Raw genomic sequence first — 57,671 nt, 5'->3', positions numbered from 1 at the left:
ACCTTCATTTGTTCGAAGCATCGGAAGCATCACTTCACATTGACGTGAGGTTAATTCCGTTATTTGTCTATCGAGGTACTTAATGAGTAAGTCAAAGTATTCGGTGAGTTCGGTACGGTCAGCATTAAAAAATAACCGACTGCCTTTCATGGTTTTTAACCCTCGCCCAGAAAGTACAAAGGCTTCACCCATTGATTCAGCGACCAATTCACGCAGTTCAGTATTAGAAGCTATCGCAAAGCTAATGCGGCTATCAAACTCTTTTCCAAGTGCTTTAATGCCAATCCGATAAATGAGGGTGTATCTCAGAGCACATTCAATATCATGCACCACGGTCTGAAACTCATCACCACGTTCAATACTATGCGCATTTAATGGATTGCTGTTAGTGATCCACTTTTGAATATCTTTAATTCGTTGAAGTAGTTGTTCAAATTGTTCAGAAGTTAGTTTTGTCGAGTTGACAATATCGCCGCTGATCACTGCGATGGGTTTATAGTTAGGCTCCATATCAAAGCTCCTTTTCGAACGCAGGCTTTAATTTAGCCAATTGTGGCTAATAATGCAAATTTAGCTAATTATGGCTAATAAATCAAAACTAGCCGTTTAGAGCTAAACGATATAACGAGCTTGTCGTGACCTTAGTTTGCTGCGACTAAATTCTACCTAGCCATAACATCCATTTGACTTCACTTCTAACAAACCTATTGACCAAATTATGTTAATTGATAATATGGACGTCTAGACTTCCGATTGTCTTTTGTTATTTAAATGGAGTTATTATGAAAAGCTATAAACAATTCACAACGTCACTTGTGGCATTAGCACTCGTATTCGGCATAACAGGATGTGGAAAAAAAGACGAATCGGTGATTAAAATTGGCGCTACGGTTGGTCCACACGCACAAGTTGTAGAGGCAGTTGCCAAAGAAGCGGCAAAGCAAGGAATCAACATTCAAGTGGTTGAGTTCTCAGACTATATCACCCCTAACGCCGCGCTAAGCGATGGAAGCATCGACCTGAATAGCTACCAGCACCAGCCATTTCTCGACAATTTTAACGACAATCACAACAGTGAGTTAGTCTCTATTGGTCGTTCGATTTTGATGCGCATGGGTGTTTACTCGAACAAGTACACGACGCTTGATGCTCTCCCTGAGCATGCTCGAATTGCGATTCCAAACGATCCAACCAATGGTGGTCGTGGGCTATTACTGCTAGAAGACGCCGGATTGATTTCGTTGAAAGAAAACGTTGGCTTTAGTGCTTCTTTGAAAGATATTGTCACCAACCCAAAGAATATTCAATTTGTCGAAGTCGATGCAGCTCAACTGCCACGCACACTTGATGATGTAGATGCTGCGGCAATTACTATGAACTACGTCATGTCTTCTGGGCTAGATCCTAAGAAACAAGGTATTTACTTGGAGCCAAAAGACGCGCCTTTAGCCGTAATGGTTGTTGCCTCACGAGCTGAAGAGAAAAACAAAGAAGTATTTGAAAAAATTGTCTCGATTTATCACTCTCAAGAGATTAACGACTTCTTAAACACCACCTTCAAAGGCACCATAGAAGCGGCAAATTAAGCACACAATTTACCTTCAATTTGGTATTGCTAGTAAGTTCATTAATCATTGTGAACATTGGTTTTTCTTTACGCTGTTCACAGTAGTAAAAGACCAAATCTCTTTTTTCGCTTAAGTCAGCGCGAGAGATATAAGCTTCAAATGCTAGGATATCGAGAGTTCTAGACAGTTACCCAGAGTTAGGTCTCAAGTAGAATACGGATCTTACTCTGAGTAACTGTGCATCATCTAGGCAATGTCACTCTACTAACAACCGCGCTTTGTGTTAATCACAACACGAGCTAGATGATGCTGAGCAACCATTAGTTTTACACTCCGAGTCATCACCGTTCATTAAACTTGCGAGGTATGTGTTTTTTAAGTAAAAGCCGCTGAAAGTAGATACAAAATCTTGTGGTACCGTTTTGTCGGCAAGACCTGACTTTATAAGAGCAGCTTGCCACCTTTGAACTTTTGGAAACTGATTCAACATATCAAACCCAGATTGATCTTTAATTACTGCAGCACGGTGTAGCAATGGAAGCCATGCAATATCAACATTAGATATATAATCTCCTTTGAAAAATAGTGATTCACCGAGCTTACTTTCTGCTTTTTCGAATGCCTTGGAGAGGTTTGCTAAACGCGTTTCAAATGTCTCTTTATCTTTACTTCCCATGGTCCCACATTGTGGCATGTAGTGTTTACTAGCTTGATATGACCATGCACGGTCTAAGGCTTTTTGTTCAGGTGAAACCTCTTCAATCGGCGCATATTTGTCATCCAAATATTCCACAATTGCATCTGATTCAAACAATACTGTGTCATTTTCAGTAACCAACACGGGTACTTGACCGTTCGGAGATATATCTAGAAACCATTGTGGTTTGTTACTTAACTCTATGTATTCGATTTCAAATGGTACATTCTTCGTTACAAGCGCACCCATTACACGTTGCACAAATGGGCAATTTTTAAAGCTAATCAGTTTAATCATTGTCTTTTTCCAAATTGGTTTATCGTTCCTACTTACACCTAATAAGACGAATCACATTTAAAAAAGACGAAAAATATTATTTTTTGTAGAAACTCTATTTCACGCTAAGCAGCAATATAGAGAATCCGCTTTGGAACCATTGAAAGTGCCTCGGGTGATTAGAAGGAATTTGCGTCAGGGGAAATGCATGCCGTTTAACTAGCAATAACAGTTGGTACCATGAATACCAGAAGAACCAATTATCTTGCTGCCACCCCAATATTAAAGCGTTTATACAGAATATTGGACTCTATTTAAAAACGGTGCAGAGCAGGCTCCGCACCTAAATTTATTCTTCAGCACCAAATACGATATCGCCTTGTAATACCGTCATTAAGATTTCAGTGTTTGCTATATCGTTGGGTGACAAGCGGGTAATATCTTGCTCTAAGATAGCAAAATCTGCGGATTTCCCCACATCGATAGAACCTGTAATATCTTCTATCCCAAGGCTTATCGCAGCGTTAATAGTGTATGCATCTATCGCGGCTTTTACATTCGGCAGCCCCGTGTTCCCCATTCTTACACTGTTCGCGATGCCAACAAGCGGATTTAACTCATGGACATTCCAGTCGCTACTTAATGTTAGATTTGCCCCCGTATCAAAGATAGCTTTAAGGTTCATCAATGCCTGAGCTCTCTTTACTCCTAGAAAAAGCTTAGCCCATGAATGATCATGCTCAACAACATACTCAGAACCCACTTGAAAATCCGCTGTAACATTCAACTTAGCAAAGCGATTCACATCTTCTGGATCTACAAGCTCAACATGGGTCAGCGTGTACGGCTTAATCGAACCATTTCTACGAGCATGTTCAACCGCGTTGAGCGATTCACGAACAGCACCGTCTCCAATAGCATGAATATGTGCGCCATAACCGACTCTATCCAATGCTTTCAACCAAGTTTTCATTTGGCTAGGTGGAATATAATTAATGCCGTAAGGCTCGTCTGGTAGGTAAGTTTCTAAATACGGTGCTAGCGTTTTCGCTGTGCCATTGATCGTAATACCATCGCTGTACATTTTTACCTGATCGACCAGTAGCAGGCTTGATGTATCACTTGACTGAATTTTCTTTAAGAAGGCCAACTGTGGCTCTAAGGAGTCGGCAGGATAAATCCATGGGCGCAGTGAAACTCGGGCGGTTAAGTTGCCTTCTTTTTCCACTTGCTTCCACACCTCATACCAACCACGCTTCCAATAGAGGCGACCGTCACCAATGGTTGTAACGCCATATGCTGCTGATTCTTCAAGGCCGGCTATTAAGCCGTCATAGCTTTGGTCAAATTGATCTTCTAGACTGTTCCACGCTATTTCCATCAATATATCGCCCGCATTATCCAATAAGATGCCGTTAAGCGTACCGCTGTCTGGGTCTTTAAGAATCTTTCCGCCTTGAGGATCAGGTGTATCCTTGGTAATACCCGAAAGTTCAAGCGCTGCAGAGTTGACCCACATCGAATGCGAAGTGTGCTCCATGATCACAACTGGACGAACAGGGAAAATACGGTCAATCACTTCTAGAGGTGTTTGGCGATTATCTTCATTGAGAATAGCTTCTAATGAAAAACCATAACCCATCAGCCAGCCTTTGGACTGACTATTTCTACTGCAAGTATTTAAGTACGGGATTTGATCTTCAAGCGAGGCGTCCATACTAAGCTCACAGTTACCACCGGCTTCAGAAGCAGCTTCAAATACATGATTATGGTTATCAATAAAACCCGGCATAACATAAGCTTGTTCAAGATCGATAACTTCAGTGTTTTTATTACGATATGTTTTTGCTTGTGCAGTTTTACCAATAAACAGGATATTTCCATTACGAATTGCAATTGCATCGGCATTTTCATGACCATAAACGTTAGCGTTTGTTAAGATCATATCTGCATTTTCAACAGCCAATGCATTCGAACTCACGATTAAACTCGCTATCAGTGCCAAAGGGGAAATTCGGTTCATCATATACTCCTTCCATACCCCACAATAATTATGAATATTGGGCGAGATCTGTTTTCCGTTAGACAAAGACCACGGCAATACAGAAATAAAAGAAAAATAGTGGGTATAAAAATACTGGGATAGCCTCTGTAGTGGTCAAGTAATATTGACCACTACATTCTTCGATTAGATTAAACGCCAAGTGCTGGCATCAATTGTTGCAATTGCGCTAAGCATTCCTTATCTAACACTGGATGAGGCTCAATGCTGGTAATCAAGACTATATCTACCGCAGGTAATGGAGGCATATCATCAAGGATCTTAAGATCGCTAGTCACACTGATTCCTCCCATTGCACCAATTGCCAAACCTGAACGAACAATGGCGCGTTGTGCTGAAGCGGAATTACAACAAGCCAGCAATTGATAAGGAGTGCCTCGTTTGGTTAAGCAATCAATAGCGGCTGCGTGGTATTTACAGTCGGCTTGAAACAAAGCGAGAGGCAAAGGTTGGGACTCACCTATTTTAAAATCTGGATGGCTGATCCACACGCCTTTGTCGCTGGTAAGCCAGTAACCCTCTTCACTGCCCGGAGCACGAGTAACGATGGCAGCGTCCAGCTTTCCTTCATCAAGCTTTTCTCTCAGGTTGATGCTGGGTTCACTAAATACGTGGATGGAACAGGTAGGCTCGGCTTGCTGTAATACACGAATAACATTCGGTAAGATGTTGTCGTTGTAATCTTCTGGACACCCCAAGCGCAAAGGGCGTTTATTCTCATATCGTTTGACTTGTTTGAGTGCTTGATTATGTAAGCTGACTAACTGCTCGGCATGGGAACGCAATGCCAATCCTGCCTCACTCAATACGAGGTTGCGACCGTCTTTTTCAAACAAACTAATGCTAAGTTCATCTTCCAACTTACGCATTTGAGCACTAAACGCGGATTGGGTGCGGTTGATTTGCTTGGCGGCACGAGTAAAGCTGCCAGTTTCCACAAAAGCAAGAAAGCTGCGTAGCGCATCGATATCCATATCAAAAAATCCATCTATCGTTTTTGTTGAAGTATTCCATCAAAACTATCCGTTAGTCCAACAGAAAACAATCAGATATTGTGATTTCAAACCTTATACCCAATTAACTTGAAGATGCAGGTAGGCGGCAAGTAAGAAAGTCACCTGAGCATAGGTGAACTATGTGATTAGGGCGCACGAACACAGCCAGCAACGCTGCAACTTTAAGTATGACGAGTATAGTTAATCACAACACAAACAGCATGGAGGCTTCAATGCAACTCTTTATTGGCAACCAAAACTACTCAAGCTGGTCACTTCGCGCGTGGCTAATCTTCTCTCAATATAATTTGGACGTGGAAGTCACCAAGCTAAAGCTATTTACTGAAGATTTCTATAAAACTTTAAAGAGCATCACACCAACAGCCAAAGTGCCAACCTTGGTGCATCACGGCATAACAGTATGGGACTCGCTCGCGATTTTGGAGTACGTAAATGAACAACATCTACAAGGAAAAGCATGGCCTAGTGATGCGGCTGAGAGAGCTAAAGCTCGTGCGATTTCAGCTGAAATGCACTCCGGTTTTTTCGATTTAAGAAATGAACTGCCAATGAATATTCGCGCTCGCAGAAAGGTTGATTTAAGTGATGGTGCACTGAAGGATATCGCGCGTATCGACGCTATTTGGTCGGAGCAAGAAGAGCAGTACCCAGATGGTTGGCTGTTTGGTGAATGGTCAATTGCCGATGCCATGTACGCACCTGTCGCGCTGCGTTTCCTAACCTACGGGATTGAGCTGTCTGAGGGTGCGACAGCGTATCAACAAAAGGTATTAGCAAGTGCTTCATTGCAACAATGGTTGGAGGAAGCGAGCTTAGATAAGGACATTGTTGAAGAGGATGAGGCTGGCGAAGTGGTTTAATACCTCATAACGGAACTCAACATTACATCATTCTATACAGGAAGGAACGAGCGTGTAGTGAACCACTCTACACGCTCTAGTTGCTGCATGCTCAATACTAGATAGCAAGCAAAGCGACACTTCCATATTAATTTAATTTATTAATTGCTAATTTAGCAAAATCCGTCCGTAACCAGAGCAAATTAGCCAATGCAATATCATAAGAACCGCTATCTTGGATATTAACTGTAAAATGCGCCTTTAATCGCTGCCCTATAGATTTTTCTAAATTACAAAACAAATTTCGATAACAATGCCTTCTTAGTACAGTGAAATTATTGTTATCGCTGACAATTAATGACCTATTGATACAATTAGTTTTTTAATCTGGGTTATAGTATTTGCTGAAAATACACACCGGTTTAGGGTAAAAAATGAAATATCGTATAGGTTTGTTGTTTTTTGTAAGTGCATTATCGACAGCCGGAGAGTTTTCTCCGGTAGACTCACCTGTAGAGGGGTGTCCGGGCAATATCTTTACTCAGAAAGCACAAGTTTTTGATATCGTGACGATTTGCGCGACTTCATCGGTACCCACAGATAAACTCAAGCATGCAGCTAATGTGGCGGCGCAATGGTTGGACAATGATCAAAATGGACAGATTGACGAACCCAGTATTATCGAACCGTTACGAAGCAATCATGCCACTTTGTTAATGAGTAAATCAGGGTTTGACGATGAAGCATTTGAGAGCTTTGAACCTTACCTTGACCAAATGGTTGGACAAGATTTATCAGCTGACGAAACAGCACCCGTTTTGGGGCGGGACGCGTCACAAGAGGAAATTCATCATCTGATAGTAAATGCGGGGTGGCAGCCTTACTTACCTTCTGTTTTTAGTGATAAAAAAGCCAAACAAAGCGAGCTATATAGACAGTGGCTAATTGCAGAAAAACAGGGGCTGTACAGCTATGATGATCCGACCTGTGATGATGCCTGTAAAACAATAGAGTTCTTTTACTTAGCGACGGCGGCTTATCTAGGTTCAGACGCAGATTTGGAAAGTGATGAAATGCGAGTAAAAAATCGCGAAGAGCTAAAATACTCATTACCTGATTTGGTCTCAATAATAGAATCTAGTCGCTATCATTATCCAACACATATATGGCCGGATGGTAATTATCGTTACTCAGGGAATATTACGCTGACGTCGGTTATAGATTAAACATGAATGAAACGGCAGCTAATATCGGTGGACAATAGAGTTTACTACTTGGTGTAATGGGGCAGTTAAAACACTTCTGCCCCATTACTGGCTAGACTTTTTACTCATTTACATCCTGTTCATGGGCTTTTGCAATACTAAAAGTTATCCATTCTTCTCATGTTGTTAACCCCCATGATGTATCACGGGGGTTAATTCTACCTTTCTTTCAGCGTTAGCTAGTCTCAAGTTCTTTTTCGATCTGTTTGTAGATGTTTGAGGTAATCTTTAATTTCATCAAGATCGGCTACGACTTCATCGATCGTTGGACAAGGACGCATACCGGCGGCTGTGTCGTGACCAACAAAGTCGATACAGCATTTATCATACGCAAGGTGAATACGCTCTAAATCAACATTAGTAATATCATCTACTCGATTTAATCTTTGCAGATGCACACCTCTTTCGAACCTATTAACGACTTTATTCAATAGTTTCTCTTCAACTAATCGCTCCCATGCTTCACGCAGAAAACTATAGAAAACCGCAGCAGCTTCTCTAAATTCAGTCTCTGTTCCTGCCTCATCAATCTTTCGGAGCTTTTGGAGCTTAGTCGTTAAAAATCCAATTCGCTTCGATGTAGGAAGCGCGTCCCATGGAGGATTGGTTCTTACAAGGCCTGAGTTACTTCTAGATCTTTCGAGGCAGATGCTATTGACCTTATCTTGCTTTAGGCTATCCGCAGCTTCAAGTAGTAGCTTGTAGAATACTATGTCGTGAGTAAACACAATGACTTGGCGTTCTAGTGATTCCTCTATTAGCCTTTTGGCGACTTTTGCACTCCATTGATGGCTAAGCGAGTTCACTGGATCATCAAATAGAACAGCAGATCTTCTAGAATCAGCTTTCATTTCTGATAAAAAGCTCGCTATTGCGATACACCTTTGCTCACCTTCACTAGCAACTTTACCAACAACAGATTCGTTTGAGTTTGCTAGCTCTAATTTAAATTGCTGTTGTCCGGCTTTATTTCTTGTTTTAACGTTGATGTCAAATCTATTAAAACCAAAGGATTTAAGCTCTTTCACAAAAGACTCTTTTAGTGGCTCTATAACACCTTGTGAATAAATCCTAGCTGACAACGTTGATATACTTCTCGTAGAGCACTGACCTGAGATCTCATTTAACTTAGCTACTCTTTTTGACCGTCTTACATTAGTTATGATGTTTGCTTTGTGTTTGGCAATGTAGGCTCTATCTGTTAATTCGGTCAGTCTTGCTTGTTTCTTAGCCACAAATTCGTTGTTACTGCTTTGCTGTTCAAGTTCTCCGATTTGGGTGAACAGATCTTTATCTATTTCCCGCAATGCTTGGAAATAAGACAAGCTAATTTCGTCTAACGACTCGGGTAGCGCGGAACCTGATAAAGCAGTCTGTCTGTTTGTTAAACTCTGGTTTAATTCCTCAAGCCCAACTTTTAACCCAGGTTTTATTACTTCAAGGTCGTTCAATACACCTTCAAATTGGGCAATGTTCAAACTCAAAGACTTAACGGCAACCTTAGCCAGAGTTAGAACTTTCAGTGCTTCAGCTGTATTTTTTGCAGCCCTGTCATTAAGAAAAGCTTCGAGATCTTGTAATTTGTCGGCCGACGTCTCTTGGATATCTTGTAAGCATAACGGACAGGAGTCACCTTTTGTTGGAGGGAATTGTGGACCTTTATTTTCTTTTGCCAAGAAGTCTTTTGCTGCTCTCCAAAGGACAGTCCATTGTGTATCACCAATATTATCAAACGGTAGATCACTTAGTGTCTTTTGTCTCAACGCGTCAGATACTTGTTTCTTTTCTTGATAGTCGAGTTCTAAACCTTTTAACACATCGAAATTACTAGGTCCGAGTACTTCGATAGGTTTTTTGTATGACTCAAGTAAAGGGGCAATATAACTACGCTGCTTAATTAAACTGTTTCTGATTTGTTCTGGCGATTTGGCCATGTCGTTAACCAGCTCGTCCTGCAATGGTTTTATAGATTCAATTTCTTCCTTAGTTGCGCAGTGCAATTCAATATCAGCTTCATTTGTTAACTGTGAAATTTGATTAAGGAATAATGCAGCTTTACTTTGTGAATTTAACGATGGAATAGCAACAAAACCGTTCCCACCCATTACATCTTCACTTATTCTATTTTTTATGCTTTCCACAACCTTTGTAAGCTCTGTGATTAAGTTCAAACCTACGGGTTTATAACCTAAAGCATCTTCATTGGATAAATAGTGGTGTGCTGAAGATGTATCGAATACACGAATAGACTTGGCAGCATTATTATTTGATGCCCCGTTACTCCAAGTTAATTCTGTCGGTGTTTTATCAATTTCGAGTGTGAGTAAAGCTTGAGGAGGTTTAGGTGAAGAAGTGAAAACATTACCTGCAATAGGTTTCAATGCTCCCCGAGTCAAACACGCGTTTTTCAAAATGGACGTATAGCTAGACTTACCGGCCCCGTTGTCACCATATACGATAGTTAGTCCATCTTTTCTAAATTCTAATGTTTGACCTTCAGCTAACGCAGCAACACCTTCAACTCGAGACAAGCTGATCAGTCGCACCGAGTTTTCTTCCGTCATGTAGCCCGATATATCAATCGGTAACAATAACTGTTCATGGTTTGGATGTTTCGGTTCTAAGCCCTCAACACTCTTCGCAAAATTAAAAATAAAATCGATATGGTGTTGGTTTAGCTCTCCTTCTTCAAGAGCAATCTTTAGTGCTAGATTCCACCATACGGGCTTATCCTTGGACCACTCTACTATTGATTCTACAGCATTCATCTTCGTTTACCTTAACATGCCAAATAAGAGCCTAGTATGATAGAGCCCAGTTGCATTTGAGGATATAAAGAATTGGTTTATCGTCTAACAACATGCGTAAAATCAACAAGCAATTGAATTATTATTAACACTTATTATCTTCACGAATAGTTCCTTTGATAACCTACAGAGCTCAGACGTAAAAAGCCGAACCATCTTGATAAAGGTTCGGCTTCTTTCTCCTTGGTATGACCATATAAAGGAGGACTGGCTAATTGCAGTGGCTAAGTAAATTTGACCACTTGATTGGAGGTTTGCAATACCTGTAGTTATCCGTTAGACGCTAATTTAGGAAAGCAACTGGCATGGAAATGTCCAAAAGTGAGTCACACTCTCCTGCGTTACCTACTTCCACTCTTGCCAACGGTTGCGCATCCTATCTATAACGCTTTGCTCAACGCCGTGAATATTGCCAAACTCCCCTTTGCACTCCACGATTTCAAACTGGGCTCCTAGCCTCTTCGCCAGTTCAAAATACGGCTTAATTTCCCAACGGCGTACAAAGGTATTCGACACAACGACATCTTCGCCTTTACGCAGCGCGGTTTCCGTTTGTTTTTGGCACCAACGATGCGCACTCTCCAATTGGTTAGCGTCAAAGCAGTATTCGCCCGCCGAATTAACGAAATACATATCGGCTTCAAAATGATGCGCAGAATAGCGCCTTGCTAACGTGCTTTTCCCCGAGCCGGGTAAGCCTCTAATCAGTGTCAGTTTTGCCATGGAAAGGATGATTAACAATCAGTCTAAATGGATGATTAAAGATTATACTTAAAATTGCTGTCGACATCTCAAATTGATTGATGTAAGTTTGGATGTATAGACGTCCAAATAATACGCTTTAGGGAGAAAGCCGTGCCGATTAAGATACCCGATCAACTACCCGCTTCTGATGTGTTGCGCGAAGAGAATATCTTCGTCATGCCAGAAACGCGTGCTGCGACTCAAAATATTCGCCCGCTGAAAGTGTTGATCCTCAATCTTATGCCGATGAAAATTGAAACGGAAACTCAGTTTTTACGTCTGCTATCTAACAGCCCGCTTCAGGTTGATATTGAGCTGTTACGCATAGACAATCGACCAAGCAAGAACACGCCCACTCAGCACCTAGATACCTTTTATCGCCAATTTGAAATGGTAAAAGAACGTAACTTTGATGGCATGATCATCACTGGCGCACCGCTAGGCTTAGTACAATTTGAAGATGTGATTTACTGGGAGCATCTACAAAGCATTATGAACTGGGCAAAAGAGCATGTTACATCAACGCTCTACGTGTGTTGGGCTGCGCAAGCGGGTCTCAAACTGTTATATGATTTGCCAAAGCGCACTCGAAAAGAAAAGCTTTCTGGTGTGTATAAACATCAAACACAGAATAATTACCATCCTATTTTACGCGGGTTCGATGATGAGTTTTTAGCACCACACTCCCGCTACGCTGACTTTTCATCTGATTATCTAGAGCAACATACTGATTTGGATATTTTGGCGACTTCTGATATCGCCGGTGTTTACTTGGCATCAACCAAAGACAAACGTAACGTGTTCGTCACCGGACACCCTGAATATGATGCCAATACATTGCACACTGAGTACGTTCGTGACTTAGGTGAAGGAATGGAACCGGTTATCCCAGTCAATTATTACCCAGACAACAACCCAGAGAACCCGCCACGGGCAAGTTGGCGTAGTCACGGGCACCTACTCTTCTCCAATTGGCTCAACTATTGTGTTTACCAACAAACGCCGTTCGATTTAGAACACTTTAGTGAAGCCAATTTCACTAAAGATGATTAAACTCTCAAGGTCATGTTAAGTGACCTTTTTTTTCATCTATTGCTGCCAGCTTCCTCGCATTCGTTCCAAGCCACATTCTATGTCGCTCGTGAGAAACATATACTCTCTAGCGAGAATAAAAGGAAGGTGTGATGAAAACACGGATACTAGCCATTTATCTGACTCTTTTTCTACCTGCTTGTGTAACCGTGGATGTCGGTAACAAACCGGTAATTGAAAGCCATTCCGAACAGAAAGCCGAGTCACGAATTGCCTTAGGTGTTGGGTATTTACAGCAAGGGAACATGATTAAAGCGCAAGAAAACCTGCAAAAAGCTTATCAATACGCACCTAACTTCTATCGTTCACAAATCGCCTTGGCACATTACTACGAACAAGTAGACGAAAACAGTAAAGCTGAAAACTTGTACCGAACCGCGTTAGCTCAGCACCCTAACAATGGCAATGTCCTCAATAATTACGGTACTTTCTTGTGTAAGCAGAAGCAGTACCAAAAAGCAGATAAACTCTTCAATCAAGCCATCGAAAAACCCGATTACTACTTAATCTCTGACAGCTACGAAAACGCAGCTTTTTGCGCGTTAAAATCGAAGAATAAAGCAAAAGCGATCGGCTACTTTGAACGGGCGCTAGACTATGACCCAACTCGATATCGTTCATCGCTCAATTTAGCCAAGCTACAAATAGAGCAGAACAAATTGGCGGATGCACGAATCCGCTTAGTACGATTGACCAAACATCATGGCGCTCGCAAAGAAGCGATCAAGCTGATGATTGAACTGGAAGAAAAAGCGGGAAATCAGCTTCTCGTTGAACAATATCAACGTCAATTAAACACACTGATTTAATCAAGGTTAGAATCAAAATAGCCCGCGATGGCAGGCTATTTTGTTATTTAGATTTTAGGCTTAACCATTTTGCACGCTGCGCTTTGTCTTTAAAGCTCCACGCCACAAATCGGCTTATCTTTTGTCCTTGGCTCATCTCAACCACGACAGCCTGTTTTGCCCCAGCTTTTTCTAGGTTCTTACACAGCCAGCGTACATTGTCTTTTTTAGACAGCAGTGTGGTAAACCAAAGCACTTGTTCCGCAAACTCTCGGCTCTCTAACGCCATATTCTTAACAAAGGTTGCTTCACCACCCGGACACCAAAGCTCCGCTTTTTGCCCGCCAAAATTTAAGGTTGTCGAGGTTGTTTTTGCTGGTGCTGTTCTATCAACACCAAGCTGACCACGCTTTGCTTTATGAGCATTGAGGTTACTCAACTTACGCTCGGTACCCTGCTGCGCTTCTTGTAAAGAGGCATGAAATGGTGGGTTACACGTGGTTACGTCATAAAACTCACCCGGTTTGATTATACCCTTAAAGAAATGCTGACTGTTGTCTTGCAAACGGCACTCTACCTGGCCATTAAGCACTGAATTAGCCTGAGCAATATGGTTCGCGTTATTGACTGAATCCGCATCAACATCGCTACCTATATAGCTCCAGCCGTATTGCGTTGCACCCACAATTGGGTAAATACAATTGGCACCAACACCAATATCTAACGCCCGCACCAACTTATGGTTGAGCCTCGGCGCTTCATTGGTGAGCAGTTCCGCAACTCGGTGGATGTAGTCAGCACGTCCTGGGATCGGCGGACACAAATATCCTTCCGGAATATCCCACTGAGTGACACTGTAATGCTCAGCGAGCAATGCCTTATTTAAAAGCTTCACCGCGACAGGATCATCAAAACGTATGGTTGCTTCACCATTCGGGTTCTTAGTCACGTACTTGGCTAATTCAGGCAATGCCTTCACTAGGCGAAAAAAATCATAACGCCCTTGATGTACGTTGCGTTTATGCAAGCCTGCATTACCCGAGATTTTTATCACTGGCATTGAGCTTGGCGATGGGTTCTTTGCCGCCTTCGCTTTATTCGGTTTTGCTCTAGGCTTACGCTTGGCTTGCGCCTTTTCTTTATCACTCATACTTAATTCGTTATTTCAATTCTTGGTAAATCATAAACAAGCGTGCATCCAACTCGAGTTGGTGATACTCCGGCTCCATATGGCAGCACAGCTGGTAAAATGCTTTGTTATGATCTTTTTCTTTTAGATGAGCCAACTCATGAACCACCAACATACGCAATAATGGCTCTGGCGCGTTTTTGAATACACTGGCAATTCGGATTTCGTTTTTCGATTTGATCTTACCGCCATGCACTTTCGCTGTATAAGTGTGAAGACCAAGCGCATTATTGATTAAATGAATCTTACTGTCATAAATCACTTTGCTCAGTGGCGACGTTTTCTTCATGTACTGGTTTTTTAAAGCCATAGTATATTCATACAGGGCTTTCTCACTTTGAATAGAATGACGCTGCGGATAACGCTTTTCAAACCACGCACAGAAACCACCAGACTCAAGCAATTGCGAAACTGGTGTTAAGATATGTTGAGGGTAACCTTTGATAAAACGAAGAACGGGATTCATAGCGAGTCGATAATCAATCAAATTGGCGCTAAGTTTACCCTAATCGCAGTGAGGCTTCACGGGATTCGTTGGACAATTCGTCCTATTCGCCTATACTCCAGCCACTTTAATACTCCACCAGAGCGCAGACCTAGAATGAAAAGAGTTGTTTTATACGTCGCTGATAAGTGTCCACATTGTAAAGACGCTCAACGTTACCTTGATTCTAAAAAAATCATGTACAGGCTTACGAACGCAAAAATGGAAAGAGGTCGTAAGGAACTGCAAGCAATGGGCGCGCGCTCCATCCCTGTATTAAAGATTGGCGATCAAGTGATGGTCGGTTGGAATCAGAAGAATTTCGATAAGATGTACAATAGTAAGAACTAAACTATACCCTAGAAACTTGAAGATGCAGGTAGGCGGCAAGTAAGCAAGTCCCCTGAGCATAGGTGAACTATGTGATTGGGGCGCACGAACACAGCCAACACCGCTGCAACTTCAAGTATGACGGGTATACATGCTTCAAACATTAAACAGGGGAATGCTATTTCACCCTGTTTCGTTGCAATGATTTGTTTCATTACAATAATTAGCTACGAAACCCCCACACAGCATCGATGAGTTTGATCATCAGTTCTTTAGAAATACCTTTTTCGTCTAACTCTGGTAGGTATTCAACGAAATCAATACCAACAAACTTAGGGTGATTAGCAAGCCCATAGATTAAGTGCAACGCCTCTCTCGCATTGAGACCGCCGACATTTGGAGTTCCACATGCGCGGAATAAACTACCGTCAAGCGCGTCATAATCAAAAGAGACATAAACACAATCATAGTTATTGTTGATGATGTCGGTCAGTTGATTTAGCACGCCGTTAATACCCATAGTTTCGATACTCGTCATATCAAAATTGACCATAGAGTGCTGCTTAATCAACTCATCTTCGTTAGGCATTAAATCACGAACCGCGACGTAGTAGACATCTTCCGGCTTGAGCACAATGTCGGCTTCTACTGTCCATCCGTTGTGTGGGTATTTATCCATTAGCATTGCGAGTGGCTTACCGTGCAAATTGCTCGCGATGGAATCATTACAATCTGCGTGGGCATCAATCCAAACGACAGCAACTCGCTTACCCTGCTGCTTTTGATAATAATCTAAGGTAGCTTGAACCGTTCCGATAGCAATGGAATGATCACCACCAAGAGTGATGGGGATTCGTTGATTTTGATAACTTTCTAACAATTTATTTCTAAGGGTATCGGCATAGCATTTTAATGCCTTCTCCTTGTATGTTGAATCCTTCAACTGGAGGACTAACGAATCAGGCTCTACATCACCAAGGTCCTTGATATCTGCTTTCCAGCGGTTATTTCGCACATCAATCCAATCGCTGAGCCCTTGCCAATTTGACTCATCTAATCGTCGTAATCCATCAACAGTATTATCATTGGTCGGATAGCAACCAAATTGGTTGAATGGCGCGCCGATAATGTCGAAGGATTTGGACATACTTTTCCTCTTGCTGTTAAAGCGATAAACTCAATTATTGTTCTTCGTTAATAACGTCAAGCTAGCGCCAATCCTAGCTAAGTAGCGTCAAACATCGACAAACTGCACAACTTTCAATCAGATTGACCACATTTCCTCTGCATATAAACAAATTCTTGGGTTTCGCTGGTGATGGTAAAACCAAAACGTTTATACAGTTTACCAACCCAGTTTCCTTGTAAATAACACAGAGTAATGGGTAATCCGACCGCTTCTGATTGAGCTATCACTGATCGAAGAATTGTATTGCCTAAGCCCATTCCTTGATATTCTGGTAAAATAAAAAAACGAGCGAAATACAGCTCTTCACTTCTTTTTTGTATCAAATAGCTACCAATTGGCTTATTTTCGACGACGATTATTATTGGGCGGTCTTCAATCCATTCTTGTTGATGGATTTGCCTTTGAATTGCTTCATCCCAACCGAAAATACGCTCTACAGGGCACTTTAAAGCTGCTTTCTTCAACTCAAATAAAAATTCATAGTCGTCCTGTACAGCTGATCTCGTTGTAAACAAAAGGCTCATGGTAATTCTATTCCCAAAGAGTTTGTTGACGGTTACACCACGTTATTCCAAACAGGATAATCCATCAAATAGAAATTTATTGCCCATCAACTATTGACAACTGTGAGCTAGGTCTTTAAAATCCGCCGCCAACAAGTAAGGTTTTTTTAGAAACTACTTGTTTTACAAGACATTACAAGCACAAATTCAGCTGATCCCCATCAGTTGTCTTTCTATTTTTTTAAAGATAGAGACACAACAATTTTGGGATTCGGCATGACCACACAAACTTCTTCAGCGACAATCAACGCTACAGCTCCTATCGATAACGAAATCTCTTGGCAGAAAAAAGCCATCTTGAGCGTTGCTTTCCTAATGGCGACCACTTCTGTGGGCCCCGGCTTCCTGACACAAACCGCCGTTTTTACCAATATCTACAAAATTGACATGGCTTTCCCTGTGTTCGCATCGATGTTTATCACCTTCGGTATCGTGATGAACTTATGGCGAATCGTCGGTGTATCTGGCTTACGCATTCAAGATATTGCCAACAAGGTTGCTCCGGGCATGGGTTACTTTGTTGGTATCCTGCTTGCCTTAGGTGCCGTAGCATTTAACTTCGGTAACGTCAGTGGCGCTGCACTGGGTATCAACGTACTAACGGGCGTTGATACCATGTGGGGCGCACTGTTTACTGGTCTTGTCGGTAGCTTACTGTTTGTTGTACACAACGCATCCAAACGTATGGACCAAATGGCGCGCTACCTCGGCCTATTTATGATAATTCTAATCGCATATGTGGCGATGACTAGCCTCCCGCCAATGGGGGAAACGCTAGTAGCTGCTGTCGCACCAAGCGATTTTGGCAACCTGCTGCTTCCTACTTTGACTATTGTTGGCGGCGCTGTTGGCGGCTATTACACTGGTGCACAACGCCTAGTTGATATCGGCTTACAAGGCAAAGAAAACGTCCCAACAATTAAAACCGCTGCATGGGCGGGTATCTCAATCGCGGTCGTAATTCGCATTCTTCTTTTCTTGGCGATTTTTGGAGTTATCTCTGCTGGCGCTGTACTTGATGCTTCAAACCCAGCCGCTGACGCTTTCCGCCAAGGCGCTGGTGAAACAGGTTACTTCATCTTCGGTCTGGTTCTATTTGTTGCTTCAATCACTTCAGTGGTCGGTAACTCATACATGGCTATCTCGCTAATTAAAACACTATTCCCTGTGGTTGCTCGTAACGAAAAAACATGGTGTGTAGGATTCATTCTGGTAACAAGCTTAGGCACAGTAACTATGAACATGCCGATTCTATTACTTATGCTTGCTGGTCTGGTTAATAGCATCATCCTACCAATCGTTCTAGGTATCGTTTTAGCAGCGACGCGTCGTAAAGACATCATTGGTGAATACAAGCACCCAATGTACCTCACGGCTATCGGTTCTCTAATTGTGGTAGTGATGGCTGGGGCAAGTGTGACTAACATCGGCAATTTCGTCGCCAAATTTATCGGTTAGTGAACGAATCCACAAACTAAAAGAGCTGCTTATGCGGCTCTTTTGCTATTTAACCCAAATAGGCTTTTTATCTGAAGCTTTTCACAAACTCTATAAAGGTTCGCTCAGCTATCGATAGGTAGCGATCTTTGCGCCAAGCTAACGCTAAATCCAATTTGACCGGTTCTTCGAACGGGATGCCGATAATATCAGCCTCGTGCTGCGTGACTAATTCAAGTAATGCAGTAATCGCAAATTCATGGCGAACAATACTCAATATCAATGGTAGTAAATTGGTTTCAAATGAGCATTCAAGCTCAAGCTGATGCTGCTTAGCTTTTGTTTCTATATAGTCCCGATGGAAATATCCATCTTTGAACATAACCAAATCTTGCTGAAAAAATTCTTCAAATCGCACGGTCGATTTACTAGCAAAAGGATGATCTTTACCAACCACCGCAACCATTTCGCAATGTAAAAGGTGTTCGGTTTCCAGATCGTCAGGCACCTTCTCTAAATTGATGACGCCAATATCAAGCTCACCGCTAAGCAGCATTTTTCGAATTGAACTTGTTCCGGCATCAACCAAGGTCAACTTTAGCTTTGGGTAGCGGCTTTTGAACGCCATTAAAACCTGCGGAAAAAAGTACGAGCCAACCATGCTTGGCGCACCTAGTCGCACCTCGCCTTTCTCAAGACCTTTCAGTTCATCCATCGCCAGTTTGGCGTCATCAATTTGTTGCAACACGCGCTTCGCATGCTTAAAAAGCACTTTACCTTCATCTGTCAGTTCTACTTTGCGCTCAGAGCGCCGAAACAGTGTCATTTCTAATTTTTGTTCAAATTTTTTGATCGAAATACTGAGTGCTGGTTGAGCTATATGCAATGCCTTCGCGGCTTGAGTAAAATGCCCAAACTCAGCGACCGCGACAAAGTGTTTTAGATGCTTTGAGTCCATGATATGAAAAATATATTGAGATGATATCTTTAATATATTTTATTAATTCAACATTCGCTGATAATTTGATCACAGTAGTCACTATTTTAATGATGTTAACAATGATCGAGTTTGGCACTCCGCAATATAAGCGTGTCACCTTAAGCCTAGCTTTAGGCTCTTTTTTGGTGTTCTGTAACCTATACCTGTTTCAACCTATGCTGCCATTTATGGCAGAGTACTTTGCTGTATCTGAAACCCAAATCAATTGGGTCTTTGCAGCATCAACTTTTGCGTTATCTTTCTCGCTTCTCCCTTGGGCAATTGGCTCGGAAAACATCGGCCGACGATCTGTCATGCTCGCGGGTTTATGTGCTATGCCTGTGATCGGGGTATTAATGCTACTGACGGATTCATTGGTCAGTTTGGTATTGCTTCGCGCACTAATGGGGGTCGCATTAGCCGCGTTTGTCTCAGTAGCAGTGGCATACATGGTTGAAGAACTCGATGAAAAAGCATTTAGCAAAGCTATTGGTACTTATATCGCTGCAAACTCACTCGGTGGCATTAGTGGTCGAATTGCTGGCGCAACTTTGACCGATGCGTTTGGCTGGCAACAAGCGGTATTAATCATGGCGGGGTTTACCGTTGTCGGTGCTCTCGTCGTTGTATGGCTTCTTCCACAACAACAGAATTTTAAACCACAAAAAGGTCTGCTGCGTTACCACAATAGAGCACTGATTTCTCATCTCAAAAACCGCACTATCTGGCTTGCCATGTTAATCGGCAGCTTAAACTTCGCGCTATTTGTAAATCTGTATTCCGTTATGGGATTTCGCCTTGTCGCTCCTCCCCATCAACTTCCTATCGGGCTGGCGTCACTGATCTTCCTTTGCTATTTAGCTGGCACACTCAGCTCCACACTTACCTCAGTATGGAATAGCAAAAATGACCCTATCCAAGGCATGTTGCTTGGCACCACAATCAGCTTAATTGGAATGTTGGTTGCCTATTTTGATCACCTCGTATGGATGACACTTGGTTTATTATTAATTAGCTTCGGCGCCTTCTTCACCCATACTTTGGCGTATGCATGGGTGAGCCAAAAAGCAAAACGAGCCAAAGCAACAGCAACGGCTTTATATTTAGTCCACTACTATGTGGGAGGCAGTCTTGGCGGATTCTACTTAATCTATTGTTGGCAGCATGGTGGCTGGGAAACGGTCATACTGGGCGGGAGCATTCTCTACGCTGGTCTCTATTGGCTTTGTTTCCGATTAGACGGAAAAAGCAGACTGACTCAAGCGAACTCTGTTATTATTGACAACAAAAAATAAAACTATACCCAAGAAACTTGAAGGTGCAAGTAGGCGGCAAGTAAGAAAGTCCCCTGAGCATAGGTGAACTATGTGATTGGAGCGCACGAACACAGCCAACACCGCTGCAACTTCAAGTATGACGGGGATAACGCGTCAATATTTTAAACATTGTAGTACGTTTCAGGATGCCTTATGAACTGTCCACACTCAACAACTCAATCTGATGACATAGCGTCTCAAGTTAACCAATGGTTGAATGACGTCGTCATCGGTTTGAATCTATGTCCATTTGCCGCTAAACCACAGCGCAAAAAGCAAATCAAAATTCACGTTAGCCAAGCTAGCGACGACGAGTCACTATTAGAAGACATTTTTAATCAGCTTTTGCACCTCGAACACACACCAGTAGATGATCTAGAAACGACACTCGTTGTCGCACCGAAGATGCTTGACGATTTTTGGGATTACAATATGTTCATCGATTGGATTGAAGCCATCATCGATCAACAAGGATGGAATGGTATATTTCAAGTGGCTACATTCCACCCAGATTACTGTTTCGCCGACAGCGAACCTGGTGATAGCTCAAACCTAACAAATCAGGCTCCCTACCCAATATTCCACTTAATTAGGGAAGAGAGTATGGAGCGTGTGCTTAAGCATTATCCTAACCCTGAGTTGATCCCAGAAACGAATGTGGCTCGGGTTAACGCCCTAACTGCTGAAGAACGTAAACAGCTATTCCCATATTTGTTCGGCTAATATTTGACGACAAATCAAACAACAACGAGGATGCGTGGCTTTAAGACGCATCCTATGTGTGATTTATTACTCGAACACTCGACTATTTCGAGGCTATGCGTAGCGAGCAAAGCTGGGCTTTGCTAATATTGCGCGATATACAAATTTAGCGGATAAATCGCATGTACCTATCAAAACTCACTCAAGAAATTTTCGATCACCTATACCGTGATATTAATGAATTCCGTAGCACTTTCGATCTTCCTGTTTCCTCTCCTGATAGCCTAGATAGCAAAGCGGATACGCTGCACACTTCACTTGCTATTGAAGAGTTGACGGAGCTGGCAGAAGCTGACAGTAAAACTGAGCAAGCGGATGCCATTGTCGACAGTGTTTATGTATTGATGGGACGCCTCGTTCACCTAGGTGATGACAAAGTCGAAGATAACCTAGCTATCAGCTACCTTATTGATTTATTGCTTAACGTAGCAATTAACCGTGGTATTGAGTTTATGCCATGCTGGGATGAGGTTCACTCGAGCAATATGAGCAAAGTTTGCCGCAGCGAAAAAGAATACGCGGATACCGAAACCTATTATGCAGAGCAAGGCATCAAACTGATGGCGGTTCAAAAAGGTGACTACATCATAGCGAAATGTGCTGAAGACTTTGTTTCAGAAGCAAAAACCATTCGCCAAGGCAAAGTTCTCAAATCTGTGTACTACCGCCCTGCGGATCTAGCGCCGCTAACTCGCTAATCCCCCCCTACAAAACCGCCTTTAGGCGGTTTTGTTCTATTGCTGCAAAGGAAACTCACATGAGGCTCATCCCGCTTTCAATACGACATGCGCCTGAGCTCCTTCTGTTTGAACAACAAAATCGCGCTTGGTTCGAGCAACATGTAGAGGCGCGTCCAAATGACTTTTATAGTTTGCTTGGTGTACAAACTCACATTGCTGAACTGCTCATGGACAAAGCACTAGGTAAAGGTATTCCCACGCTACTTGTTGATCAACATCAGGTCATAGTCGGTCGTGTCAATTTAGCCAACATTGGCAAGGGGAAAGCTTTTTTAGGCTATCGCCTAGCCCATTCTCAAACAGGTAAGGGATTGGCTAAACAAGCGGTGAGCATGATGATTGAATTAGCAAAACAGTCAGATATTCAAAGAGTGATTGGGCTTACGTCTGTTGACAATATCGCCTCACAACATGTGCTCACTTCTCATCGATTTGTTAAGAAAAGACGCTTAGAAGATTTTACTGTGGTAAATGGCGATACGAAAGACTGTATAGAATTCTGGCTCGATTTAATCAAATAGTAAGATGTTCTTTTCGCCTATTTTCACTCGCTGAACTGTGGTTTTGAACACAGAGGAAAGCTGCACTGGAGTCAGCACTTCGTCGACACACCCAAATGCCTTCATTACACCTTTATCAAGCAGAATAGCGCGATCAGCGTGCCGAATTGTCCGATTAAGATCATGGTTAGACATCAGCACGGTCAAACCCATTGCGGCAACTTTATCTATCAGTTGGTAGAGCAAGGCTTCTTGTCCAATATCTAATGGTGCCGCAGGCTCATCCAAGATGAGCAGTTTTGCATAGGGGTTTAACGTAGGCCAAACTTGCAGACAAATTGCACACAATCGCACGCGTTGCCATTCTCCACCTGATAACTGATGCACACTACGATGGAGTTTATCTTTTACTTGTAGCGTTTCAGCCAATTCAGTGACGACTTTTTCAACTTCCGCAGCATTGTTTTTCGCATGCGCGGGAATGGATAGCGCAAGATAATGCGCGACTTCAAGATTAAATGCAGGTCGATCAGATTGTAGTAAGAACGCGCGGTAATCGGCTAACTGCGCGATAGAGACATCCCTCAGTTTTACACCTTCAAGTTCAATATCACCATCACACTCAAGCAAACCCGCAACAGCCGAAAGCAAAGTGCTTTTTCCACTACCATTTGGACCAATTACATGAATAACTTCACCCGCGTTTGCTTCAAAAGAGAGGGGTAACAAACGCTCTCCTACACTAAGTGAGTTAACGTACATCATGATTTTTCACCAGCATCCAAACAAAAATCGGCGCGCCAATTGTTGTTGTTACCACACCTAATGGAAGTTCGGCCGAATCAAGCGCTGTACGAGCTACGATGTCAGCAAAAGCCAGCAGTGATGCTCCAGCCAATGCCGAAATTGGGATCAGATATCGATTCTCACTCCCCAGTGCTAAACGCAGTAAGTGAGGCACAACCAAACCAACAAAGCTAATCACACCACCGAGAGCAACCGCACCACCTACTAATACCGACACCGCAAGGATCAGTTTCCAGCGAATAGATTCAACATCTAACCCAAGTTGTTTGGCATGGGTTTCACCCATCATTAACTTATCGAGCGTTGAGCCTTGGCAACACAGCCAAATCATTACAGGTAGAGTCATTAGTGTCAGCGCATGTTGATACCAACTCGCCCCACCAATACTGCCCATTAGCCAATACATCAAAGTTCGTAAGCTCATGTTGTCACTGAAGTAAAATGCCCATGTCACGACTGAACTGGCAAGAATACCAAGTGCAACACCTATTAGAAGCAAGCGTGTCGTTGTTAAGCGCATTGCTCTTGTCATAGCGACTAATATAAGTGTAAACAGCATTGCGCCAATAACAGCAGCAATCATATAGCCAAGCGGGGTTGCAAAAGCAGGCAAGAAGAATAACAACAAAACCATCATGACACTGGCTCCACCAGATATACCCAGTACGCCAGGTTCAGCGAGAACATTACCAAGTAACACTTGCAGTACAGCGCCAGATACGGCAAGTGATGCACCAATAGCAATGGCCGCCAATAGTCGCGGTAATCGTAGTTGTGTAATGAGTTGCTGCTCTAACGTGGAAAGATCACCTAGTGGATTAATAAACAATTCGCCAACCATTAAGTATATAGCGCTAATGACGATCAACGCGGCAACCATCCATCCTATAGTTCGCTGCCATCGCAAATGTTTTCGGGCTATAAGTTGGGCAAATTCCATAAAGCGATAACTATCTTATAAATTAAGGGGTTAAAACAAAAATAATGGCTCAACGATACCGTTAAGCCATTATAATAGAAAGAGAAAACATCATTTCGACATCAATCGTACACGATTTGTCCGTCTTCATAGCGCACCTGAACAGGGCAAATCATCAGTGCTGCTCGCTGTCCAATTTCCACATTACGATTAGGAAAAACAATCGCTTCACCTTCATTTTTTGCCATTAATGGCTTTTCACCATCGTGACCAAACACTTCACCGTGTTTAAATGATGTAAAGTTTTCGATGTTATCATCAAAGATGAAATCAAAATCATCATGGATGCGCACTATACTGCGACTAACACGATACAAAAGCGGCTTGCGAGGTAAATGTTCCGCTTCGCTTTTTGAAATTAGATCGCGAACGGCAAGATCAAACGCCACAAATTTGTTTAAATCGTTTTCTCCAAACTTCGCCACTCTACCCAATTCAATCGTCAACGCTTGAGCCGAATGTGCCTCTGCGGTATACCAACTGAATGTGCTTGATGGTGCATTTGAAAAAAGCATCGCTTCCATATGGGCACTAGAGATGAAATCCATCAACCCTTTACTACGTACCGGATGACGAGATTTTGGGCTAACCGCAAAAGTATAGAACTTCGAGTCGCGGATTGCGCTATGCAGATCAAAATGCCAGCGTTGAGACTCTGGCGTATCGACAAAAAACTCAGCCACACGCTTCTTGAGCATGGTCGCAATTTCTAATTCTTTACTTGGTTCATGCGTTTTCTCATCAAACAACCGATTTAGATTGGTTTCAAGATATCGCTGATGTGCATTGGTCGCTTCTGGATGTGCGACAATTAGCAGTAATCTCTCTCTAACAGGTTGAAAACCGGTTTCAATGTCTTCGAGAAGTTTATCTACTAATTCCATTGGTGCGGTTTCATCACCATGGACTCCACACGAAATCACAATATGTTTGCTTTCGTCAGTCAGTTTAGCGGGAATAACCTCTAAAACACCACGTTGATGCAATTTCAATCGTGTGCCTAAGGCTACTGTCACTTCCCCCTCAAGCATTTTTTGACTGAGGTCTAAGCTGTCCAAAAGAAAAGATTGGCGAAATAGTTTCTTCGTCATGCGCTACTCCTTTATTGCACAGCGGTATGTTAATAAAATGTTCAGACAATTTTTGTTGTTATGATCGCACTTACGAATACTAATCATGTGCTTTATCCAAAAATCAAACATTGTCACACTACGTAACCTATTGGTATACGTAGGAAAGAAAGCGAAAGCCGCACAATTCTCTCCGAGAGGATCTCGGATACGAGATATTATCACAAGATCCATCGGATGTTTTTTGATTTAGGACGAAATAGCACGCTACTTTACTGCTCTTGCGAGAGCAAAGCCTCAAATTGCAAAAGTTTCTCATCGAGCATTTGGATACTTTGCTGCCAAAAGTCCACTTGAGTTAAATCCATGCCTAAATGCCTTTCGACCACATCTTCTGCCATCATTGAGCCAGTATCGCGTAATAATTCGACATAATCAGCATAGAAACGTTCACCTTTGCTTTCACGTTGAGCATACACTCCCTTACTGAACAAATAGCCAAACAGATATGGGTAATTATAGAAACTAACTTCTGAAATAGAAAAGTGAAGCTTACTGGCCCAAAAGTATGGATCGGTTTCGCTCATTGAATCACCATACCATTCTTGCCAAGTGTCACTCATTAGCTCACACAATTGCTCGGCGCTAAGCTCGCCCTCTTGGCGCTTCTCGTAAAAACGTTTTTCAAACTCATATCGTACGGGGATATTAATCAATAAAGCATAAGCCGATGACAACTCTTCCCACATCATTTCAAGCTGGTCTTCACGAGTTTCAGCATTTGAGAGTAAATAATCACGGACAATATTTTCAGCGAAGATCGAAGCGGTTTCAGCCAAAGTCATTGGGTAACGCGTTTGGCACAATGGCATATCACGCATAACCCAGTTGTGAAACGCATGTCCAAGCTCGTGGGCAAGTGTCAATAGATCGGAGCGGCTTCCACCCCACGTCATAAACACCAACGGCGTGCGCGTTGCTGCAAACTTAGTACAGTAAGCGCCTAATCGGCGATTTGGTGTTGGCTCTGCGTCTATCCACCCGTTTTGTACCATCAAGGTAACAAAATCAGCCATTTCTTGATCAACTTGTGCAAACGCTGCTTTTATCACTTCAATGGCATCATCAAAACTGTAATTTTTGGCTGCTTCATTAGTTAAGCTTGGCATACCAGCCATGTAATTCCATGGTGTCATACCACTTAAGCCATGTGCTTTAGCCATCAAGCGCCCGGCGGTTTGCCCTACGGAGCGAAACTGCTTAGTTGTATCCATCATTGCATCAAGTGTTGCAGGCTGAATGCGGCTTTGATGTAAACTAGCATCAAGAAAATGCACATTTTTCTGATAAGAACGTTTCTGGTATTCAGTGTGACGCCAACCCGATAATGCATTTAAGATCGCTGCAAAGCTCTCTTGATGGATGCTCATAGCTTTTTGAATACCACGCCAAGCGGATTCTTGTTTGTCAAAATCAGTGCCATAGAGCAAGCTTGCCGCTTGAGAAAACCCTATCGACTTGCCATCTTCCATCTCAATTTGCAATGCACCAGTGATGTTGTCATACATGCGCCCCCAAGCATCACGCCCATCCACTTGCATGGCAGACAGCAACTGTTCTTCAGCAACACTAAGTTTGGTATTTACGATTTTCCTGTCACATGCAATCTGAAACGCTTGACCATACACATCACCACTTTCATGATCGAGTACGTCTTGTATGAATTCTAAGGGTGCGCCAGCTAATGTATCTTGATATGGCGTGTAAGCCTGTGATAACTCTGAAGTAAGTTTGGCGAGTTTACCAATCAATGCTTTGGCTTGATTGCTTGTCGCGTCGATTGAAGCGTGGCATAACGCAAAGGTGTTGATTGTTGACAACAATTTGCCCGCAGCTTCTTTGGTTTGAATCGCGTTTTGCATCACACAGATCATCTCTCTGCGTTCGACATGTTGAGTCAACACCTTGATGCATTGCTGTATAAGCTCAATATCCTGAACAATTTTATCATCATCAAGAGATTGGTAAGCGATTGATAGATCCCAATTTGGTGCAGTCATAGCCTTCCCTTTAGCAACTGTTATGGCATCGGTAACGGTGTACCGATGGAACACACTTGCGGATAGATGTTATCTGAAATAGTAATTTTAATATGAGTGAGCGATTGATTAGCAACCTGTAAAACAGAAAACAGCGCCGGATTCGCCCAGTCCAAACCGAGTATGGATGCTAAAATCATGCGAATAGTGCCACCATGGCAAATCAGCAGTGTGTCACCTTCAGTTTGAATGACAAATTCTTGCCAAGCCTGAGAGATGCGATCATAGAAGCATTCTAATGTTTCAGCTTGTGGTAACGGATTTTGTGCCGGCTGCTGCCAAAATTTTTCTAATACTGACCATTGGGCAGTAAGATCATCAAATGGCACTCCGTCATACAAACCAAAGTTCATTTCCTTAAAGCCTTCACACTCACGCAGCGGTAACGATTGATTGATTTTGTGTAATTGTAACGCTAAGTCTGAGCATCGTTTAAGTGGCGAGGTCACAATATATTCAATCGGTAGCATTAATTTGAGTAAAGCATGGCAGATGGCGCGTTGTTTTTCCTCCGATACCGAAACATCAGTATGCCCATACAGGGCTGGTGCACCATCAACTTTCCCATGTCGAAGCAAGTAAACGTTCAATGTTCGCATTCCGATTACCCTTTGAGCTTCATCGGTAAACCTGCGGCAACAAAGGTGACTTGATCTGCTACTTTTGCAATCGCTTGGTTCATCCAGCCAGCATGATCAACAAATAAACGCGTAACTTCCCCCATTGGGACAATACCTAGCCCCACTTCATTGGAAACGAGAATAACGCTCGCTGGGCACCTCTCAAGAGCAGAGATCAGCGTAGTGACATGAGCTTTAATCGCTGGCTCATCCGCAGTTTTCCCATCTTCAAAAATGACATTGCTCATCCAAAGGGTTAGGCAATCAACTAACACCGTATCTTGCTGACCAAATTGGCTAAGCAATTGAGCAATATTCAGAGGGCATTCATGCAATTTCCAGCTTTTATCTCTGCGAATTTGATGATGAACGATACGCTGCTGCATTTCATTGTCTGTTAGCGTCGCAGTCGCTACATAATGACGGTTCAAACGATCTTTATTCAAGACTAATGACTCAGCAAAGCTCGACTTACCTGAACGAGCTCCGCCCAAAACTAAATGAATACTCATAGTGAATGTAAAACCCAAGCCAGCATGATTAAATAGCTTAATAATTCTAATAACTGTTGTGCAGCTCCCAAGCAATCGCCGGTAAAACCGCCAATACGCTTCATCAACCACGCTTTAAATAACCAACGAAATACCAATGCCGATACCAGCAATGAAGCGGCAACGCCAGCAGGTAGCAACAAACTCACTAGTACTGCTGTAGCAATCAAAACCATGAGGTCAGCTTTACTTTGTCTGCTTGCGAGAGGCTTACTTTTACTACTATCTAGATCGCTTACATAAGGCATATCGTAGATCAATGTCGCCGCCACTGCTCGACTCAGCGTATACGCGACCACAAAAACGGATAGCATTTGCGTTGAGGAGGCGAGCTCAGTGAGCAAAACATATTTACTCAGTAACGCCATGATTAAGGTTGCCGCGCCATAGGTGCCAATACGGCTGTCTTTCATGATCGCAAGACGACGATCTAGTGTCATGCCACCACCAATGCCATCAGCCATGTCGGTCAGACCGTCCTCATGAAATGCGCCGGTTAGCATCAAACTGAATGCCATAGAAAGGAGAATCGCAACCGTGGCAGGAAAAATCATTGCGAACAAAAAGAAAGAGCCTGCAACAGCAAGCCCTAGTATCACTCCAACCAAACCGAAATATCGTCCGGCTTGGTTCATTCGTTCTTCACTGTATGGTGTTCTGCTCGGAATTGGTAAGCGCGAGAAAAACCCCAACGCTAACCAAAGTAGTTCGAGTTGATATTGCGCAGCTTTACGCATTACATATCCACTCCTAAATCTTCAAAACTTGCCATATTATTATAAACTTCAACCGCCGCTTGAATCAGTGGCACAGCTAATACTGCGCCTGTCCCCTCTCCCAATCGAAGAGAAAGATCAAACAAAGGCGTTGCCGCTAATTCTTGTAGCATAAATTTATGACCTGACTCATGGGATTGATGAGCAAAAATCATGTACTCGCGACAGTCAGGGTTTATCTTTGCAGCGACATAGGCTGCCGCCGTTGCAATAAAACCATCAACTATCACTGGCGTATTGTATTTTTCAGCAGCAAGAAATGCACCCACCATTTGAGTTATTTCAAAACCACCAACTTGGCGTAAGATCTCTTGCGCGTTCAGCCCTCGGCAGCGGTTAATACCCAACTGAACAAGCTGACGTTTTTTGCGTAATTGCTGCGCGTTAACACCAGTGCCTAAACCGACACACTTTTCTACGCTACGTCGTGACAACGCTGCTAATATCGCCGCCGCGCTGCTAGTATTACCAATACCCATCTCACCAAGCATGAGTAAATTTGAACCTGAATCAATAGTTTGTTTAACGATCTTCTCGCCAAATTCCAGCCCTTTTTCGACTTGCTCTTTAGTCATTGCTGGCTTTTGAGCGAAATTCTCTGTCGAAGCGCCCAGCCTTTGCACAACAAGTTGCTTAGAATTGCTTTCAATCGGCTGTAAAATCCCAGCATCAATGACCTTCATATCAACATTATTGACTCGGCAAAAACAGTTGATCGCAGCGCCACCGGACAGGAAATTATGCACCATTTGCTGAGTGACTTCTTGCGCAGCGATACTCACACCTTCTAGCGCAATACCGTGATCACCAGCAAAGACCAACACAGTCGGCTTTTTTATTTCAACATTAGTGACCGCGTCACTACGTTTTTGGCTTTGAATAAGAGCTAGCTTATGGGCAAGGTACTCTAACTTACCTAGTGAACCCAACGGCTTAGTCTTACGATTTATACGATGCCATATCGCTTCTGAATGAATTTTATCTAACATGGTACTACTTATTTCGGTCGTGCAACGGAAAACGTTTTATCTAAAACGGCGTACTCTGAGCCTCCAAGGCGACAAAGTGGATCAATCGCCATCGCGTCAATTTGTAATCGATCTTCGCGATTTTTGATTATTTTAGGATCAATATAAACTTGTTCAATTTCGGCAAAAACAAGGCGCTGAGGCGCATCACCAATTTCCTTCACTTCAAACAACTTGCAGCCAAATGCAATCGTACACGCTTCTACTCTCGGCAGTTCAAAACCTTCCATCTCGACCAATGCAAGATCCGCCATTGCCACTTCTGATTTACCATGAGGTAACGTGGCTGAAGTGACCGTCACTTGCTCAGCAAGATCGACACTTGCAATATGGATTACCATTTTACCCGTTTCTAAAACATTCCGAACGGTATCTTTAATCATTCCGTCTGGCTTATTCCCTACGGAGAACATCAATAATGGAGGCTGGCTTGAAATCGCGGTGAAATACGAAAACGGGGCAAGGTTAAAGCTGTCATTGCCTGAATCAGTCAGAACCCATGCAACTGGTCTCGGTACAATGGTTTGAGTAAGCAGATGGTACACCTGTGTTGGCGCAAGTGCACTCATGGTGATATTCATACACGTCCTTGTTCTAAACGATTGAATTGCTATACCTATTGTTATCAGCAATTAGGCAACAGTGTAACCTTTGCGCTAGATAGTTTTCTAGTGACGCATCGCAGTTCAGCCCTTAACTGGGCAAATATTTCAAAATTGTTGATCTCAATAATGTTCTAGGTAATGTTTTGTCTTCTCAATGTACACTCTAAATCACAACCACTTTATAACTTTGAGTCGCTTCATAGATTTCTTGTACAAAATGTTCGATCCTTTAGCTGACAGTCGGAAAGAGGTAAACCAAGTGGCTACAAAACAAATCATCATGGTTGCAGGTGCAACCGGTTTAATCGGTACTGAACTGATGAAATTGGTACTTGAAGAAAGAGCAATTGACCATATTTATGCCCTTACGCGCTCAACCTTGCCATTTTCCCATCCAAAACTTCAAACGATTGTAGATTCTCAACTACGGATACTAGAATGGGATGATGCTCATCCAGTTCCTGACAAAGGGTTTATTTGTCTTGGCACAACCCGAAAAGTTGCAGGTTCAAAACACGCCTTAGAAGCCGTCGACTATCACCTAGTTTGTGAAGTAGCGAACACTATGAAGCTAATAGGAATTAAAAACCTATGTGTTGTTTCAAGTGTTGGTGCGAACCCTCGCTCCCCTTCTCACTATCTACGCTGTAAGGGAAAAATGGAAGTTGCGCTAGAAAAAATGCACTTCGACAGTGTTACTTTTGTGCGTCCGGGACCACTGGTAGGAATGCGCGACACCCCAAGAACAGATGAAGCCATTGTACAAAGCTTGCTAAAAATCGCTCGCCCGATCATGCTCGGTCGTCTCGCGCGCTTAATTCCTATCCCTGCGGAGCTAGTAGCAAAATCTATGCTCTATTATTCTTTCACTACACACCCTCGCCCTGTGCAAATTTTTGATAGTATTGATATGAAAGAATTGATTAAAAAATACCAGAATTAGCGTGAAAAAAATGTTTTTGCTCACATTTTAATCATGAAAATCAACTAACTATATACTTCAATAAACCATAGCGCTGCGAGGATTTAAAAAGAATGCAAAAAAAATGAAAATTTCTTTTGTCATACGCAGAACTCCGTGTATAGTGTCTGCGGCTCTTAAGAAATGAGCTATTAAAAAGATTTAGAAATTTAGAAAAAGTGTTCTCTCAGTCATCTTTCGATACCTTTCGTTTAGCTCCTGCGATTGCTTCTCTAGAAAATCAAAACAATAGCTTTTGTTATCAGCTTTAATATTCATCCTAATTTATAAAATAGAGGTATCTACATGTCTAACAAAATGACTGGTTCAGTAAAATGGTTCAACGAAACTAAAGGTTTTGGCTTTATTTCTCAAGACAACGGCGGCGCTGACGTATTCGTTCACTTCCGTTCAATCGCTTCTGAAGGCTTCAAAACTCTTACTGAAGGCCAAAAAGTTAGCTTTGAAGTAGAACAAGGTCAAAAAGGCCCTCAAGCTGCTAACGTAACAACTCTATAATTGTTAACGTTAAAGACGCGATAAATATTTCTTTTTAAAGCGTATCTATTGAAAGCGACCTCTGGTCGCTTTTTTGTTGTCTGAAATTTGTGTTCCTTATTAATCTCCCCTCTGCGCCGTTGCCTGCTTACTCATAAGCATATTCTGTTGTTAATGTAGCCTCAATCATAAATTCATCATTCAGATTAGAAATATCTATCTCTTCATCTAACGATCAAGTGATCACTAAACTCGTCATGTCCAAATACCTAACATATCTGGTTACCCTTAGCTTTATTGACGATATATTGCTCGAATATGCGGATTTTATTGAAATACAATAACAACTGTTTATTTACACAGTCTTCATCTTAATTTGGAGGGGAATTCCCCCTCTTGAGCTACTTTGGTACGTTCTCAGCCAACTAATTTCACGCTAGATTATACAATGGGTTATAAATTCAACTAACGCTGCATCACTGCATTGCTTACAACTCAGTGCAATGGTCTAATAGCCAGATAGTTTTCATGTATTTGGTATATTCAATGCAACAAGATCACCAGCCTACGTTCTTCTTTTTCGACTACGAAACGTGGGGAACCAGTCCAGCCAAAGATCGACCTAGCCAGTTTGCTGGGGTACGCACGGACATGGATTTCAATATCATCGGTGAACCTCTTGTTATCTATTGCCAGCCACCTTCCGATTACCTGCCCTCACCAGAAGCGGTACTTATTACCGGAATTACACCACAGTTAGCCGCAAGCAAAGGGTTACCTGAACCTGAATTTATAGACCAAATTCATCAACAATTGGCCACACCGAATACCACAAGCCTTGGCTACAATAGCATTCGTTTTGATGACGAAGTAACTCGTTATACTTGTTACCGTAACTTTATTGACCCTTATGCATGGAGTTGGCAAAACGGTAATTCTCGTTGGGATCTACTCGATGTCATGCGTGCTTGCCACGCACTTCGTCCCGAAGGTATTGAGTGGCCAAAAAATGATGAAGGGCACATCAGCTTCAAGCTTGAACACCTTTCCGTCGCTAACGGCATCGAACACAGCAATGCACACGATGCGATGGCGGATGTGATTGCTACGATTGAGATGGCGAAGAAAGTGAAAGCGGCCCAGCCAAAGCTGTTTGATTACTTTTTAAACATGCGTCATAAACGCAAACTCAACGAGCTGATCGATATCGTCAACATGACACCGCTAATGCACGTGTCTGGCATGCTTGGTCGTGAATGCAGCTATACCAGTTGGATTGTGCCTGTCGCATGGCATCCAACCAATAAGAATGCTGTTATTGTTGTTGACCTTGCTAAAGATCCACAAGCATTGTTAGATCTCGATACCGAGCAGATTAGAGACCGCCTCTATACTAAACGAGCAGATTTGGCGCCAGACGAACTACCTGTGCCGATAAAACTTGTTCATATCAACAAATGTCCAATTCTTGCACCAGCGAAAACGCTGACGGCAGAAAACGCCGATAAAATCGGTATCAATCGCGAACAGTGCCTACAAAATTTACAAATACTTCGTCAACATCCCGAGATCCGAGAGAAACTGGTTGGTGTCTTCAATGTCAATCGTGAATTCGATGGAAGCCAAGATGTTGATAGCCAACTTTACGACAACTTTTTCTCTCCAGCTGATCGCGCCGCGATGGATATCATTCGTCAAACACAGCCAGAACAACTCGGTGGATTAGATATCACCTTTAAAGATTCACGTATCGAACCTCTGCTTTTTAGATACCGAGCTCGACATTTCCCATGGACGCTAGCTGAACAAGAACAACAACGTTGGTTGAACCACAGCCGTGACTACTTCCAAAGTCGTATAGACGACTACATGCTAAATCTTGAAAACTTAGTGTACGAACATGAAAGTGATACAAAAAAAATTAATCTATTAAAATCTGTGTACCAGTACGTCGAGAAACTTGTCTCTTAACTCATCTTTGAGTACGACTTTTCTCGGTGATATTTCGCTAATGGCGCACCAATATGGCTCAAATTTTACTTAAATATGCAGTGTCTATGGGACTGATCCTTCTCTGTCTCATGGCTGGCGTTAACATTCAAGATTTATTGGGAACTTCAATTCCTGGCAGTATCATCGGTATGTTAATTCTGTTTGGATTAATGGCGGGAAGGCTCGTTCCCGCTGAATGGGTGAGACCCAGTGCTAACCTATTTATTCGCTACATGATTCTTTTGTTTGTTCCTATCAGTGTCGGGTTGATGGATCATTTCGACTCTCTCATTAGCAATGCGCTACCGATCTTGGCGGCGGCGGTAGGCAGCACATTTATCGTGCTCATCGCACTGGGCTTGCTGCTTGACCGTTTATTAAAGCGAGGACATAAGTAATGTGGATGCTCGCTACTATTGTCGTGTTTTTCTTGGCACGTTGGATTAGTCGAAAATGCAATACGCCGATCATGAACCCATTGCTGATAAGTATTTCAATACTGATCCCACTACTGACCTATTTCAAAATACCTTTCGATGCTTATTATGCAGAAAACGAATGGCTCAGTTTTATGTTGCAACCAGCAGTGGTTGCGCTCGCCTACCCTCTATATGAACAACTTCCTCAAATTCGAGCCAATTGGCGTATTGTGATGCTGGCTTGTGGCGTGGGAAGTATTATGTCGATGCTAAGTAGCACTCTAATTGCTGTTGCATTGAAAACAGACTTATCCCTTATTGCAAGTTTACTGGGCAAATCCGTCACAACTCCAATCGCGATGGAAGTCTCAAGAAACTTAGGCGGAGAGCCCGCGATTGCGGCCATTCTTGTATTGCTAGTTGGACTGTTCGGTGCCATTTTGGCCTACCCAATCTACAACATGCTAAACATCACCCACCCTATTGCTCGAGGTTTAACCATGGGCACGGTTTCTCATGCATTAGGCACGGCAACTTGTGCAGAAAAAAATGGTGAAGATGCGGCGTTTAGCTCATTAGCACTGGTTCTCTGTGGTGTCATCACATCGATTATCGCCCCAACGTTCTTTGGATTTGCGCTTTGGTTAAACACATAGTTCAAAATCTGTTCTAACACTATCTTAAAAGGTCACCAATCTTGTGTGACCTCACTCTAATTATGTAATAATGAAATCCATTACATTTTATATATTGATTTACATCACAGTTTAATCTTGATGCCACCATAGAATGTAAACATAAAGATAAATAGAGCTCAGCCTCTAAATATCACTACCGCATTACTAAAGGATTTCTTATGAGAAGCCGTATCAAACTGGCATTAAAAAATTTACCTTCAACAGTTGAGCACTTCTTAACACCAGTAGTAATGGCTGATGAGTTTGATGCAACACTTAGCTCTGAGCAATATAGCCATCTTTTGGAAGTTTCGGGTCTTACAGACGCCGAATTACGCGTTGCTTTACTTCCTCTCGCAGCAGCATACTCCTATGCATCCATCTCCAACTTTTACGTTGGCGCGATTGTACGTGGTTTATCTGGCAGGCTTTACTTTGGCGCTAATCTTGAGATTTCAGGTGCGCAACTTGGTCAAACGGTTCATGCTGAACAATCGGCCATTAGCCATGCATGGATGAAAGGTGAGCACGGGTTGTCTGATATCACTATTAATTTCAGCCCATGTGGTCATTGTCGTCAATTCATGAATGAGCTAACGACTGCGGATAAGCTTATTGTTCAGTTACCAGAGCGCAATGAAATGACATTGCAGCAATACTTGCCTGAGTCATTTGGTCCCGCCGACCTTGGTGTTGAATCTGGATTAATGACGCACACTGACCATGGTCAGACGACACAAGATGAAGACCCTCTCGTCATTTCTGCTCTCTCAGCCCTAAATCGTAGCCATGCTCCGTATACAAACAACTTAAGTGGGGTTGCTATTAAACTGCGCAATGGTAATGTTTATCAAGGTGGTTACGCTGAAAACGCGGCATTTAACCCTAGCTTGCCACCGTTGCAAGTCGCACTGTGTCAAATCTTGTTAGCCGGTCAAACATTTGAAACTATCGAATCAACTGCGTTAGTCGAAATGAGCAATGGCAGCATTAGCCACCTTGCTGATACACAAGCAACTTTGGAAGCGATCAACCCTGATATTCCACTGGCTTACTTAGCGATATAGTGGCGGTATAATTCGCTCGACTATTTTCAATAAAAAAAGGCGCCATTAAGCGCCTTTTTTATTAGAAAATGGATAATTACAGATCAAAAAATGGGGTCGGGTCTACTTCTAAATTGTGCGGCGCAATTGCTTTTAAAATTTTTACCGCGCTGTGCTTCAAATCGAGGTAGCTCACTTCAACATAACGTTTGTATTTTCGCGAGTAGAAGCATTTCACTTCTGGCTTCAACGGCTCGTCAGTGTTTGATGTCCAAATAATTCCCACTCGTCCATCATTGAGCTCCACCACCGAACCCACCGGAAACACACCAATACAGTTGATAAACTTATACACTAAATCTTTATCTAGATGATTGGGCGTCAAGCTTAATAATATTTTAAAGGCTTCTGCCGAACTCATACCTCGTTTATAACAGCGGTCAGCGGTTAAGGCATCGTAGATATCAACGATACTACTCATCCGCCCATGCATCGGTAACTGATCAGCCGTCAAACCCGAGGGGTAACCTGAGCCATCAAGCTTTTCGTGGTGCATTAAGCAAACATCTCGAGAAACATCACTTAAGCCTTTGACATTGGTAATAATTTGCTTCGCATACACTTGATGAAGCTTCATATGCTCGAACTCTTCTGGTGTTAAACGAGCAGGCTTATGTAGAACTTTGTCATCAACTTTAATCTTACCGACATCATGAATAATGCCACCAATAGCCATTTGCTTAAGTGTTTCTTTAGGCAAGCCTAAATGCTTGCCAAAGCTCACCAATAAGCACGCTACGTTAACTGAATGTTCAAGCAAATATTTATCTTTATTGCGAAGTGCTGATACACACTGTAGTGCATCCGAATCAACCGCCACAGAGTCAATCACATCGTCAGCCCATTCTTCTATTTCATCAACGTGTATTACTTTACCTTCAAAGGTTTGGTTGATGAGTTTCTGAGCTAACCCTTTAGCTTCACGAATAATTTTTGATGCACGTTTTTGCTGAGTAAAACGGCTTTGCTTCTTGGGTTTTATATCAGCTATTTCACTCACTTCTTGCTGAGGCGTTTCTTGTATTGTCGGAGAGACTGGTTTAAAAATACATCCTTTCGCTGACAGTTCTTGATCGACCCAAGCGTACCTCACTCCACTTTGCTTCAATTGCTCAATAGCGTCATTGTTTGATACACGTCCAGCATTAGTAAGATTGACACGTTTGCTATGTTCAATAGCAGTAACGAACATACCTGTTCTTAACGTATCAATGGCAATTTTTATAGATTTTTTTGGATCGTACTGCATCGTAATAACAAACTTCGTATCCGTTCAAAAACTACTAGTAGTATATTACGCCTGATATGACATTTCCTTACTGAATGTAGCAATTGCTTTAATTTCGTTCATATTTAAGCCACAAACTAAATTCGAGTAAGCACAATTTTCTTAAATGCGTCGCATTTTCTCCTAATATATAAAACCCAATATAACCTCACTAAATATTGGGTTTTATTTGTACGATCATTAATCAATAATAATTAATTATTGTGTGGATACGTATTATTATCTCAATCGATCTAACACAACCTGCTGATCTAAAAATGCATGGTACGGCGTATAATCTAACCCAGAATCAAAAATATATTCAGTAGCTAAACGTGTAATCGATTCAACAAGAAAATCCGCTTGCCATGGTTTTTCAAAGTATTGATTTATTCCCGCAGTATTAATCGCTTGAATTGTATCTGTATGCGTAGCTTGCCCTGTAAGCAGCACTTTTTTAGTGTGTGTGAAGCGGCGGTCTTGGCTCACTTCAGTTAACAATTCAACACCCGTTTTTCCCGGCATAACGTGGTCAGAGACCAGTACAGCAATATACTCTCCTTCTGAGTCAAGCTCATCCATAAGTGCTAACACCTCGTCCGCTGATTCGCAGTCTTCTATATTCAACCACTCAGCTAACGGTTCAAGATCGTGCAATACCGCGCTCAGAACCTCTCGCTGGTCGTCGACACAAATTACATTTAACTTGTCCATGTTAATCCTCGATAGGTAGTTTAATTCTAAATATTGTATGCTCGCTATCACTCTTAACCGCAATACTACCGCCATAACCAGAAATTATACGGCGAACGATGGATAGACCAAGCCCCAAGCCGAAAGATAACCCACCTTTCTTGGTGGTAAAGTTCGGGTCGAAAATTCTTCTTCTTGTATGAGGTTCTATTCCGGGACCATTATTTATTATGGTAACAAATATTCGATTTCGGTTTTGCCGAGTTCTTATTTCAATCTTCGGCGATTGCATTTCGATCATTGCGTCACATGCATTCTTAATAATGTTAACCCAAACCTGTACCAATTCTGTTTGTGAACCTTTAAATAACGGTAATTCTCCCGGTCGCACTCTCACCGCTACAGGGCGTAGATCGCTGTGCAACAGTGCCACAGCGCGGTTAATGCTTTCATTCACATCGACTTCTTCGACCGTATCAATATCCGATCGCCCCAGTTGTTTTACCGATCGCACAATACCAACTGTATGTTGTGATGCAGAACGAAGATCATGAAGATCTCGCCCCATTTTCCAATATTTCACCGCTTCTTTGGGGGTTTTAAGCCAATGCGCGGATATTGCTTCACCCGGTAGCGCCCGAGCTAAATCTTTCGCCGTGGCTTTATCTAACCCATAACGTTTTTCAAACTCTTTGGCTCTAACTCTTGCATCACTTGAGGAACTCTTCTGTCCGAAGAGTAAACCATGGTCAAAAAACTCGCTCGCTTCAGGGTGGAGCTCTTCTAATAGCGTTACAATGATTTGTTCTAAACGTTCAGATTTACTACTCACAACGCCTATCGCATTATTAAGTTCATGCGCAATGCCGGCAGCGAGTTGCCCCAAGGTGGTCATTTGCTCAGCCAAATTTAGCTCGCGCAAAGCCTTCTCTTTCGCCATTGCTTCTTGCGTAGCACGCCACTGCCGACGCGACAACTCATTAACGATCACTGGTGTAAACTGAGCAGTCAAAGGACCAAATGTCGCTTCTTCTACTGCCGGGATATTACGATCAATCCACGCCAATCTGGCGTCCGTTTTTGCTATCACTTTTGACGACGCCATTGATGTGCCTGAAAAAAAACTATGCACTCCAATAAATGCTCCTTGGCTGGCTGAGAAAACTTTGGTTGAATTTTCCCCTCTCTCGGAAACATAACCCTCAAGTTCGCCATCCAACACATAGTAAAGTCGCTCGTTGAAGCCGTGCTGTTCAATGAGCGTCGCACCCGACTCCACCAGCAACGTTCGCTCCGGTTGGCTAAAATAGCGGCTAATTAGACTTGTTAAATCAGCTTGATACATCGTTATCCAATATGTCCTACAGAGTGGAGAACCCACACAAGTACAAAACTCAATACAACACCAATCACACCAAGAATCACACCTACACGTGCCATTTGGCTACTTTGTACGTTACCCGTAGCGTGTGCCAACGCATTGGGTGGCGTACTGATAGGCAATGACATACCCAGTGATGCGGCAAAAGTAACCACTAGAATTAACGTCACTTCCCCTCCTAATGGAGCAAGCGATGTCATTGATGAGCCTAATGCAGCCATAATTGGCATCAATAAGTTAGCAGTCGCGGTATGCGACATAAAATTCGCCATAATTAAGCAAAGAAATGCTGCACCAAATAAAACCACATATGGCGAATACTCATCAAACGGAATACTGTGGACCACTAATCTGGCAAGTCCTGTTTTGTCGAGCGCCAGGCCTAACGCAATACCACCGGATACTAACCAAAGCACGTCCCAAGAAATCTTTTTTAGATCTTCTCTATTAATGATGCCAGTAAGAGAGAATACCGCTACTGGGATCAACGCAACCGTATAAGAGTTCATACCGTGGGCTGAGCCCATTAACCAAAGCAAAATTGTTGAACCAAAAGTGATGTAAACCATAATTGCTTTTGGTGTTTTAAGAAACTTGCCTTTAATCGATAAATCGATACTTTTTTGATCCGCAGTATAGAGCGCGTTAATTAGGAACCAAGCCAATGCCATCATCACAATCACAAATGGCACGCCAAACACCATCCACTCACCAAAAGAAATGAAGTTTTCCCCAACTAGGTATTTAAGCGCAATCGCATTTGGTGGTGTACCAATTGGAGTACCGATACCACCGATATTAGCCGCAACCGGAATACACAGCGCAAATGCCACACGACCGGGATCTTTAGGACCAAATACCGCGATCACTGGCGTTAATATAGAAAGCATCATCGCAGTCGTTGCAGTATTCGACATAAACATCGAAAACGTTGCTGTGATTAGCATCAAGCCTAACATCACATATTTAGGATCATTACCGAAAGGTTTAAGCAATACACGAGCTAGGTTGACATCTAAACGATATTTGGTTGCAGCCATCGCAAGAAAGAAACCACCTAAGAAAAGCATGATAATTGGGCTAGCAAACGTCGCCATTATCTCGTTGTATTTAAGCAGTTCACCAAAGTGTGCTTCACCTTGGTCTAAACGTAAAAAGATAAGCCCTTTGTCGGAAAGCATCAGCAGTTCAAGGACGATAATCACTACGGATGTGGCATAGATAGGAATTGGCTCAAAAACCCAACATAAAGCAGCCAGTAAGAAAATCGCTATAACCCTTTGCTGAAGGATAGTAATACCTTCAAACGGGAAAGCACTTAATGGCATGAAAAGAATTATCAGCGGTATCCCCACCGGAATGATGTATTTTAAATATGCTCGCATTACGCCACTACTCTTCCTGAGATTGTCTATTTCTATCATCCACTGATTGTTCTTAATAGATTTGGTGTTAGATCAAGGATATTTAATTCACAAATCATACAGTTGAAAAAGTGTGCTTCATGTCAGCTTTTGTTATTAATCTAGCTTTGATTACACTCGCGCAAACGTTTGCTTTTTGTGGTTATTCCAGTATGATTCTGGACAGTTTTCAATATCTTTAGACGAAAGGTTTGGTATGTTTGGTACAGCAACTAGTGAAAATTCTACCCGTGTTCTTCTATTGGGCTCAGGCGAACTTGGCAAAGAAGTTGCCATAGAATGTCAGCGTTTAGGTTTAGAAGTGATCGCATGTGATCGTTATGAGAATGCACCAGCTATGCAGGTTGCTCACCGAAGCTACGTACTGGACATGCTTGACGGTGATGCCTTAGAAAAGATTATTGCCCTAGAAAAGCCGGATTACGTTGTACCTGAAATCGAAGCGATTGCCACTGATAAGCTAGTAGAGCTTGAAGCCAAAGGGCTCAATGTCGTGCCAACCGCTAACGCAACCAAACTCACCATGAACCGCGAAGGTATTCGTCGCCTAGCTGCGGAAGATTTGGCGTTAACCACATCCCCTTACCGCTTTGCTGATACCTATCAAGATTTCACCTCCGCAGTAGAAGCGGTGGGTATTCCGTGTGTCTGCAAACCAGTTATGAGTTCTTCAGGTAAAGGACAAAGTGTCATCAAAAGTGCTGACGACGTTGAGAAAGCATGGCGCTACGCTCAAGAAGGCGGAAGAACGGGTGCGGGACGAGTTATTGTCGAAGGCTTTATCGATTTCGACTATGAGATCACCCAATTAACTGTCAGAGCTTCAGACGGGGTCCACTTCTGTGCGCCTATTGGTCATCGCCAAGAAGACGGCGATTATCGTGAATCATGGCAGCCACAAGTGATGTCTGATGCAGCACTTAAAGCAGCGCAACATGCCTCAGAAAAAGTCGTCAATGCACTTGGCGGTTACGGAATTTTTGGTGTTGAGTTATTCGTAAAAGGTGACACTGTCATTTTTAATGAAGTCTCTCCTCGCCCGCATGATACTGGGTTGATTACTCTTTTATCGCAAGATATGTCTGAATTTGCTCTCCATGTTCGCGCCTTTACTGGCATGCCTATTTCGGAAATCACTCAATACGGTCACTGTGCTTCTGCGGTTATTTTGGGGCAAGGAACCTCAAATAATATTCGCTACGACGGCGTTGCCGATGCGTTAGCTGCACCACAAACACAACTGCGTTTATTTGGTAAACCTGATATTGACGGACGTCGTCGACTTGGCGTTGCTATCACTCAACGCAGTACGATTGAACAAGCGATTGAAGATGCGGTAAGTGCGGCAAATAAAGTAAGAGTCATTTACTAAACGCCACTTCGTCCTATCTCAATTAAAAAAACGCTTGCAGCCTTTGTTACCCAAATAGCGTTGCAAGCGTCTTTGATTGTCTATTTCCGATCAACTCTCGATCAAATATACTTCTTCAGCAAACCTACTCAGACCTTTCTTCGCAATTTTCGGGTGTGTATCATCTGCTTGATCACAATAGAGTTTAGTGATTTTGTACTCACCAAAATGACGCTGCACTTCTTGCTCATGAATAGAAAAAGGAGGTCCCGCCATTTCTTGCTGTGGGTAATCTAAGGTTACCAACAAAATACGGGCACCTGGGTTGAGCAAAGATTTTAATCGCGCGACGTACTCGTCACGCATTTCTTCTGGTAACGCGATCAACGCTGCTCGATCGTACACAATATCAACTGGTTTAATTGGTGCTGTAAAGTAATCACCCACATAGATAGAGAGTTCATCAAATTGAAACAGTTCATGTTGCCCATTAATAGGTATCACCATTGGGGTATAGAAATGCTCCGCAAAGAATGAACGTACTGCTATGTTACTTAACTCGACACCTTGGACATCCTCATGTTTGGTTGCCAACCAAACTAAATCTTCCGATTTACCACACAGCGGAACAAACACTTTATCGCTGAAAGAAGGTTGAGTATTTTGCCAAAATTTAAGCAAAAGCGGATTCACATCTTCTAAATGAAAACCGATGACGTTAGATGCCCATTTGTTATGCCAAAATTCTGGATCTTTCATGTTACTTGTCTCTGCTGACTTTTGAGTGCTAAGACTATCTAAAAGCACTGCAAATATAAACAAACCATTCACATTGTGTTCAGTTTAATCCGATATACTTATTTACACTTTCTGGATGAACTTATTCGGATCGATTCAATCCAAATGATTACTAATGGGAGCCAGTTAAAACTTTTGCATCAATACTATTTGATAGGATTGAGTTTGCTCAAACAGCCCCAATGATTAATGTAGATAGTTGATTTGTTTAGGTGTGATGACTTCTAGTTCCCCTTTTTCTAAACAACGACAATCCTGAGGAGAGTGAATGAGCTTATTCCTACGCACTACGGCACTTATGCTTTTAATGCTAAGCCGTTCTCCAGCTTTTGCCGCAATGCCAATGCCTGCGCCAAATAGCGATGGCAACCGAAGTGCAAACCAAGATCAAGTGTGCTCAAAAGCCTTCAAGCACAATTTAAGTGGCTTGTACGGTATTTCATCCACTGATACGACCCCGCTTCAGCCCTATTCAGATTTCGATGTGCTTTATAGTAAAGCGCACCAAGCTCAATATGAGCTAGAGACTATCTGTAAAAGTACAGCTCTTCTCACCCGCACTAATGCCTATTTTGCAGGCGTGAAATCCTCTCACCGTGCGCAAGAAAAAATTGCCCTTGAACTGGACAACCAAGTAAACCGTATTACTGATTTAGCACGAGCAACTATTGTTGCAGACGATGTAGCAAGTCTAATGGAGGTTTATGAAGTACTCGATCGCGAAACGACCATCGTAAAAGTAAAAAACCGCTTTAAAAAACCAGCCGCTTCAGGCTATCGCGATCTAAACCTGTTAGTTAAGCTACCTAAAACTAATTTAGTAGCGGAAGTGCAACTGCATTTAAAAGCAATTGCTGATGTTAAATCGGGTCCTGAACATGCTTTATATGAAAGAATTCAGCGCATTGAACGCCATGCTGATACTGAAAAACGCATACAAAATGAATTTGAAACTGCGCAAATCGAAAACATGCGTCGTCAATCACGCCAACTTTACCAAGACGCTTGGCAACCCTACATTACCACCAACTTAAGTGCCGCTTAACTACAAACAGGCTGAATTATCAGCCTGTTTTTATTTGTATTTATTTCTCTAACCTTTAATTTCTAAACTATAGTCTTATCAAGAATAACTAGAAGAAATGTGATATGAATAAGACTATTTTATTGGCGGGCGCGCCTTTAATAACCGCACTGACCGTACACGCGGCACCGCCGCAATCGACCAACTATGGACCGTTACAAACTTACGCACAATCACCCTTCATCACTAACGGTCTCGCACCACAACTACGCTCTGGCTTTTCAATTCCGGAAAACAATGTCGAACTTTCCGCCTCATTAACGGCTGCCAGTATTTGGGCTAAAAATGGTCTCTACGAACTCGATTACTACCAAAACCAGTTACAGCTTGGTGGTAAATGGCAGCTAAACTCTTCTTGGCAATTTGAGCTAGGTTATCGCTGGAATTACGCCGGCAATAATAGCCTCGACTCGCTGACTATTGCCTTTCACGACTGGTTTTCCATTGACCAAAATGGTCGAGATTTGGTTGAGAATGATCGTTATGTTATCGACATACCAGGTTATGATATTAATCAACGAGATTTCCGCGGCGAAATGCTGAGCCAAGGTTTATACAGTTATCTGCAATATCAACTCTATCAAATTGAACGACACGGTTTATCGTTCGGTCTAAGCTTATATTACAGTGATATTGGACACGGTTTTTTTGCTCACAGCGATTGGGAGCAAGGATTGCAGCTCAATTACGGTTACCTTAATGGCAATCATGGCTTTGACCTTACTGCCAGCCAAACTTTTCGGGACACTCCAAGCAATTTTATCCAAATGCCCTACGTGTCAAACAACTGGTTTGTCGGCGCGAGTTATCGTTATCAATGGTATCAAAACCATTACCTCATCGGACAGGTCGGGTTTTATGAAGGCATTTCTACGGCGAATGATGATTTTGCTAAGATCGCTACCGAAGTCACGTTAGGCTATCGTTACCAAATGCCACAATCGGCTGTCGAGTTCTCAGTTGTGGAGAATATGATCACTGCCGATAACAGCACCGATATCGCATTTTCGTTTGCTTACCGGTACCGCTACGGCGCAAGTAATTAAATTGCAAGCACGCGAGAAACAGCAGATTGAACTTCACCGTCTGATGCTTCGCGCGACAGCGTGAAAGAGGTGTATTGATCACCACGCATACCCAGTGAGCGATCCACCTCAGCTAAGCAGTGAACTAAACTGCCTTCAATAACAAATGACAACTCAATCTCTTTCTTATTGATAAAACCACCGTTTCTAAACTCAATTTCCTGATAGCAGCCTGATTTGGAACTGAAGTTTCCGCCACGCAGATACCCTTTCTCAACATCGGATTTAACCAATTCAAAGCCACCACGCTCTATTGCATCAATCACTTTAGCCACCACAGGTAGCGGACGGACATCAATATAATCGCGGTCTTTTGGGTCTATTGCGAAATCAATATCAAGTGTCGTTTCTAACCAGACATGACATTGATTTTTAATCGCGTTCAACGATGTTATTGGCGTTTCGTCATGCAACTGCAATTCAAATGGAACTTGCTTGGCTTGGTTTGCTTCAATCACAAACGGCTGCACTGCCTGTAGTTGACCCAAGATGAACTCTTGGTAGCTCACCCCGTTATCTGACTCAACCTTAACTTCAGTACAAATTTTCAAGGTAATGGCATCAATCTGTTGTTCAACATCACCACCTTGAATGTGCACAACGCCTTTCACTCTCTCACCTTGGAAAACAGCCATACTCTCTATCACTGTGTCCACTTTGGCTGATCCAATTCCCATTGAAGCTTTTAACTTTCCAAACATCTTGTTCCCTTTATCTATTCTTATTGTAACCAAGTAATCGCAAGAGACTTGGCGAGAATTTGTATCTCATATCCTTTAGCAACATCGCAAGTTTTTTCCTTATCGACTGAGCCTTATCTCATTCGTTTGATTGATTTTTATCCCACACTTGCATTTGTAGTGTCACAACCATTACATTTGTATAGTCAATTTAATTAAGTGTCTGTTTATGTCTCAATTGCCTTTATACCAACAAATTAAACGCTATATCCTCAGTCAGATTGATTCTGGAACTTGGACGATTGGTCAACGCATTAGCACGGAATTCGAACTCACCGAGCAGTTTAATGTCAGTCGTATGACGGTCAATAAAGCCATTCGAGATTTAGTCAGTGAAGGTCGGCTTCAGCGCACCCCTAGGTTAGGAACGTTTGTCTGCCAAGTATTGGATAAAGCCGAATCCCCATTAATTGATATACGAAACATCGCCGTTGAAGTGACTGAGAGGGGTAAGATTTATAGCAATAAGGTGCTGGCTCAATCACAGATTACCGCCGATGAAACAACAGCCACCAAATTGGGTATCATGCGCGGTAACCCGGTCTTCTTCAGCGAGATCATTCACTACGCAGACGACATGCCTATTCAACTAGAATTGCGCTGGGTTAACCCTGAATACGCCGCCGATTACTTAAAACAAGACTTTAGCCAACAAACACCCACTCAATACTTGTTTGATGCTTGCCCTCTTAGCGCAATCGAACACAGTGTAGAAGCCGTTACCATTGACGCAGAAAAGCGCAAGTTACTCAAAGTGACGGACAACGAACCTTGTCTACTACTTAATCGTCGCACATGGAGCGGTAATAACCTTGTTAGCAGTGCTCTACTCTACCATCCGGGCTCAAGATACAAATTAAGTTCCACAATCAATTTACGATCACGTTAATTATTCCGTAAATTGATCACATTTCGATTACATGTAAGTTGATCAAACCCAGCGTTAATACCATTATTTGTATATACATTATATTCGAGTGATAGGTATGAACGACAGAGGTACAGAAAAAGGCTCGACATCAGGCAGCTATGATCTGCTATTAGAGAATGCTCGCCTTGTCACGCTAGTGGCAAGCCCTCAAGGGTACGAAGTCATTCACGCGAACCTATACCTGCGTGATGGTAAAATTGCCGCCATCAGCCCAAATCATCTTATCGCTTCTGTTACCGACACCCTCGACTGCCAAGGAAGATTGGTTACACCCGGATTTATCGATTGTCATACCCATCTGGTGTATGCGGGTAACCGAGCAAATGAGTTTGAAATGCGCCTCAATGGCACTCCTTACCAAACCATTGCTCAACAGGGCGGCGGTATTCTTTCCACGGTAAAAGCCACTCGTCAAGCAAGCCAAGAGCAACTTACTCAGCAAGCATTGATAAGATTAGATGGGCTAATTCGCAGCGGTGTCACCAGTGTGGAAATCAAATCTGGCTACGGATTAAACCTGAATGACGAGCTAAAAATGCTGCGCGCAGCTAAAGCATTAGAGCGCCATCGGCATATTCGTGTATCCCCAACGTTATTAGCAGCGCACGCTGTGCCACCCGAATACAAAGGGCAAGCTGATCGCTACATTGATTTGGTGTGTGAAGAGATCATTCCAGCTGTCGCCGATGAAAAGTTGGCAGATAGTGTCGATGTTTTCTGCGAGTCAATTGGCTTCAACCTTAAACAAACTGAGCGAGTGTTTGCCAGCGCACGGCAACACGGATTAGCGATAAAAGGTCACACCGAACAACTATCCAACCTCGGGGGTAGCGCGCTCACTGCTCAATATAACGGCTTATCTGCCGATCACATCGAGTATCTCGATGAAGCTGGAGTGATAGAGATGGCAAAGTTTGGCACCGTTGCCACCCTACTACCCGGCGCTTTCTATTTTTTACGGGAGACACAAAAGCCTCCGATTACGCTGCTTCGTCAGCACAAAGTCCCTATGGCAATCTCAACAGATCTCAATCCCGGCACGTCACCTTTTGCAGATTTGACTATGATGATGAATATGGGCTGCACTATGTTCGGCTTAACGCCTGAAGAAACTCTGCGCGGAGTCACGTGTCATGCAGCTCGAGCACTCGGTGTGGGGGCAAGTCGCGGACAAATCGGCGTTGGATTCGATGCGGATTTGGCAATATGGGACATCGATCACCCCGCTGAATTTAGTTACCTTCAAGGCGTAAAACGTTTATACGCCAGACTTGTTCAGGGAGCGGTAAGTTATGCCTAGTCCACCCATCACCCAACAAGAGTTTCATTGGCAAGGGCGCATTGATGATGAAGATGGCGCAGCAGGAAAACGCGTTCACAGTGTCATTAAAACCATGCAAGTGAGCGAGCTACAACCCGACAGCAATGCCGTTAGTATTCTTGGTTTCGCATGCGATGCTGGTGTTGCCCGCAACAAAGGACGTGTTGGTGCACGTAAAGCGCCAGATTTAATCCGTCGCGCGTTGGCTAATATGGCATGGCATCAGAAAAGCCATATCGTCGATTTAGGTACGGTAGTTTGTGACGATGATCTGCTAGAGCAAGCGCAATCCAACTGTGCCGATGTAATCGCAACTGCGCTACATTCAACACCGGTGATTACATTGGGTGGCGGGCATGAAGTTGCATGGGCATCGTTTCTTGGTTTAGCTCGTTATTTAGAACAGTTGAATTCCGCGACCTCTCCGAGGATTGGCATCATCAATTTTGATGCCCACTTTGATTTGCGCGCCTTTGAACACCCGAGCATGGATGTAAAAACCAGCTCCGGAACCCCCTTTAATCAAATTCAACAATATTGCCAAGAGAAACAGTGGTCATTTCATTACGCTTGTTTGGGCGTTAGCCGTGCAAGCAACACTCCTGCGCTATTTAAACGAGCGGATGAGTTCAAAGTTTGGTATGTCGAAGATAAAGATCTTTCACATCTTAATCATGTATACCACCTAACCCAATTGCAGCATTTTATCGATAACTGTGACTACATCTATCTCACCATTGATTTGGATGTATTCCCCGGAGCTATTGCGCCCGGAGTCAGTTCACCAGCAGCTCGTGGCATCAGTTTAGACACAATAAACCTCTTTTTAGAACGAATTCTACATTACAAAAACAAGTTGATTGTCGCCGATATCGCCGAATACAACCCAACCTATGATGTCGATAGCCAGACGGCTCGGCTAGCCGCTCGGCTGTGCTGGGATATCGCCAACGCTTTCTCAGAGAAATAGTGAACACAAGGAGTCTTCTTATGACGGAACGCAGCAGTAACGATACGCGTCTCGATACTCAACGCACCATTCGATCCCCACGCGGAACCACGCTGCGCGCGCGCTCTTGGCTCACCGAAGCGCCACTGCGAATGTTAATGAATAACCTCGATCCTGAAGTTGCCGAACATCCTCATGCTTTAGTGGTTTATGGCGGTATTGGTCGAGCAGCACGAAATTGGGCCTGTTTTGATAAAATCGTTGAGGTATTGGAGCGGTTAGAAGAAGACCAAACACTGTTAGTACAATCAGGTAAGCCTGTCGGTGTCTTTGCCACACACAAAGATGCGCCACGAGTACTGATTGCCAATTCAAACCTTGTGCCACACTGGGCAAATTGGGAGCATTTCAATCAACTCGATAAGCAAGGGTTAATGATGTACGGTCAAATGACCGCAGGTAGCTGGATTTACATAGGATCACAAGGCATTGTACAAGGTACTTACGAAACCTTTGTTGCGGTGGCAAAACAACATTTCGGTGGAACAAGTAAAGACCGCTGGATTTTAACTGGTGGACTTGGTGGCATGGGTGGTGCCCAACCACTTGCCGCGACAATGGCAGGCTTCTCAATGCTCGCCGTTGAGTGTGATGAATCACGCATCGATTACCGTTTACGTACAGGGTATGTTGATAAGAAAGCCACCAACCTAGATGAAGCACTTGAGCTGATTAACCATACCGACAAACCGATTTCAGTTGGCTTACTCGGCAATGCAGCGGATGTGTTTACTGAATTGGTCGAACGTAATATCACCCCTGATGTGGTCACAGACCAAACGTCTGCCCATGACCCTCTTAACGGCTATCTACCGCAAGGTTGGAGCATGGCTTTTGCTGAAGAAATGCGCCAAAAAGATGAGCACAAAGTCGTCGCTGCCGCCAAACAATCAATGGCGGTGCAAGTACAAGCGATGCTCAAACTACAAGCTAGTGGTGCGGCAACGCTTGACTACGGTAACAACATTCGCCAAATGGCGCTTGAGCAAGGCGTTGACAATGCCTTTGATTTCCCGGGTTTTGTCCCCGCCTATATTCGTCCACTCTTTTGCCAAGGGATCGGACCATTTCGATGGGTAGCGCTTTCTGGTGATCCAGAAGATATCTATAAAACTGACCAAAAGGTCAAAGAACTGATCCCTAACGACCCTCATTTACATAACTGGCTCGATATGGCGCGCGAACATATTCAATTCCAAGGCTTACCGGCGCGTATTTGTTGGGTTGGGCTGAAAGACCGTGAACGTTTAGGGCAAGCTTTTAACCAAATGGTCAAAGATGGTGAACTTAAAGCCCCGATTGTAATTGGTCGAGACCATCTTGATTCTGGCTCTGTGGCGAGTCCCAATCGCGAAACCGAAGCCATGCTTGATGGCTCAGATGCAGTATCCGATTGGCCACTACTCAATGCTTTGCTTAATACCGCTGGCGGTGCCACTTGGGTATCACTGCACCACGGTGGTGGAGTGGGGATGGGTTTCTCACAACACTCTGGCATGGTGATTTGTTGCGACGGCAGTGATGATGCAGGCCGACGCATTGCCCGTGTACTTCAGAATGACCCTGCCACTGGCGTGATGCGTCATGCCGATGCAGGCTACGATATCGCCAAACAGTGCGCCGCTGACCAACGCCTCGATCTGCCAATGCTCAATCAAGAACTCGCTCAGCTGCGTTAGGAGAGTAACGATGTTAAACCTACGACTTAAACCCGGTTACCTAGATCTCAAACAGTTACGTCAAATTAGCCGCTCACCAGTCAACCTAAGTTTAGATCCCGATTCATTTGAAGCGATTGAGCAAAGTACAGCGGTTGTTGAACAAGTCATTACCGAGAATCGTACAGTGTATGGCATCAATACAGGGTTTGGATTACTCGCCAATACCCGTATCGAACCACAAGATCTAGAAGTACTGCAAAGGAGTATCGTCTTATCGCACGCAGCTGGTATCGGCAAATTTATGTCTGATGAAACGGTTCGCTTAATGATGATTCTAAAGATCAACAGCCTCGCACGCGGTTACTCTGGTATTCGACTCTGCGTGATACAAGCTCTGATAGAACTCGTCAATGCACAGGTTTACCCATGTGTTCCCAAAAAAGGCTCTGTTGGCGCTTCAGGTGATCTAGCCCCACTCGCTCACATGAGTACGGTATTACTTGGGGAAGGTCAGGCTCGCCACAACGGTAAACTAATTTCAGGTAACGAAGCGTTAGCCATTGCGGGCTTAAGCCCTATAACACTGGCACCAAAAGAAGGGTTAGCCCTGCTCAACGGTACACAAGCCTCGACTGCTTTTGCGCTTGAAGGGCTCTTTGCGGCCGAAGATCTCTATGCTTCTGCAACTGTGTGTGGCGCGATGTCGGTTGAAGCGGCTCTAGGCAGCCGCAAGCCATTTGACCCACGCATTCACCGTGTGCGTGGTCATCGCGCGCAAATGGATGCAGCAACGGCTTACCGTCACATGCTCGCGGCTAGCAGCGAGATAGGTGAATCACACACCGAATGTGAAAAGGTTCAAGATCCTTACTCATTGCGCTGCCAGCCCCAAGTGATGGGTGCATGTTTGCAGCAACTTCGTAATTCTGCTGAAATTTTGCAAGTTGAGGCAAACTCAGTCTCAGACAACCCACTGGTATTTGCCGACGATGGTGACATTATCTCTGGCGGTAATTTTCATGCAGAGCCAGTCGCAATGGCGGCAGACAATTTAGCACTAGCGATTGCCGAGATTGGCAGTTTATCGGAACGACGCATGGCGTTATTGATCGACAGTGCACTGAGTAAACTACCGCCATTCTTGGTTGATAATGGCGGCGTAAACTCTGGGTTTATGATCGCTCAGGTAACTTCAGCAGCGCTGGCTAGTGAGAACAAAACCCTCGCCCACCCCGCTTCAATTGATAGCTTGCCAACCTCTGCAAACCAAGAGGATCACGTTTCAATGGCCACCTTTGCCGGGCGACGTTTACGTGATATGGCGGAAAACACACGCGGTATCTTGGCGGTGGAGTACCTTGCATCTGCTCAAGGGTTGGATTTTCGAGCACCTTTGAAATCCTCCAGCAATGTGGAGATAGCCAAGCAAATGCTACGCGAAAAAGTCGCTTTTTATGATAAAGACCGATACTTTTCGCCCGATATTGAACAGGCCAATTCTCTGCTTAAACTGGCGATACACAACGAACTAATGCCATCTGGCACCTTGCCAAGCATTTGATTTATTTGACAACATAGAATCGCTAGCATTAGAGGTGCCACCATTTTGGTGACACCTCTCTTTTATCACACAGATATGCAGATTTCACTGTGGTGACTGGATTGACCAGTCAAATCAATTCCTCATATATAATCGCAGGCAGTTTTGGCTACTAAGCGTAATATATGTTTCTATCACCGTACTTTTCTACACAAGATCATCAATTCCAATTCACTCGTCTTCAAGCGAGCCATTTTGCCAAGAAAGTGGCAGGCGACTTTAACCCAATTCACGATGAAGACAGCAAGCGCTTCTGCGTGCCTGGCGATTTGCTCTTTGCTGTTCTACTAAGCAAGCAAGGTATCAGCAAAAAAATGCACTTTAAATTCTCTGGAATGGTGAGTGATGGAAAAGCGCTTCATATCGAGAACAAATGCTCGAACGAATCAGCGGTGGTTGACGAAAACGGTAAAGAATACCTACATATGAGCCGCGATGGTGAAGTAACCCAAGACGCTGAGTTAATTGAGCACGTGGTGGCGAACTACGTTCGTTTCTCTGGTATGAACTTCCCACACATTATGGTACCGCTAATGGAAGAAAAGCAGATGATGATCAACTGCCAACGCCCGTTAGTGATTTATGAAAGCATGGAAATTGAATTTGAGCGCCTTGATCTAAGCGATCCTGAAGTCACATTCTCTGGCGCAACTTTCGATGTTGAAGGCAAACGCGGTCTTGTTACTCTTAACTTTGACTTCATCCAAGATGGTGAAGTAGTTGGTAAAGGGATTAAACGTATGGTCGCAAGTGGGCTTAAACCATACAACCAAGAAGATATTGATGACTTGGTAAACCGTTTTCACGAGCGAAAAGACGCCTTTCTTGCGCAGTTTGCTCAAGCCGCCGCTTGAAAGTAACTCGTTCAATCAAGCCTCGCTAATTTAGCGGGGCTTTTTTATATCTCCTCCCCCCCTTTCTCATCAATTCTCTCTGTCTGTTTCTCAATAAACTGCTTTTTTACCCGATTTAAACTGTGGTCTTTTATTGAAGCTCTATTCACTGCCAAATTTCTACGATGATGTCGTATAGACTCGCTTACTCTTTGACTTAGCTCAGTGAATTCTATTATTTTGCTGCTCATTATTTATACATAATATTAACAAATCAAATTTATATACATTTTTATTGCATAATTTCTCAGCTTTAGTAGTATGAATGACATGTGGTAATTAATGCAGTTTTTAAGCATGAGTATTCAAGTAAAACAAATAGATAAATCTTACGGCACTACCCAAGTTCTTCACGATGTCAGCTTCGAATGCAACAACGGTGAAACCCTCGTATTACTTGGTCCAAGTGGTGCAGGAAAAAGCTCATTGCTTCGTATTCTTAACTTGCTTGAAAACGCAGATAATGGCCAATTAGCGATCGCTAATCACCAATTTGATTTTGCTTCTTCAATCACAGAAAAACAGGAGCTGCAGCTACGTCGTAAAGTGGGCATGGTATTCCAGCAATACAATCTTTGGCCCCATATGACCGTGATGCAAAACTTAATTGAAGCGCCGGTAAAGGTTGCAGGGATGACTGTTGAAGCAGCAAAGCAACAAGCTTTAGAAATACTGACCACACTGCAATTGGCAGACAAAGCTAACACATGGCCTTTGCAGCTTTCTGGCGGTCAGCAACAACGTGTTGCGATTGCAAGAGCTTTGATGATGAAACCGGAAGTGTTGCTTTTTGATGAGCCTACGGCGGCACTCGATCCAGAGATCACCACTCAAGTAGTCGAAATCATCAAAGAACTGAGCGCAACTGGTATCACTCAAGTTGTCGTAACACATGAAGTGGAATTCGCTAAAAAAATTGCTTCTCATGTGTTGTATTTGGAGAAAGGACGCATCGTTGAACACGGTACGAGTGAAATATTTTCCAATCCGCAAACCACTGAGTTTGCCGATTACCTAAGACATTAATGATTTAAACAGTCACACAATTCAAACTTTCGCTGCCCATTGACGGAGTCAGCCTTTGTAATTTATGGAGTAATACAATGAAAAAAATCCTTCTAGCTTCGTTAATCGGTGTTGTTTCCACTCACGCTCTTGCACAAGAAGAGATCAAGTTTGTGATGGAAGCGACTTACCCTCCTTTTGAATACATGGATGAAAGCAACCAAATCCAAGGTTTTGATGTCGATCTTGCCAACGCTCTTTGTGAAGAGATGAAAGCAAAATGTACATTCCATAACCAAGCCTTTGACAGTTTGATCCCTGCACTTAAGTTCAAACGTTATGACGCAGCTATTTCAGCAATGGATATTACCGATGCACGTTTAGAGCAAGTTAGCTTTAGCAATGCATACTACGACAATGCCGCAGCATTCATTGCTCTTGAAGGTAAAGTTGCAGATCAAGCCGCGCTGGAAGGCAAGCGTGTTGGTGTGCAAAATGGTTCAACGCACCAAAGCTTCTTAATGGATCAAATGCCAGGTGTAACCACTGTTCCTTACTCAAGCTATCAAGATGCGTTCATTGATATGAAAAATGGCCGTATTGATTCAGTCTTTGGTGATAATGCAGTAGTAGCAGAATGGTTCAAAGACACCGACAACAAACTTGCTTATATTGGTGAAAACATCACTAACGCAAAATACTTCGGCAATGGTTTCGGTATCGCAGTAAACAAAGACAACCAAGCGCTGGTTGAAAAACTGAACAAAGCGTTGGTTGCGGTAACTGGTAACGGTACTTACCAAGATATCCACACTAAGTACTTCGGTAACTAATATGGCGCTAACGGGTTATTCTTTATCGCTCGTTCAAGCTAGTTGGATGACTGTCCAACTAGCTTGCGCTAGCTTAATGGTTGGGCTGGTATTAGCGGTGATTTTCGCTACGGGTGAAATGTCTCGCCGTATCGCTTTTAAATGGCCAACCACTGCTTTTGTTACTGTGGTCCGAGGCTTGCCTGAGCTTTTAGTGGTTCTATTTATTTACTTTGGCTCGACTCAAGTGCTGTTTTTGATCACAGGTGAGTTCATTGAAATTAGCCCGTTTATCTCCGGCGTTATCGCGCTATCGCTGATCTTTGCTTCATACGCATCACAGACTATTCGTGGTGCGCTTAAAGCGGTCAATAGAGGTCAGCGCGAAGCCGCTAGTGCACTAGGCATGAATCGCGCTCATGCATTTTTTAAAATTATTTTGCCTCAAGCCGTTCGCCATGCTCTTCCAGGTTTAACCAACCAATGGCTTGTTTTGCTCAAAGATACGGCGCTAGTTTCACTGATTGGAGTAACCGATCTACTTAAACAAGCTCAGCTAACGTCGGCATCTACCCACGAAGCATTCACTTGGTATGCCACAGCAGCCGCTATCTACCTCGTCATCACTTTGATTACTCAGTATGTGGTGAAGATTATCGACAACAAATTCTCCATCAAAGGTATGAGCGAACTCAAAGGGGCTAAAGCATGAAGCAAGAACATTTATGGCAAATGCTTGATGGACTCGTAGCCAGTTTTCAACTAACCATCGCCTCACTCTTGGTTGGCTGTATTCTTTCATTACTGATGACCGTAATATTAATCATGCGTACGCCTATTCTTCATTGGCTAAGCCGCGGCATTATTATCTTATTTACTGGTACACCATTATTAGTGCAAATTTTCTTGATCTACTATGGTCCGGGACAGTTTGAGTGGATTAGAGAAAGCATTTTATGGAATTGGTTAAGCCAACCATGGTTTTGCGCCATGTTCGCCCTTGCTCTGAATACGGCTGCGTATAGCACACAGCTGTTTAAAGGAGCATTTAACACTATCCCTTCGGGGCAATGGCACGCATGTAAAGCGCTCGGTATGAGCAAAGCGCAAAGCTTAAAAGTGTTGCTGCCTTATGCGCTACGTCGCGCGATTCCAGCCTACTCGAATGAAGTCATCTTAGTCTTTAAAGGCACATCTCTTGCCAGTACCATCACCATTATGGATTTGATGGGCTATGCGCAAAGAATCAATGCGCAAACTTACGATACGCTTACCGTGTTCGGCATTGCTGGCTTATTCTATTTACTGGTGAACGGCATACTGACTCTGTTATTCCGTCAACTTGAGAAAAAAGCGCTCGCTTTTGAAGCCGTGTAACGCCTCAAATCACGCTTCTGAAAATGAAAAAGCCGCAGAATAATGAAGTGACCCCGTAAAGTTGGACATTTCTGTTAAGCGGCTTTCAAGGTCTGAGTTCGATATTCTATCGGAGTCAGGTCTTTTAGTTTCACTTTTATACGTTTGGTATTGTAGTACTCGATGTATTCTTTAATTTGCTCTATCAAATCATCTGCATCTTCAAAGCTTTGGTTGTGATACATCTCTGTTTTGAGTAAAGCAAAAAAGTTTTCAGCAACAGCATTATCCAAGCAGTTACCTTTTCTCGACATGCTTTGCGTTAACCCACTCTCCGCTACCTTTTTCTGGTACTGTCGATGGCGATATTGCCAACCTTGATCGCTATGTATAATTGGCTTTGAGTTGGGTTCAAGCGTTGATATAGCT

At 43.1% G+C, this 57,671-nt stretch carries 57 protein-coding genes (1 of these 57 running past the window's edge); 30 read left to right on the top strand and 27 right to left on the bottom strand.

The annotated features are described in order from the left end of the window. Nucleotides 1–510 carry the 5' portion of a hypothetical protein gene (locus L4C38_RS09090; protein WP_428797232.1) on the bottom strand. Its footprint begins 141 nt before the window's first position, so 510 of the gene's 651 nt are visible here — the first part of the coding sequence; the start codon lies at nt 508–510; its stop codon lies beyond the left edge, outside the window. A 272-nt stretch (nt 511–782) separates the two neighbouring features. On the opposite strand from L4C38_RS09090, the gene L4C38_RS09085 reads away from it, so the two are divergent. Continuing rightward, nucleotides 783–1,586: a MetQ/NlpA family ABC transporter substrate-binding protein gene (locus L4C38_RS09085; RefSeq protein ID WP_428797231.1), complete on the top strand. Its 804-nt coding sequence runs from the start codon at nt 783–785 to the stop codon at nt 1,584–1,586. Between the two features lie 265 nt (nt 1,587–1,851). On the opposite strand, the gene L4C38_RS09080 is transcribed toward L4C38_RS09085, so the two are convergent. From L4C38_RS09080 to L4C38_RS09070, 3 genes are all read right to left on the bottom strand, one after another. Then, nucleotides 1,852–2,562, bottom strand: a complete 711-nt coding sequence (locus L4C38_RS09080) for a glutathione S-transferase family protein (RefSeq protein WP_428797230.1) — start codon at nt 2,560–2,562, stop codon at nt 1,852–1,854. Between the two features lie 328 nt (nt 2,563–2,890). Beyond that, a complete protein-coding gene (locus L4C38_RS09075) occupies nt 2,891–4,564 on the bottom strand; it encodes an amidohydrolase (protein ID WP_428797533.1) in 1,674 nt (557 codons plus the stop codon). A gap of 170 nt (nt 4,565–4,734) precedes the next feature. Beyond that, nucleotides 4,735–5,577, bottom strand: coding sequence for a LysR family transcriptional regulator (locus L4C38_RS09070; RefSeq protein ID WP_428797229.1), 843 nt, complete (start codon nt 5,575–5,577; stop codon nt 4,735–4,737). Nucleotides 5,578–5,831: 254 nt separating this feature from the next. On the opposite strand from L4C38_RS09070, the gene L4C38_RS09065 reads away from it, so the two are divergent. Both L4C38_RS09065 and L4C38_RS09060 read left to right on the top strand, forming a co-directional pair. Further along, nucleotides 5,832–6,479, top strand: coding sequence for a glutathione S-transferase family protein (locus L4C38_RS09065; protein ID WP_428797228.1), 648 nt, complete (start codon nt 5,832–5,834; stop codon nt 6,477–6,479). Between the two features lie 413 nt (nt 6,480–6,892). Next, a complete protein-coding gene (locus tag L4C38_RS09060; RefSeq protein WP_428797227.1) occupies nt 6,893–7,684 on the top strand; it encodes a hypothetical protein in 792 nt (263 codons plus the stop codon). A gap of 224 nt (nt 7,685–7,908) precedes the next feature. On the opposite strand, the gene L4C38_RS09055 is transcribed toward L4C38_RS09060, so the two are convergent. Next, nucleotides 7,909–10,491: an AAA family ATPase gene (locus L4C38_RS09055; protein WP_428797226.1), complete on the bottom strand. Its 2,583-nt coding sequence runs from the start codon at nt 10,489–10,491 to the stop codon at nt 7,909–7,911. A 384-nt stretch (nt 10,492–10,875) separates the two neighbouring features. Beyond that, nucleotides 10,876–11,253: an ATP-binding protein gene (locus L4C38_RS09050; protein ID WP_428797225.1), complete on the bottom strand. Its 378-nt coding sequence runs from the start codon at nt 11,251–11,253 to the stop codon at nt 10,876–10,878. Nucleotides 11,254–11,385: 132 nt separating this feature from the next. Here L4C38_RS09050 and metA point away from each other — a divergent pair, with 132 nt between their 5' ends. Together metA and pilW are read left to right on the top strand one after the other, a co-directional pair. Further along, nucleotides 11,386–12,327, top strand: a complete 942-nt coding sequence (gene metA, locus L4C38_RS09045; RefSeq protein WP_428797224.1) for a homoserine O-succinyltransferase MetA — start codon at nt 11,386–11,388, stop codon at nt 12,325–12,327. Between the two features lie 131 nt (nt 12,328–12,458). Continuing rightward, nucleotides 12,459–13,175 (top strand): type IV pilus biogenesis/stability protein PilW, encoded by a 717-nt coding sequence (pilW, locus tag L4C38_RS09040; RefSeq protein ID WP_428797223.1) that lies wholly within the window; start codon nt 12,459–12,461, stop codon nt 13,173–13,175. 43 nt (nt 13,176–13,218) lie between these two features. On the opposite strand, the gene rlmF is transcribed toward pilW, so the two are convergent. Continuing rightward, nucleotides 13,219–14,304 carry a 23S rRNA (adenine(1618)-N(6))-methyltransferase RlmF gene (rlmF, locus tag L4C38_RS09035; protein WP_428797222.1) on the bottom strand — a complete coding sequence of 362 codons (1,086 nt, stop codon included), beginning with the start codon at nt 14,302–14,304 and terminating at the stop codon, nt 13,219–13,221. A 10-nt stretch (nt 14,305–14,314) separates the two neighbouring features. Then, nucleotides 14,315–14,809 (bottom strand): M48 metallopeptidase family protein, encoded by a 495-nt coding sequence (locus L4C38_RS09030; RefSeq protein WP_428797221.1) that lies wholly within the window; start codon nt 14,807–14,809, stop codon nt 14,315–14,317. Nucleotides 14,810–14,944: 135 nt separating this feature from the next. Between L4C38_RS09030 and L4C38_RS09025 the strand changes: the two genes are divergently transcribed. Further along, complete coding sequence (locus L4C38_RS09025; protein WP_428797220.1) at nt 14,945–15,178, top strand: glutaredoxin family protein; 234 nt, start codon at nt 14,945–14,947, stop codon at nt 15,176–15,178. Nucleotides 15,179–15,380: 202 nt separating this feature from the next. Here L4C38_RS09025 and L4C38_RS09020 read toward each other — a convergent pair whose 3' ends face one another. Beyond that, nucleotides 15,381–16,304: an arginase family protein gene (locus L4C38_RS09020; RefSeq protein WP_428797219.1), complete on the bottom strand. Its 924-nt coding sequence runs from the start codon at nt 16,302–16,304 to the stop codon at nt 15,381–15,383. Between the two features lie 113 nt (nt 16,305–16,417). Then, nucleotides 16,418–16,870: a GNAT family N-acetyltransferase gene (locus L4C38_RS09015; RefSeq protein ID WP_428797218.1), complete on the bottom strand. Its 453-nt coding sequence runs from the start codon at nt 16,868–16,870 to the stop codon at nt 16,418–16,420. Between the two features lie 255 nt (nt 16,871–17,125). Here L4C38_RS09015 and L4C38_RS09010 point away from each other — a divergent pair, with 255 nt between their 5' ends. Beyond that, nucleotides 17,126–18,367 (top strand): NRAMP family divalent metal transporter, encoded by a 1,242-nt coding sequence (locus L4C38_RS09010; RefSeq protein WP_428797217.1) that lies wholly within the window; start codon nt 17,126–17,128, stop codon nt 18,365–18,367. A gap of 67 nt (nt 18,368–18,434) precedes the next feature. Here L4C38_RS09010 and L4C38_RS09005 read toward each other — a convergent pair whose 3' ends face one another. Continuing rightward, entirely contained in the window at nt 18,435–19,304 is an 870-nt protein-coding gene (locus L4C38_RS09005; protein ID WP_428797216.1) for a LysR family transcriptional regulator, read from the bottom strand. A gap of 101 nt (nt 19,305–19,405) precedes the next feature. On the opposite strand from L4C38_RS09005, the gene L4C38_RS09000 reads away from it, so the two are divergent. The 4 genes from L4C38_RS09000 (at nt 19,406) to L4C38_RS08985 (ending at nt 22,664) form a co-directional block, all read left to right on the top strand. Then, nucleotides 19,406–20,620 (top strand): MFS transporter, encoded by a 1,215-nt coding sequence (locus L4C38_RS09000; RefSeq protein ID WP_428797215.1) that lies wholly within the window; start codon nt 19,406–19,408, stop codon nt 20,618–20,620. Nucleotides 20,621–20,794: 174 nt separating this feature from the next. Beyond that, entirely contained in the window at nt 20,795–21,364 is a 570-nt protein-coding gene (locus tag L4C38_RS08995; protein ID WP_428797214.1) for a DUF1415 domain-containing protein, read from the top strand. 161 nt (nt 21,365–21,525) lie between these two features. Next, complete coding sequence (locus L4C38_RS08990) at nt 21,526–22,101, top strand: nucleoside triphosphate pyrophosphohydrolase family protein (protein WP_428797213.1); 576 nt, start codon at nt 21,526–21,528, stop codon at nt 22,099–22,101. A 59-nt stretch (nt 22,102–22,160) separates the two neighbouring features. Next, complete coding sequence (locus L4C38_RS08985) at nt 22,161–22,664, top strand: GNAT family N-acetyltransferase (RefSeq protein ID WP_428797212.1); 504 nt, start codon at nt 22,161–22,163, stop codon at nt 22,662–22,664. On the opposite strand, the gene btuD is transcribed toward L4C38_RS08985, so the two are convergent. From btuD to L4C38_RS08940, 9 genes are all read right to left on the bottom strand, one after another. Next, nucleotides 22,653–23,408 (bottom strand): vitamin B12 ABC transporter ATP-binding protein BtuD, encoded by a 756-nt coding sequence (gene btuD / locus L4C38_RS08980; RefSeq protein ID WP_428797211.1) that lies wholly within the window; start codon nt 23,406–23,408, stop codon nt 22,653–22,655. The genes L4C38_RS08985 and btuD overlap by 12 nt on opposite strands. Then, the gene (btuC, locus tag L4C38_RS08975) at nt 23,395–24,390 is read right to left on the bottom strand and encodes a vitamin B12 ABC transporter permease BtuC (RefSeq protein ID WP_428797210.1); all 996 of its coding nucleotides are present in this window, start codon (nt 24,388–24,390) and stop codon (nt 23,395–23,397) included. The genes btuD and btuC overlap by 14 nt, the downstream gene beginning before the upstream one ends. Nucleotides 24,391–24,491: 101 nt before the next feature. Further along, nucleotides 24,492–25,520: a succinylglutamate desuccinylase gene (locus L4C38_RS08970; protein WP_428797209.1), complete on the bottom strand. Its 1,029-nt coding sequence runs from the start codon at nt 25,518–25,520 to the stop codon at nt 24,492–24,494. Between the two features lie 251 nt (nt 25,521–25,771). Next, nucleotides 25,772–27,559 (bottom strand): M3 family oligoendopeptidase, encoded by a 1,788-nt coding sequence (locus tag L4C38_RS08965; protein ID WP_428797208.1) that lies wholly within the window; start codon nt 27,557–27,559, stop codon nt 25,772–25,774. Nucleotides 27,560–27,579: 20 nt separating this feature from the next. Further along, nucleotides 27,580–28,197 (bottom strand): histidine phosphatase family protein, encoded by a 618-nt coding sequence (locus L4C38_RS08960; protein WP_428797207.1) that lies wholly within the window; start codon nt 28,195–28,197, stop codon nt 27,580–27,582. Between the two features lie 5 nt (nt 28,198–28,202). Next, a complete protein-coding gene (cobU, locus tag L4C38_RS08955) occupies nt 28,203–28,730 on the bottom strand; it encodes a bifunctional adenosylcobinamide kinase/adenosylcobinamide-phosphate guanylyltransferase (RefSeq protein WP_428797206.1) in 528 nt (175 codons plus the stop codon). After that, nucleotides 28,727–29,506, bottom strand: coding sequence for an adenosylcobinamide-GDP ribazoletransferase (locus tag L4C38_RS08950; protein WP_428797205.1), 780 nt, complete (start codon nt 29,504–29,506; stop codon nt 28,727–28,729). Before L4C38_RS08950 ends, cobU begins: the two co-directional genes overlap by 4 nt. Beyond that, entirely contained in the window at nt 29,506–30,534 is a 1,029-nt protein-coding gene (gene cobT, locus L4C38_RS08945; protein WP_428797204.1) for a nicotinate-nucleotide--dimethylbenzimidazole phosphoribosyltransferase, read from the bottom strand. Before cobT ends, L4C38_RS08950 begins: the two co-directional genes overlap by 1 nt. Nucleotides 30,535–30,542: 8 nt before the next feature. Continuing rightward, nucleotides 30,543–31,154, bottom strand: a complete 612-nt coding sequence (locus L4C38_RS08940; RefSeq protein ID WP_428797203.1) for a flavin reductase family protein — start codon at nt 31,152–31,154, stop codon at nt 30,543–30,545. A 283-nt stretch (nt 31,155–31,437) separates the two neighbouring features. Here L4C38_RS08940 and L4C38_RS08935 point away from each other — a divergent pair, with 283 nt between their 5' ends. The 6 genes from L4C38_RS08935 (at nt 31,438) to cdd (ending at nt 36,792) form a co-directional block, all read left to right on the top strand. After that, nucleotides 31,438–32,121: an NAD(P)H-binding protein gene (locus tag L4C38_RS08935; RefSeq protein WP_428797202.1), complete on the top strand. Its 684-nt coding sequence runs from the start codon at nt 31,438–31,440 to the stop codon at nt 32,119–32,121. A 324-nt stretch (nt 32,122–32,445) separates the two neighbouring features. After that, entirely contained in the window at nt 32,446–32,658 is a 213-nt protein-coding gene (gene cspE / locus L4C38_RS08930) for a transcription antiterminator/RNA stability regulator CspE (RefSeq protein WP_428797201.1), read from the top strand. Nucleotides 32,659–33,183: 525 nt separating this feature from the next. Continuing rightward, complete coding sequence (gene sbcB, locus L4C38_RS08925) at nt 33,184–34,608, top strand: exodeoxyribonuclease I (RefSeq protein ID WP_428797200.1); 1,425 nt, start codon at nt 33,184–33,186, stop codon at nt 34,606–34,608. A 53-nt stretch (nt 34,609–34,661) separates the two neighbouring features. Then, a complete protein-coding gene (locus L4C38_RS08920) occupies nt 34,662–35,027 on the top strand; it encodes a CidA/LrgA family protein (protein ID WP_428797199.1) in 366 nt (121 codons plus the stop codon). Then, a complete protein-coding gene (locus tag L4C38_RS08915; protein ID WP_428797198.1) occupies nt 35,027–35,704 on the top strand; it encodes a CidB/LrgB family autolysis modulator in 678 nt (225 codons plus the stop codon). Before L4C38_RS08920 ends, L4C38_RS08915 begins: the two co-directional genes overlap by 1 nt. A gap of 200 nt (nt 35,705–35,904) precedes the next feature. Continuing rightward, a complete protein-coding gene (gene cdd, locus L4C38_RS08910) occupies nt 35,905–36,792 on the top strand; it encodes a cytidine deaminase (protein WP_428797197.1) in 888 nt (295 codons plus the stop codon). A 76-nt stretch (nt 36,793–36,868) separates the two neighbouring features. Here cdd and L4C38_RS08905 read toward each other — a convergent pair whose 3' ends face one another. The 4 genes from L4C38_RS08905 to L4C38_RS08890 form a co-directional block, all read right to left on the bottom strand. Continuing rightward, complete coding sequence (locus L4C38_RS08905) at nt 36,869–38,080, bottom strand: cyclic di-GMP phosphodiesterase (RefSeq protein ID WP_428797196.1); 1,212 nt, start codon at nt 38,078–38,080, stop codon at nt 36,869–36,871. Between the two features lie 258 nt (nt 38,081–38,338). Next, a complete protein-coding gene (locus L4C38_RS08900; protein WP_428797195.1) occupies nt 38,339–38,812 on the bottom strand; it encodes a response regulator in 474 nt (157 codons plus the stop codon). Nucleotide 38,813: 1 nt separating this feature from the next. Next, entirely contained in the window at nt 38,814–40,136 is a 1,323-nt protein-coding gene (locus L4C38_RS08895) for an ATP-binding protein (protein WP_428797194.1), read from the bottom strand. A 2-nt stretch (nt 40,137–40,138) separates the two neighbouring features. Then, on the bottom strand, nt 40,139–41,557 hold the full coding sequence (locus L4C38_RS08890) for an SLC13 family permease (RefSeq protein ID WP_428797193.1): 1,419 nt from the start codon (nt 41,555–41,557) through the stop codon (nt 40,139–40,141). Nucleotides 41,558–41,792: 235 nt separating this feature from the next. Here L4C38_RS08890 and purT point away from each other — a divergent pair, with 235 nt between their 5' ends. Then, nucleotides 41,793–42,968 (top strand): formate-dependent phosphoribosylglycinamide formyltransferase, encoded by a 1,176-nt coding sequence (purT, locus tag L4C38_RS08885; protein ID WP_428797192.1) that lies wholly within the window; start codon nt 41,793–41,795, stop codon nt 42,966–42,968. Nucleotides 42,969–43,058: 90 nt separating this feature from the next. Here the strand turns inward: purT and L4C38_RS08880 are convergent, their stop codons facing one another. Further along, nucleotides 43,059–43,706, bottom strand: coding sequence for a thiopurine S-methyltransferase (locus L4C38_RS08880; protein WP_428797191.1), 648 nt, complete (start codon nt 43,704–43,706; stop codon nt 43,059–43,061). Between the two features lie 307 nt (nt 43,707–44,013). Between L4C38_RS08880 and L4C38_RS08875 the strand changes: the two genes are divergently transcribed. After that, complete coding sequence (locus tag L4C38_RS08875; RefSeq protein WP_428797190.1) at nt 44,014–44,790, top strand: nucleotidyltransferase family protein; 777 nt, start codon at nt 44,014–44,016, stop codon at nt 44,788–44,790. Between the two features lie 104 nt (nt 44,791–44,894). Continuing rightward, a complete protein-coding gene (locus L4C38_RS08870) occupies nt 44,895–45,875 on the top strand; it encodes a DUF3187 family protein (RefSeq protein WP_428797189.1) in 981 nt (326 codons plus the stop codon). Here the strand turns inward: L4C38_RS08870 and L4C38_RS08865 are convergent. Further along, on the bottom strand, nt 45,872–46,615 hold the full coding sequence (locus L4C38_RS08865) for a sporulation protein (RefSeq protein ID WP_428797188.1): 744 nt from the start codon (nt 46,613–46,615) through the stop codon (nt 45,872–45,874). The two genes, L4C38_RS08870 and L4C38_RS08865, sit on opposite strands and share 4 nt — an antisense overlap. A 208-nt stretch (nt 46,616–46,823) precedes the next feature. On the opposite strand from L4C38_RS08865, the gene hutC reads away from it, so the two are divergent. From hutC to artM, 10 genes are all read left to right on the top strand, one after another. Then, the gene (gene hutC, locus L4C38_RS08860; RefSeq protein WP_428797187.1) at nt 46,824–47,543 is read left to right on the top strand and encodes a histidine utilization transcriptional repressor HutC; all 720 of its coding nucleotides are present in this window, start codon (nt 46,824–46,826) and stop codon (nt 47,541–47,543) included. Between the two features lie 97 nt (nt 47,544–47,640). Further along, nucleotides 47,641–48,885 carry an imidazolonepropionase gene (hutI, locus tag L4C38_RS08855; protein ID WP_428797186.1) on the top strand — a complete coding sequence of 415 codons (1,245 nt, stop codon included), beginning with the start codon at nt 47,641–47,643 and terminating at the stop codon, nt 48,883–48,885. After that, nucleotides 48,878–49,876: a formimidoylglutamase gene (hutG, locus tag L4C38_RS08850; RefSeq protein WP_428797185.1), complete on the top strand. Its 999-nt coding sequence runs from the start codon at nt 48,878–48,880 to the stop codon at nt 49,874–49,876. Before hutI ends, hutG begins: the two co-directional genes overlap by 8 nt. A 20-nt stretch (nt 49,877–49,896) precedes the next feature. After that, nucleotides 49,897–51,594 carry a urocanate hydratase gene (gene hutU, locus L4C38_RS08845; protein WP_428797184.1) on the top strand — a complete coding sequence of 566 codons (1,698 nt, stop codon included), beginning with the start codon at nt 49,897–49,899 and terminating at the stop codon, nt 51,592–51,594. 10 nt (nt 51,595–51,604) lie between these two features. Next, a complete protein-coding gene (gene hutH / locus L4C38_RS08840; protein ID WP_428797183.1) occupies nt 51,605–53,137 on the top strand; it encodes a histidine ammonia-lyase in 1,533 nt (510 codons plus the stop codon). Between the two features lie 164 nt (nt 53,138–53,301). Further along, nucleotides 53,302–54,030 (top strand): DUF3581 domain-containing protein, encoded by a 729-nt coding sequence (locus L4C38_RS08835; RefSeq protein ID WP_428797182.1) that lies wholly within the window; start codon nt 53,302–53,304, stop codon nt 54,028–54,030. Nucleotides 54,031–54,366: 336 nt separating this feature from the next. After that, nucleotides 54,367–55,095, top strand: coding sequence for an arginine ABC transporter ATP-binding protein ArtP (gene artP / locus L4C38_RS08830; protein WP_428797181.1), 729 nt, complete (start codon nt 54,367–54,369; stop codon nt 55,093–55,095). A gap of 77 nt (nt 55,096–55,172) precedes the next feature. After that, on the top strand, nt 55,173–55,907 hold the full coding sequence (locus L4C38_RS08825) for a lysine/arginine/ornithine ABC transporter substrate-binding protein (protein ID WP_428797180.1): 735 nt from the start codon (nt 55,173–55,175) through the stop codon (nt 55,905–55,907). A gap of 1 nt (nt 55,908) precedes the next feature. Further along, nucleotides 55,909–56,598, top strand: a complete 690-nt coding sequence (gene artQ, locus L4C38_RS08820) for an arginine ABC transporter permease ArtQ (RefSeq protein ID WP_428797179.1) — start codon at nt 55,909–55,911, stop codon at nt 56,596–56,598. Continuing rightward, nucleotides 56,595–57,263, top strand: a complete 669-nt coding sequence (gene artM / locus L4C38_RS08815) for an arginine ABC transporter permease ArtM (RefSeq protein WP_428797178.1) — start codon at nt 56,595–56,597, stop codon at nt 57,261–57,263. Before artQ ends, artM begins: the two co-directional genes overlap by 4 nt. Before the next feature lie 74 nt (nt 57,264–57,337). On the opposite strand, the gene L4C38_RS08810 is transcribed toward artM, so the two are convergent. Beyond that, the coding region (locus tag L4C38_RS08810; RefSeq protein ID WP_428797177.1) for an IS3 family transposase at nt 57,338–57,671 on the bottom strand (334 nt) is incomplete at its 5' end.

Source organism: Vibrio kasasachensis, assembly GCF_050337565.1.
Taxonomy (GTDB): Bacteria; Pseudomonadota; Gammaproteobacteria; order Enterobacterales; family Vibrionaceae; genus Vibrio; species Vibrio kasasachensis.
Note: the sequence above shows the minus strand (reverse complement) of the source record. Positions and strands in the feature narration are given on the sequence as shown.

Bases quoted from the DNA above. Each gene is read 5' to 3' on its own strand.
- L4C38_RS09085 (WP_428797231.1), top strand. From the start codon at position 783: ATGAAAAGCTATAAACAATTCACAACGTCACTTGTGGCATTAGCACTC.
- L4C38_RS09080 (WP_428797230.1), bottom strand. From the start codon at position 2,562: ATGATTAAACTGATTAGCTTTAAAAATTGCCCATTTGTGCAACGTGTA.
- L4C38_RS09075 (WP_428797533.1), bottom strand. From the start codon at position 4,564: ATGAACCGAATTTCCCCTTTGGCACTGATAGCGAGTTTAATCGTGAGT.
- L4C38_RS09070 (WP_428797229.1), bottom strand. From the start codon at position 5,577: ATGGATATCGATGCGCTACGCAGCTTTCTTGCTTTTGTGGAAACTGGC.
- L4C38_RS09065 (WP_428797228.1), top strand. From the start codon at position 5,832: ATGCAACTCTTTATTGGCAACCAAAACTACTCAAGCTGGTCACTTCGC.
- L4C38_RS09060 (WP_428797227.1), top strand. From the start codon at position 6,893: ATGAAATATCGTATAGGTTTGTTGTTTTTTGTAAGTGCATTATCGACA.
- L4C38_RS09055 (WP_428797226.1), bottom strand. From the start codon at position 10,491: ATGAATGCTGTAGAATCAATAGTAGAGTGGTCCAAGGATAAGCCCGTA.
- L4C38_RS09050 (WP_428797225.1), bottom strand. From the start codon at position 11,253: ATGGCAAAACTGACACTGATTAGAGGCTTACCCGGCTCGGGGAAAAGC.
- pilW (WP_428797223.1), top strand. From the start codon at position 12,459: ATGAAAACACGGATACTAGCCATTTATCTGACTCTTTTTCTACCTGCT.
- rlmF (WP_428797222.1), bottom strand. From the start codon at position 14,304: ATGAGTGATAAAGAAAAGGCGCAAGCCAAGCGTAAGCCTAGAGCAAAA.
- L4C38_RS09030 (WP_428797221.1), bottom strand. From the start codon at position 14,809: ATGAATCCCGTTCTTCGTTTTATCAAAGGTTACCCTCAACATATCTTA.
- L4C38_RS09025 (WP_428797220.1), top strand. From the start codon at position 14,945: ATGAAAAGAGTTGTTTTATACGTCGCTGATAAGTGTCCACATTGTAAA.
- L4C38_RS09020 (WP_428797219.1), bottom strand. From the start codon at position 16,304: ATGTCCAAATCCTTCGACATTATCGGCGCGCCATTCAACCAATTTGGT.
- L4C38_RS09015 (WP_428797218.1), bottom strand. From the start codon at position 16,870: ATGAGCCTTTTGTTTACAACGAGATCAGCTGTACAGGACGACTATGAA.
- L4C38_RS09010 (WP_428797217.1), top strand. From the start codon at position 17,126: ATGACCACACAAACTTCTTCAGCGACAATCAACGCTACAGCTCCTATC.
- L4C38_RS09005 (WP_428797216.1), bottom strand. From the start codon at position 19,304: ATGGACTCAAAGCATCTAAAACACTTTGTCGCGGTCGCTGAGTTTGGG.
- L4C38_RS09000 (WP_428797215.1), top strand. From the start codon at position 19,406: ATGATCGAGTTTGGCACTCCGCAATATAAGCGTGTCACCTTAAGCCTA.
- L4C38_RS08995 (WP_428797214.1), top strand. From the start codon at position 20,795: ATGAACTGTCCACACTCAACAACTCAATCTGATGACATAGCGTCTCAA.
- L4C38_RS08990 (WP_428797213.1), top strand. From the start codon at position 21,526: ATGTACCTATCAAAACTCACTCAAGAAATTTTCGATCACCTATACCGT.
- L4C38_RS08985 (WP_428797212.1), top strand. From the start codon at position 22,161: ATGAGGCTCATCCCGCTTTCAATACGACATGCGCCTGAGCTCCTTCTG.
- btuD (WP_428797211.1), bottom strand. From the start codon at position 23,408: ATGATGTACGTTAACTCACTTAGTGTAGGAGAGCGTTTGTTACCCCTC.
- btuC (WP_428797210.1), bottom strand. From the start codon at position 24,390: ATGGAATTTGCCCAACTTATAGCCCGAAAACATTTGCGATGGCAGCGA.
- L4C38_RS08970 (WP_428797209.1), bottom strand. From the start codon at position 25,520: ATGACGAAGAAACTATTTCGCCAATCTTTTCTTTTGGACAGCTTAGAC.
- L4C38_RS08965 (WP_428797208.1), bottom strand. From the start codon at position 27,559: ATGACTGCACCAAATTGGGATCTATCAATCGCTTACCAATCTCTTGAT.
- L4C38_RS08960 (WP_428797207.1), bottom strand. From the start codon at position 28,197: ATGCGAACATTGAACGTTTACTTGCTTCGACATGGGAAAGTTGATGGT.
- cobU (WP_428797206.1), bottom strand. From the start codon at position 28,730: ATGAGTATTCATTTAGTTTTGGGCGGAGCTCGTTCAGGTAAGTCGAGC.
- L4C38_RS08950 (WP_428797205.1), bottom strand. From the start codon at position 29,506: ATGCGTAAAGCTGCGCAATATCAACTCGAACTACTTTGGTTAGCGTTG.
- cobT (WP_428797204.1), bottom strand. From the start codon at position 30,534: ATGTTAGATAAAATTCATTCAGAAGCGATATGGCATCGTATAAATCGT.
- L4C38_RS08940 (WP_428797203.1), bottom strand. From the start codon at position 31,154: ATGAATATCACCATGAGTGCACTTGCGCCAACACAGGTGTACCATCTG.
- cspE (WP_428797201.1), top strand. From the start codon at position 32,446: ATGTCTAACAAAATGACTGGTTCAGTAAAATGGTTCAACGAAACTAAA.
- sbcB (WP_428797200.1), top strand. From the start codon at position 33,184: ATGCAACAAGATCACCAGCCTACGTTCTTCTTTTTCGACTACGAAACG.
- L4C38_RS08920 (WP_428797199.1), top strand. From the start codon at position 34,662: ATGGCTCAAATTTTACTTAAATATGCAGTGTCTATGGGACTGATCCTT.
- L4C38_RS08915 (WP_428797198.1), top strand. From the start codon at position 35,027: ATGTGGATGCTCGCTACTATTGTCGTGTTTTTCTTGGCACGTTGGATT.
- cdd (WP_428797197.1), top strand. From the start codon at position 35,905: ATGAGAAGCCGTATCAAACTGGCATTAAAAAATTTACCTTCAACAGTT.
- L4C38_RS08905 (WP_428797196.1), bottom strand. From the start codon at position 38,080: ATGCAGTACGATCCAAAAAAATCTATAAAAATTGCCATTGATACGTTA.
- L4C38_RS08900 (WP_428797195.1), bottom strand. From the start codon at position 38,812: ATGGACAAGTTAAATGTAATTTGTGTCGACGACCAGCGAGAGGTTCTG.
- L4C38_RS08895 (WP_428797194.1), bottom strand. From the start codon at position 40,136: ATGTATCAAGCTGATTTAACAAGTCTAATTAGCCGCTATTTTAGCCAA.
- L4C38_RS08890 (WP_428797193.1), bottom strand. From the start codon at position 41,557: ATGCGAGCATATTTAAAATACATCATTCCGGTGGGGATACCGCTGATA.
- purT (WP_428797192.1), top strand. From the start codon at position 41,793: ATGTTTGGTACAGCAACTAGTGAAAATTCTACCCGTGTTCTTCTATTG.
- L4C38_RS08880 (WP_428797191.1), bottom strand. From the start codon at position 43,706: ATGAAAGATCCAGAATTTTGGCATAACAAATGGGCATCTAACGTCATC.
- L4C38_RS08875 (WP_428797190.1), top strand. From the start codon at position 44,014: ATGAGCTTATTCCTACGCACTACGGCACTTATGCTTTTAATGCTAAGC.
- L4C38_RS08870 (WP_428797189.1), top strand. From the start codon at position 44,895: ATGAATAAGACTATTTTATTGGCGGGCGCGCCTTTAATAACCGCACTG.
- L4C38_RS08865 (WP_428797188.1), bottom strand. From the start codon at position 46,615: ATGTTTGGAAAGTTAAAAGCTTCAATGGGAATTGGATCAGCCAAAGTG.
- hutC (WP_428797187.1), top strand. From the start codon at position 46,824: ATGTCTCAATTGCCTTTATACCAACAAATTAAACGCTATATCCTCAGT.
- hutI (WP_428797186.1), top strand. From the start codon at position 47,641: ATGAACGACAGAGGTACAGAAAAAGGCTCGACATCAGGCAGCTATGAT.
- hutG (WP_428797185.1), top strand. From the start codon at position 48,878: ATGCCTAGTCCACCCATCACCCAACAAGAGTTTCATTGGCAAGGGCGC.
- hutU (WP_428797184.1), top strand. From the start codon at position 49,897: ATGACGGAACGCAGCAGTAACGATACGCGTCTCGATACTCAACGCACC.
- hutH (WP_428797183.1), top strand. From the start codon at position 51,605: ATGTTAAACCTACGACTTAAACCCGGTTACCTAGATCTCAAACAGTTA.
- L4C38_RS08835 (WP_428797182.1), top strand. From the start codon at position 53,302: ATGTTTCTATCACCGTACTTTTCTACACAAGATCATCAATTCCAATTC.
- artP (WP_428797181.1), top strand. From the start codon at position 54,367: ATGAGTATTCAAGTAAAACAAATAGATAAATCTTACGGCACTACCCAA.
- L4C38_RS08825 (WP_428797180.1), top strand. From the start codon at position 55,173: ATGAAAAAAATCCTTCTAGCTTCGTTAATCGGTGTTGTTTCCACTCAC.
- artQ (WP_428797179.1), top strand. From the start codon at position 55,909: ATGGCGCTAACGGGTTATTCTTTATCGCTCGTTCAAGCTAGTTGGATG.
- artM (WP_428797178.1), top strand. From the start codon at position 56,595: ATGAAGCAAGAACATTTATGGCAAATGCTTGATGGACTCGTAGCCAGT.